Annotated in this window: 53 protein-coding genes (2 of these 53 cut by a window edge); 17 read left to right on the top strand and 36 right to left on the bottom strand. The window is 50.8% G+C overall.

Features of this window, described 5'->3' with window-relative positions:
- On the top strand, positions 1 to 915 hold the 3' portion of the coding sequence (locus tag DXD65_RS02455) for a hypothetical protein (RefSeq protein WP_147328005.1). It extends 405 nt beyond the left edge of the window; the window shows 915 of its 1,320 coding nt (coding positions 406–1,320); its start codon lies beyond the left edge, outside the window; it ends in the stop codon at positions 913 to 915.
- Here DXD65_RS02455 and DXD65_RS02450 read toward each other — a convergent pair.
- The 20 genes from DXD65_RS02450 to DXD65_RS02355 all read right to left on the bottom strand — a co-directional run bounded on the left by DXD65_RS02450 (position 907) and on the right by DXD65_RS02355 (position 27,126).
- Positions 907 to 2,259: a DnaB-like helicase C-terminal domain-containing protein gene (locus DXD65_RS02450; RefSeq protein WP_101602745.1), complete on the bottom strand. Its 1,353-nt coding sequence runs from the start codon at positions 2,257 to 2,259 to the stop codon at positions 907 to 909. The genes DXD65_RS02455 and DXD65_RS02450 overlap by 9 nt on opposite strands.
- Positions 2,256 to 2,873 (bottom strand): hypothetical protein, encoded by a 618-nt coding sequence (locus DXD65_RS02445; protein ID WP_101602746.1) that lies wholly within the window; start codon positions 2,871 to 2,873, stop codon positions 2,256 to 2,258. Before DXD65_RS02445 ends, DXD65_RS02450 begins: the two co-directional genes overlap by 4 nt.
- The gene (locus DXD65_RS02440) at positions 2,851 to 3,507 is read right to left on the bottom strand and encodes an RNA polymerase sigma factor (RefSeq protein WP_229093126.1); all 657 of its coding nucleotides are present in this window, start codon (positions 3,505 to 3,507) and stop codon (positions 2,851 to 2,853) included. Before DXD65_RS02440 ends, DXD65_RS02445 begins: the two co-directional genes overlap by 23 nt.
- A gap of 83 nt (positions 3,508 to 3,590) precedes the next feature.
- Positions 3,591 to 4,076, bottom strand: coding sequence for a crossover junction endodeoxyribonuclease RuvC (locus DXD65_RS02435; RefSeq protein WP_101602747.1), 486 nt, complete (start codon positions 4,074 to 4,076; stop codon positions 3,591 to 3,593).
- Positions 4,051 to 6,375, bottom strand: coding sequence for an AAA family ATPase (locus tag DXD65_RS02430; RefSeq protein WP_101602748.1), 2,325 nt, complete (start codon positions 6,373 to 6,375; stop codon positions 4,051 to 4,053). Before DXD65_RS02430 ends, DXD65_RS02435 begins: the two co-directional genes overlap by 26 nt.
- Entirely contained in the window at positions 6,363 to 7,430 is a 1,068-nt protein-coding gene (locus DXD65_RS02425; RefSeq protein WP_032577333.1) for an exonuclease SbcCD subunit D, read from the bottom strand. Before DXD65_RS02425 ends, DXD65_RS02430 begins: the two co-directional genes overlap by 13 nt.
- 72 nt (positions 7,431 to 7,502) lie before the next feature.
- Entirely contained in the window at positions 7,503 to 8,762 is a 1,260-nt protein-coding gene (locus DXD65_RS02420; RefSeq protein WP_101602749.1) for a hypothetical protein, read from the bottom strand.
- A gap of 278 nt (positions 8,763 to 9,040) precedes the next feature.
- On the bottom strand, positions 9,041 to 9,535 hold the full coding sequence (locus tag DXD65_RS02415) for a hypothetical protein (protein ID WP_101602750.1): 495 nt from the start codon (positions 9,533 to 9,535) through the stop codon (positions 9,041 to 9,043).
- Between the two features lie 114 nt (positions 9,536 to 9,649).
- The gene (locus DXD65_RS02410) at positions 9,650 to 12,232 is read right to left on the bottom strand and encodes a hypothetical protein (protein ID WP_117887323.1); all 2,583 of its coding nucleotides are present in this window, start codon (positions 12,230 to 12,232) and stop codon (positions 9,650 to 9,652) included.
- On the bottom strand, positions 12,229 to 12,795 hold the full coding sequence (locus DXD65_RS02405) for a hypothetical protein (RefSeq protein ID WP_101602752.1): 567 nt from the start codon (positions 12,793 to 12,795) through the stop codon (positions 12,229 to 12,231). The genes DXD65_RS02410 and DXD65_RS02405 overlap by 4 nt, the downstream gene beginning before the upstream one ends.
- A complete protein-coding gene (locus DXD65_RS02400) occupies positions 12,785 to 13,678 on the bottom strand; it encodes a hypothetical protein (RefSeq protein WP_117652811.1) in 894 nt (297 codons plus the stop codon). Before DXD65_RS02400 ends, DXD65_RS02405 begins: the two co-directional genes overlap by 11 nt.
- Positions 13,678 to 14,607: a hypothetical protein gene (locus DXD65_RS02395; protein ID WP_101602753.1), complete on the bottom strand. Its 930-nt coding sequence runs from the start codon at positions 14,605 to 14,607 to the stop codon at positions 13,678 to 13,680. Before DXD65_RS02395 ends, DXD65_RS02400 begins: the two co-directional genes overlap by 1 nt.
- Entirely contained in the window at positions 14,600 to 15,301 is a 702-nt protein-coding gene (locus tag DXD65_RS02390) for a hypothetical protein (RefSeq protein ID WP_229093123.1), read from the bottom strand. The genes DXD65_RS02395 and DXD65_RS02390 overlap by 8 nt, the downstream gene beginning before the upstream one ends.
- 86 nt (positions 15,302 to 15,387) lie before the next feature.
- On the bottom strand, positions 15,388 to 15,714 hold the full coding sequence (locus DXD65_RS02385; RefSeq protein WP_101602754.1) for an RNA-binding protein: 327 nt from the start codon (positions 15,712 to 15,714) through the stop codon (positions 15,388 to 15,390).
- Positions 15,714 to 16,007, bottom strand: coding sequence for a hypothetical protein (locus tag DXD65_RS02380; RefSeq protein WP_101602755.1), 294 nt, complete (start codon positions 16,005 to 16,007; stop codon positions 15,714 to 15,716). The genes DXD65_RS02385 and DXD65_RS02380 overlap by 1 nt, the downstream gene beginning before the upstream one ends.
- Positions 16,008 to 16,056: 49 nt before the next feature.
- Positions 16,057 to 20,823 (bottom strand): hypothetical protein, encoded by a 4,767-nt coding sequence (locus tag DXD65_RS02375; RefSeq protein WP_117887322.1) that lies wholly within the window; start codon positions 20,821 to 20,823, stop codon positions 16,057 to 16,059.
- Between the two features lie 138 nt (positions 20,824 to 20,961).
- Complete coding sequence (locus DXD65_RS02370) at positions 20,962 to 22,272, bottom strand: hypothetical protein (protein ID WP_032577743.1); 1,311 nt, start codon at positions 22,270 to 22,272, stop codon at positions 20,962 to 20,964.
- A 4-nt stretch (positions 22,273 to 22,276) separates the two neighbouring features.
- Positions 22,277 to 24,547, bottom strand: coding sequence for a hypothetical protein (locus tag DXD65_RS02365; RefSeq protein ID WP_101602756.1), 2,271 nt, complete (start codon positions 24,545 to 24,547; stop codon positions 22,277 to 22,279).
- A gap of 3 nt (positions 24,548 to 24,550) precedes the next feature.
- The gene (locus tag DXD65_RS02360; RefSeq protein WP_101602757.1) at positions 24,551 to 26,239 is read right to left on the bottom strand and encodes a hypothetical protein; all 1,689 of its coding nucleotides are present in this window, start codon (positions 26,237 to 26,239) and stop codon (positions 24,551 to 24,553) included.
- On the bottom strand, positions 26,236 to 27,126 hold the full coding sequence (locus DXD65_RS02355; protein WP_101602758.1) for a hypothetical protein: 891 nt from the start codon (positions 27,124 to 27,126) through the stop codon (positions 26,236 to 26,238). Before DXD65_RS02355 ends, DXD65_RS02360 begins: the two co-directional genes overlap by 4 nt.
- Positions 27,127 to 27,246: 120 nt before the next feature.
- Here DXD65_RS02355 and DXD65_RS02350 point away from each other — a divergent pair, with 120 nt between their 5' ends.
- A complete protein-coding gene (locus DXD65_RS02350; RefSeq protein ID WP_101602759.1) occupies positions 27,247 to 28,989 on the top strand; it encodes a DUF262 domain-containing protein in 1,743 nt (580 codons plus the stop codon).
- A gap of 207 nt (positions 28,990 to 29,196) precedes the next feature.
- On the opposite strand, the gene DXD65_RS02345 is transcribed toward DXD65_RS02350, so the two are convergent.
- From DXD65_RS02345 to DXD65_RS02325, 5 genes are all read right to left on the bottom strand, one after another.
- A complete protein-coding gene (locus DXD65_RS02345; protein ID WP_101602760.1) occupies positions 29,197 to 30,522 on the bottom strand; it encodes a hypothetical protein in 1,326 nt (441 codons plus the stop codon).
- Positions 30,513 to 31,490, bottom strand: a complete 978-nt coding sequence (locus DXD65_RS02340) for a DUF6046 domain-containing protein (protein ID WP_117652809.1) — start codon at positions 31,488 to 31,490, stop codon at positions 30,513 to 30,515. The genes DXD65_RS02345 and DXD65_RS02340 overlap by 10 nt, the downstream gene beginning before the upstream one ends.
- Before the next feature lie 14 nt (positions 31,491 to 31,504).
- Entirely contained in the window at positions 31,505 to 35,347 is a 3,843-nt protein-coding gene (locus DXD65_RS02335; RefSeq protein ID WP_117887321.1) for a phage tail tape measure protein, read from the bottom strand.
- A 95-nt stretch (positions 35,348 to 35,442) separates the two neighbouring features.
- On the bottom strand, positions 35,443 to 35,631 hold the full coding sequence (locus DXD65_RS02330; RefSeq protein ID WP_226789690.1) for a hypothetical protein: 189 nt from the start codon (positions 35,629 to 35,631) through the stop codon (positions 35,443 to 35,445).
- 8 nt (positions 35,632 to 35,639) lie between these two features.
- Positions 35,640 to 35,996: a hypothetical protein gene (locus tag DXD65_RS02325; RefSeq protein WP_032534345.1), complete on the bottom strand. Its 357-nt coding sequence runs from the start codon at positions 35,994 to 35,996 to the stop codon at positions 35,640 to 35,642.
- Positions 35,997 to 36,265: 269 nt separating this feature from the next.
- Between DXD65_RS02325 and DXD65_RS02320 the strand changes: the two genes are divergently transcribed.
- The 3 genes from DXD65_RS02320 to DXD65_RS02310 are packed head-to-tail and all read left to right on the top strand — an operon-like array spanning position 36,266 to position 38,777.
- Positions 36,266 to 37,240 carry a hypothetical protein gene (locus tag DXD65_RS02320; RefSeq protein ID WP_178285199.1) on the top strand — a complete coding sequence of 325 codons (975 nt, stop codon included), beginning with the start codon at positions 36,266 to 36,268 and terminating at the stop codon, positions 37,238 to 37,240.
- A complete protein-coding gene (locus DXD65_RS02315) occupies positions 37,234 to 38,013 on the top strand; it encodes a hypothetical protein (RefSeq protein ID WP_101602762.1) in 780 nt (259 codons plus the stop codon). The genes DXD65_RS02320 and DXD65_RS02315 overlap by 7 nt, the downstream gene beginning before the upstream one ends.
- Positions 38,013 to 38,777, top strand: a complete 765-nt coding sequence (locus DXD65_RS02310; RefSeq protein ID WP_101604277.1) for a metallophosphoesterase — start codon at positions 38,013 to 38,015, stop codon at positions 38,775 to 38,777. The genes DXD65_RS02315 and DXD65_RS02310 overlap by 1 nt, the downstream gene beginning before the upstream one ends.
- 98 nt (positions 38,778 to 38,875) lie before the next feature.
- On the opposite strand, the gene DXD65_RS02305 is transcribed toward DXD65_RS02310, so the two are convergent.
- The 10 genes from DXD65_RS02305 to DXD65_RS02260 all read right to left on the bottom strand — a co-directional run bounded on the left by DXD65_RS02305 (position 38,876) and on the right by DXD65_RS02260 (position 47,727).
- Positions 38,876 to 39,367: a DNA N-6-adenine-methyltransferase gene (locus DXD65_RS02305; protein ID WP_101602763.1), complete on the bottom strand. Its 492-nt coding sequence runs from the start codon at positions 39,365 to 39,367 to the stop codon at positions 38,876 to 38,878.
- Positions 39,368 to 39,373: 6 nt separating this feature from the next.
- Positions 39,374 to 39,829, bottom strand: a complete 456-nt coding sequence (locus DXD65_RS02300; RefSeq protein WP_032534349.1) for a hypothetical protein — start codon at positions 39,827 to 39,829, stop codon at positions 39,374 to 39,376.
- A 3-nt stretch (positions 39,830 to 39,832) separates the two neighbouring features.
- Positions 39,833 to 41,185: a DUF2586 family protein gene (locus tag DXD65_RS02295; RefSeq protein WP_101602764.1), complete on the bottom strand. Its 1,353-nt coding sequence runs from the start codon at positions 41,183 to 41,185 to the stop codon at positions 39,833 to 39,835.
- Positions 41,185 to 41,520 carry a hypothetical protein gene (locus tag DXD65_RS02290; protein WP_101602765.1) on the bottom strand — a complete coding sequence of 112 codons (336 nt, stop codon included), beginning with the start codon at positions 41,518 to 41,520 and terminating at the stop codon, positions 41,185 to 41,187. The genes DXD65_RS02295 and DXD65_RS02290 overlap by 1 nt, the downstream gene beginning before the upstream one ends.
- A 77-nt stretch (positions 41,521 to 41,597) precedes the next feature.
- Positions 41,598 to 42,647, bottom strand: coding sequence for a hypothetical protein (locus tag DXD65_RS02285; RefSeq protein WP_101602766.1), 1,050 nt, complete (start codon positions 42,645 to 42,647; stop codon positions 41,598 to 41,600).
- Between the two features lie 114 nt (positions 42,648 to 42,761).
- Positions 42,762 to 44,000 carry a Clp protease ClpP gene (locus DXD65_RS02280; protein WP_101602767.1) on the bottom strand — a complete coding sequence of 413 codons (1,239 nt, stop codon included), beginning with the start codon at positions 43,998 to 44,000 and terminating at the stop codon, positions 42,762 to 42,764.
- Positions 44,001 to 44,245: 245 nt separating this feature from the next.
- Positions 44,246 to 44,986, bottom strand: a complete 741-nt coding sequence (locus DXD65_RS02275; protein WP_101602768.1) for a hypothetical protein — start codon at positions 44,984 to 44,986, stop codon at positions 44,246 to 44,248.
- Positions 44,983 to 45,567 (bottom strand): hypothetical protein, encoded by a 585-nt coding sequence (locus DXD65_RS02270; RefSeq protein ID WP_101602769.1) that lies wholly within the window; start codon positions 45,565 to 45,567, stop codon positions 44,983 to 44,985. The genes DXD65_RS02275 and DXD65_RS02270 overlap by 4 nt, the downstream gene beginning before the upstream one ends.
- Positions 45,545 to 46,180, bottom strand: a complete 636-nt coding sequence (locus DXD65_RS02265; RefSeq protein WP_101604278.1) for a phage minor head protein — start codon at positions 46,178 to 46,180, stop codon at positions 45,545 to 45,547. The genes DXD65_RS02270 and DXD65_RS02265 overlap by 23 nt, the downstream gene beginning before the upstream one ends.
- Before the next feature lie 224 nt (positions 46,181 to 46,404).
- The gene (locus DXD65_RS02260) at positions 46,405 to 47,727 is read right to left on the bottom strand and encodes a DUF935 family protein (protein ID WP_101602770.1); all 1,323 of its coding nucleotides are present in this window, start codon (positions 47,725 to 47,727) and stop codon (positions 46,405 to 46,407) included.
- Positions 47,728 to 48,014: 287 nt separating this feature from the next.
- Between DXD65_RS02260 and DXD65_RS02255 the strand changes: the two genes are divergently transcribed.
- The 6 genes from DXD65_RS02255 to DXD65_RS02230 all read left to right on the top strand — a co-directional run bounded on the left by DXD65_RS02255 (position 48,015) and on the right by DXD65_RS02230 (position 51,217).
- A complete protein-coding gene (locus DXD65_RS02255; protein WP_178285200.1) occupies positions 48,015 to 48,458 on the top strand; it encodes a hypothetical protein in 444 nt (147 codons plus the stop codon).
- 19 nt (positions 48,459 to 48,477) lie between these two features.
- Positions 48,478 to 48,816 carry a hypothetical protein gene (locus tag DXD65_RS02250; protein WP_032534423.1) on the top strand — a complete coding sequence of 113 codons (339 nt, stop codon included), beginning with the start codon at positions 48,478 to 48,480 and terminating at the stop codon, positions 48,814 to 48,816.
- Positions 48,803 to 49,939: a phage antirepressor KilAC domain-containing protein gene (locus tag DXD65_RS02245; RefSeq protein ID WP_101604279.1), complete on the top strand. Its 1,137-nt coding sequence runs from the start codon at positions 48,803 to 48,805 to the stop codon at positions 49,937 to 49,939. The genes DXD65_RS02250 and DXD65_RS02245 overlap by 14 nt, the downstream gene beginning before the upstream one ends.
- 2 nt (positions 49,940 to 49,941) lie before the next feature.
- Positions 49,942 to 50,379 (top strand): hypothetical protein, encoded by a 438-nt coding sequence (locus tag DXD65_RS02240; protein WP_101602771.1) that lies wholly within the window; start codon positions 49,942 to 49,944, stop codon positions 50,377 to 50,379.
- A gap of 151 nt (positions 50,380 to 50,530) precedes the next feature.
- Positions 50,531 to 50,752 (top strand): hypothetical protein, encoded by a 222-nt coding sequence (locus tag DXD65_RS02235; RefSeq protein ID WP_101604280.1) that lies wholly within the window; start codon positions 50,531 to 50,533, stop codon positions 50,750 to 50,752.
- A gap of 6 nt (positions 50,753 to 50,758) precedes the next feature.
- Positions 50,759 to 51,217, top strand: coding sequence for a hypothetical protein (locus DXD65_RS02230; RefSeq protein ID WP_101602772.1), 459 nt, complete (start codon positions 50,759 to 50,761; stop codon positions 51,215 to 51,217).
- 427 nt (positions 51,218 to 51,644) lie between these two features.
- Here DXD65_RS02230 and DXD65_RS02225 read toward each other — a convergent pair whose 3' ends face one another.
- Positions 51,645 to 52,424, bottom strand: a complete 780-nt coding sequence (locus DXD65_RS02225; RefSeq protein WP_101602773.1) for a hypothetical protein — start codon at positions 52,422 to 52,424, stop codon at positions 51,645 to 51,647.
- A 1,880-nt stretch (positions 52,425 to 54,304) separates the two neighbouring features.
- On the opposite strand from DXD65_RS02225, the gene DXD65_RS02210 reads away from it, so the two are divergent.
- From DXD65_RS02210 to DXD65_RS02185, 6 genes are all read left to right on the top strand, one after another.
- Positions 54,305 to 55,030 (top strand): molecular chaperone DnaJ, encoded by a 726-nt coding sequence (locus tag DXD65_RS02210; RefSeq protein ID WP_101602775.1) that lies wholly within the window; start codon positions 54,305 to 54,307, stop codon positions 55,028 to 55,030.
- Positions 55,031 to 55,553: 523 nt separating this feature from the next.
- Positions 55,554 to 55,949 (top strand): hypothetical protein, encoded by a 396-nt coding sequence (locus tag DXD65_RS02205; protein WP_101602776.1) that lies wholly within the window; start codon positions 55,554 to 55,556, stop codon positions 55,947 to 55,949.
- Positions 55,950 to 55,977: 28 nt separating this feature from the next.
- Positions 55,978 to 56,259, top strand: a complete 282-nt coding sequence (locus tag DXD65_RS02200) for a hypothetical protein (RefSeq protein WP_032534365.1) — start codon at positions 55,978 to 55,980, stop codon at positions 56,257 to 56,259.
- A 101-nt stretch (positions 56,260 to 56,360) separates the two neighbouring features.
- Positions 56,361 to 56,609: a hypothetical protein gene (locus DXD65_RS02195; protein ID WP_032534429.1), complete on the top strand. Its 249-nt coding sequence runs from the start codon at positions 56,361 to 56,363 to the stop codon at positions 56,607 to 56,609.
- Positions 56,606 to 57,133 carry a hypothetical protein gene (locus DXD65_RS02190; protein WP_101602777.1) on the top strand — a complete coding sequence of 176 codons (528 nt, stop codon included), beginning with the start codon at positions 56,606 to 56,608 and terminating at the stop codon, positions 57,131 to 57,133. The genes DXD65_RS02195 and DXD65_RS02190 overlap by 4 nt, the downstream gene beginning before the upstream one ends.
- Positions 57,134 to 57,168: 35 nt before the next feature.
- On the top strand, positions 57,169 to 57,671 hold the 5' end (the start) of the coding sequence (locus DXD65_RS02185) for a hypothetical protein (protein ID WP_117887320.1). It continues 595 nt past the right edge of the window; the window shows 503 of its 1,098 coding nt (coding positions 1–503); it begins with the start codon at positions 57,169 to 57,171; its stop codon lies beyond the right edge, outside the window.

The raw sequence follows: 57,671 nt of genomic DNA, 5'->3' as shown, positions 1-57,671 counted from the left end.
CCTTCTACATTGGTAAAATCGATATTATGGTTATATAACTATCTCAAGAACAGTGTAAATAGGGAACATAGAGTAATATATACTTATGGAAAATTACTTAACTGCTTAAGGCTTTTCATCATAGCATATAAAAATGAAAAAGATGCCCCGAGAAGATTTCGTTCATATTTTGAGTATTCATATTGCTCGGTAGAAGACAAGAAAGTGATTAAAGTGTATCTTTCTCCGGCAGAATTGCAGAATTATGACAGAGAACAAACCAAGCAATATATATTCTTTGCATCACAAGGGTATTCTCCTGTAAATATGCAATTTCTGGAAAACTTTTTCTTAAAATATAATAGGGAATTTAGGACATTTGAAGGAGACGCGATAGAGGATTCTATAAAAAAATCTGAAGAATTATCCGGAAAGATTACAGGTGCTATAGCAACAATAAAAGAAGAACGGGGGCGGACGCTACAATTAGTCGGATTATTAGGAACGTTCATCGCTTTTGTATCTTCTTTGGTTGGTACGCAGAAAGTTGCAATAGATATTTTTGATTTTATGTTATTTTCTATAACATTTATGACCGGGATATTGGTGTTTGTGTTTTGCGTATATAATATTGCAAATCCAGATAAAGAAAGTGTGTGGAAATTGCAAAACTTTAAAAATCCTTACTTTATAACATTACTTTTATTAATCTTGGCAATGGCAATATTGGTTTGTATTCGACCATCAAAGGCAAATACAAACCATATACCACTCGAGACAATTCAAAAAGCAAGAAAAACAGACATTGAAGTTTACGAAGATTCGTCTTCTCAACATGTGTACCATATACAAAAACAAATCGACAAGAAGTCTACCAATGCCTCTTCAGACACCACTCTTTCTTCCAAAAAAGGAATAGTGGATTCTTTACCGTAGTAATGAAAGTGTCCTCTGCCCGTCATAGAACACCTCGTTGTCATAGTCCGTCGCTATTTTGATGGTATCGCCCTTTTTGAAAAAGCGGCTCTTGGCCACATGCAGGCGCATCACGTTCTCCTTGCGTTCGGCCGATGACTGGTTGAGTGAAATAAGGTGCGTGCATGGGCGTGCCAGCCCCTTGGCCTCCGAACAGTTGTACTCTGTCAGTACATTCCTTTCGTCATTCAGCCACTCGCGGTCTTCAATGGTCGATTGATATGTCACGACCATCCATACCTTTTCGTCCGCCGCCAGGTCCTTGAGGTCATTGGCCACGGCGATACGCTTTGCGCGTTCATGGTCGGCACCCCATGAACGGCGGTTGGCGTCTGTCAGCAGATCCATCGAATCGACGATGACGATGTCCGGATTGTGACCTTTGAGTTTGCGGTATTCCGAGATTCCGTTCTTGATGTCAAGCGTCGATACCTGGGCGTTGAAACGCGGATAACTGCGTACCGTGATGCTGCCGGCATACGATGCCACCAGCTTTTCCAGATGGCGCATCTCCGTATCCGAGATCTTTCCCCGTTCGTAATAATAGGCGTTCTTGGAAACCAGCCCTCCCGAATAGGCGTTCAATGCTTCCTCCTCGGACCCCTCCAGCTGGAAGTGCAGCACATGCAGCCCGTCGTCGATATCCGCCCTGACACCTATCCATTTGGCGATATGGGATTTCCCCACACCGGTACTGGCAAGAAAGCAGGTCAGCTGCCCCCGCAGGTTGCGTCCGGCATTGAGCGCGTCCAGAAACGGGATATAGAACCGGGACACACGTGGTGATGCCGAGCGTTCCTCTTCCTCCTCACGGCGGCGGTTCCGCTGGAAGCGCTCCGTAAAGGTCTCCGCCACATCAATGAACGAGGTACTCTTCAGTGTAAAGCCCGCCAGCCATTCGGCATACCCGCGCAATGCCTTTTCCGCCTTGTCCTGCTTGTTCTCGTTATACAGTTTTCCCACTTCCGCATAGACCGACTGTAACCGGACCCCCTTGATGTAGGACTCCAGCATGTCGATCATCACTTCGGGACTCTGGCCCTCGTCATACTCCCGGAAGGTATCTATCAACTCAATGGCATCGTAATCCTCATGGAAAGTCTGTGCCAGTACGGCATATGACGGCGGTGTCTTGTAGGTTCTGAAATGTGCGGCAATAGCCTCCTGCACCCGTTGGAATGAGCGGTCCGGAAGGTATTCCTTGCGCATGTGGCGGGAAAGGACAGCGCACAGCTGCTCCTGGCACAGCGCCGTGGCATAGAGCTCATACAGGAACTCGGCGCTGAGCGGATTGACGGAACTCATGGCTTCACCTCCTCTTTCCACCATGCCTCACAACGAATCCGGTAAAGTTCCGGATAACGCGCCTCTGTTCTACGGCGGCACGGATTCGCTTTCGTACATTTGGAACATGACGGCGAGAAGGGTGTCCACATCAATGTGGAGAGCGCACAGACGAGATAGCCGGCCTCGCTGGAGAGCAGACGCCGTTTGGTAATCTCCTCATATTCCGGGTAAATGAAACGTCCGAAAGGATGCCCGCGGCGGTTCTCCATTGCCTGTGTCAGACTGTCACGTGACAGTCCGAAACCTTTCAGCCACCGGTCTTCCCAATAACGGCGTTCCTTTCCGGAATGAAGATACCGGTCAGCTGCCTTCCGGCCAAACGAATGGGAAATGTTCCACTTTCCACGATAAGAGGGAGCATATCCGGAAAGGGCATACACCTGGCATATGCAGAAATCGGACAGGCGTTCCGGACTGACAGATCCGGCTTCCCGGCACAACAGGTCGAAACATGCCGAAAGCTGTCTGTCCGCCTTTCCTCCGGACGGGAACTGGAAATCCGGCCACACTGCCGCACGGAGCAAGCGTGTAAAAAGCCTCCGGCATCCGTCAATCCACTCTTTTTTCTCCATCACGTGTCAAAAGTTTGCGCAGTTGTGTCTTGGCCAGAAAGAGACGGCTCTTGACCGTCTCCACATTTCTGGTCTGCAATGTTCCGTTGCGGTAAGTTATCTCCATGATTTCTCCGATCTTATAGCCGGCCTGCTGTAAAAGCAGGGCCTCTTTGTAAATCGGCTTGAGCCTGTCCAATGCCCAAAGGATATCATCATTGTAATACTTGTGATAATTATCCATTCCCATGCAGTTCTCCGACGGTTCCTCCTCGCCCGGCAGGGAGGAGGATATTTCCGAGATGTCGATATTGTCATCCGGGGGCATGCGGCTTTTATTGCGGTTGTTGAGGTCCGCCACAAGCCGCTTGGTCACGGCATAGATCCATGTTTTCACCGGACGCGCCGGATCATAACTGTCCATGTACTTGAAGAAATTAACCAGCGCTTCAAGATAGTTATCCTCTATGTCCTCCTGGTTATAGGTATATTTGATACAAATGCTGTATATCAGATTCTTGTGCGGCATCACATACTTTCTGAGAAGTTCCGCCCTCCGTCTTGCGGATTCATCGTCAGAGGGTACAACCGCAATAAACACATCTTTCTTTTCCACGTTTTCACTGACCGAAAAAAGGTTGATAATGAATCTCATGTCCTAATCTGTCAGCTGCCATTGAGCATCAATTAAAAAAAGCGGGCGGAGAGAAGGCCGCCCGAATCTTGGCAAGTGCCGTTCTACAACCTGTGCCTGCGGATGTAATAATGGAAGAGATGGCAGGCGTCCGCCGCATTGTCATCCACCGGAATGATGCCGTATCTTTCCTTGCATGCCACCACCATCTGTGCCTTGGTGGCGTGCCCGTCCCCCGTCGCCCATTTCTTGAGCACCGCCGGATTCACAAACTCCGGTTCGGGAAGTCCCAGGCTGTCACATACTTCGAGCAGGATCCCCCGAAGTTCCGAGAGCCGGCGCATGTCATAGAAATAACGGTTCACACTCACATCCTCCGCTACGACCCGCCGGATACCATACGCGCGGATAAACGAGACAAGGACGGTACGGAATGCGCCGTGCATCTTGTTGCCGTTGCGCCGTCTGCTTTCGGTAAAGTTCCATGTTCCGGCCTCATGCACGGAAAAATACCCGGTATGCGTAGCTATATCCAATGCAAGCACCTCTTTCCTGTCCGGGGTACTATTCTCCAATCCTTGATTCGCCATTCTCTTTCATAATTACCAGTTTATGGGGATAACCTTCCGCAACATTACCGTGGGAGACAACCAGTACGGTACCTCCGAGCGAGTTCAATGCCTCGAACATGGAAGCCAGTCCCGCCTCGTCAACCGCCTCGAGTATCTCATCCAGAACCAGAAGGTCCAGTCCCTTGCCATCATCACAGTTACTGTTCACGAGTTTTTGCATGGCAAGGATGGTTGCGAGGTTCACCCGTGCCGCTTCGCCTGCCGAGAACTTGCCGAACGATCCGCAGTCAATGCCGTCACGCAACAGCGAAATGGAAATCTTCTCCCGGACCTTACCGCTTTTGAGGACGGTATAACCGTCAAAACGGATGCGTATGTCACTGCCGATATTCTGCAGGAACTCGTTTGTTATACGGCTGAGTGCCTCGATTTTTGTATTGGCCAGATAGGTCTTGAACTGTATGAACCGTTCTCTTTGCATCTCCAATGTTCGGAGTTCCGCATCTACGGCGGTCTTCCGTCCCGCCGCTTCGCGGGATTTTTCCCTCACCTCCCGGAGCGTGCTCCGGAGCGTGGATATCAGATCGGACGGCACCGCCTCGTTCAATTCCCTGATAGTGCCTTGCAAAGTGTCAATGGCACAGGCTGCCGCCTGTATATCCTCCTTTTCCGTCCGTATGCTGCGGCTCAGTGAGGCATTACGCTCGTCTACAAATCCGAATGTTTCATCGAATACCTTACGGCGGATGCTCTCAATCTCATTTTGCAGCGCGGTAATCCCGGCTGCAATACGCCGGTGTTTGTTTTCCGTCTCTTCCACGTTCCGGGTAGCGTTCCTGACGGCACGTTCATATCCGGCCAGCTGCTGTTCCCATTCGGTACGTCTGGCCTCCAAGGTACGGCGGCCGTGGTTCAGGCGGCTCTGCTGCAGCTCCACAGAACCGGTCTCCTCCTGTTTGTCTTCGATACGGCCATTAATTTCCGTGAGTTGCCGCTGTCGTAGTTTCAGTTCCCTCATTCCCGCCTCAATGTCAAACTGCGGCTCCGCTATTAGGAAATTATGTCCGCAGGCAGGGCAGGTGACGGAACCGGCCAGCTTGTTTGAGAGCTCGTCAATACCGGCCGAGACAATACGCCGTTTGTGACGCAATTCTTCGATGCATCCTGCAAGATTGCGCAGGCGGATGTCTGTTTCCCTCAGTTTCTCCGCTGCCGTACCGGACTGCTCGTTGTATTCCTCACAGAAGGCGGCATACTTATTTTTGAACTGTTCCCAGTTTTCAGTCTCCTCTTCCAGTTCCCGTTCCGCCTGTTTCAAGGAGGTGTCACAATCCGACAGCCCGGAAACGGCCGTCTGCAGCTTCTCTTTTGTCCCGGTGATAATCCCGTTCCAGTCCGTCTGTCTCGCATCGGGGAAGAGGGGCATCATCTCCCGTATCTTTTCCAGACACTCGTCCAGTGCCGTATCCCCCGATTCCAGCAACTGCAGTGCCTCATCCGCCTGCTGAACCGCCACAAGCCGTGTTTCATATCCGGCCACCGTCTCGTGTCCGATGCGTATCTGTTCCCTTTTGGCTGCGATGGCCGCTTCCAGGGAGGCGATGCGCTCCGCACGGGTACGTCCCCGTTCCGCTCCGGTTTCCTCTTCCTTGCGGATCTGCTCCTGTAACATCTCGACACGCCCGTCCAGTCCCGCAAGTTCCAATGCCGCCTGTTGCTTCTTTTCTGAGAGCGGCACGATATCCTCCTCAAGTATGGCAATGGCCTCGTCCACCAGGATACCGTTGGAAAAGCGGTTGATTATCTCCTTTTTCTCCTTGTCCGATGACGAAAGAAAATCCTCATACCGGTATTTGGAGAGAATGAAGTTGTTGAGCAGCTCCTCGCGCGTGATCCCTAACTTTTCAAGGATATAGCGGTTATAGGCATCGACCGAAGGCTGGACAGCCTCGTCCGTCGTCACCTGCGCACCGTTACGGAAAAGTGTGCAACTGACCGTGGATGCCCCTTTGCGTGGAATGCAGCGGTTGACAACCAGTTCCTCCGCTGAGTTGCCGTTGCTGAAATGTAATCCGATACGGCACTCCCCGGACGCATCGTTTATAATTTCTTCCGACCTTATCTTACGGAGCGGGCTGCCTGTGATACCGACAGCGATACACTCCAGCAGGGCGGATTTGCCCGCACCGTTCGACCTTTGGGACTCATTGTCCCGGTTGTCGCCGAATATCAGTGTCGTAACCCCTTGCCGTAACGTGTATGACAGCGAGCGGAAGGCACAGAGATTCTCAGCTTCTATTTTCTTTAATTTCCACATGTCCTGTTATCTATTTTGGATAAATACTCTAATCCGATTGAGACATCCTCAATCTGTTTTTCCCGGCAGAAATCCTCGTAAGTTTCCCGGATACGGCAGCTGTCATACTTTTCAAAGAGCGAAGAGGATGCGGCCTCCAACAGTTCCTCGTCATCAGCTATCAGTTCCACCTTCGCCGCCCCGGCTTCCAGCAGCGCGGCCTTGTCAACCGACTTCATCGCAGCTGCCGGCGCATGGACACGTACCTTGACCTTGTAGCGGCCGTCAGCCTCCGTCTCGCGCAACTCGTCCATAAGGTGCAGCCCGGCACGTTCCACCGGCACATCCACCACACGGTAGCGCATGTTCACCCGGTTTTTGACAAACTCGTGTGTGCCGTCGGTATAAAGCACCGTATATCCTTTTTCCTCATCCTCGCCGAAGTTGTGCTGACGGGAGGCCCCGATGTATTCGATACGGGTTTGTGGAATGACGGTCCGGTTATGGTAATGGCCGACAAAAACCTTATCAAACGGGAGAAAAATCCTGGCGGGCAATTCTTTCTCCGATGGTTGCGCCAATGCCCCGTTTATACCTTCGTGTATATAAAGAAAATGTTTCTTTTCCTCTGAAAGCGCTTTCTCTTCCAACTGTCCGAGCCTTTCGACAAACGATCCGTCCTCCGGAAAATAACTCATCAGATGAAGCGCGAACTCCCAGCCGGGACGCGACAGGGTCAGGAAGTCATCCACTACCGTCACATCCGGATGGCAGTCAAAGACATGGCAGTAACCTCTGACGGCTTCCTGGTTCACGAGGTCATGATTCCCCTCGGCGAGCGTGACATGGATGCCCGCACGTGAGGTTTCCAGCAGGGCGTCATGTACTGCCAGCAGCACGTCAAGTGTCTGTGCCGCACGTGAAAAGAACAGGTCGCCTCCGACGGCGATTTCGCTGATACCCCATTTCCTGCAGATCTCCACGGCCTCCTGCCAGTTGGCCTGAAATGCAGGGATGTTGTCTTTTGAGACATGGATATCATTCAACAACAATATGCAAGGTTTGCTCTCTTCCATGAATGTGTGTGATTAAGACGGGAGGCATGGATGCCTCCCGCCGGGTTAAAACTCAAAGACTTATAAAAGGGGTTATCTGCGACGGCGGGGACGTTCGGCACGCTCCTCCGTTTCCGCAGGCCGGTGTTCCTCCTCCCCGGGAGCGTCCTCCGGTGTGTCTGTGGGTTTCGGACCTTCCATCTCACTCTCAATCAGTTCGAGCAGTTCCCGATTGCTTGTCGAGCGGGTGACACGGACGGACAACGCTTCCTGTTCAATGTAGCTGCGTATCATTGCACGCAGCTCCTGTCCCTCCTCGGTCTTGTCACCGAGGTCCTGCCTCCTGAGCTCGTCATAATATTCAAGAAGATCGTCCAGGGAAATTCCTGTCCCGTCCTGGACATTGTCCTTGTTGTCCTTCGTACGGCGGTCGAACGAGAAGGAGGAGGTATCTTCTTTCGGCAGTTCGTCGGACAACTGTTGTATGACCTCTTTCATCTCGTCCGTCTCCATAAGCCGCATGCCGTAAATGCCGTCGCACTGTTTAAGGAATTCAACGGTGGCACCCAGATGATAACGGGTATAGCGGTAAATGATTTCCGGAATACGGGGCGCTCCCAGCAAGGCGGTCAGCTCCTCCCTGGTCAGAGGTTCAGGGTCGGATTCATTGTCGATGGAAAACAGGTATTCGGTTTTGGCCCCGTTACGCCGTTTTTCTATTTCCACGGGATAGGCGTCGTACACCGATGAAACCGGACACGGATAAGACGGGTTCTTGGCCAGCTTCTTGCTCCAGAGTTTGAACTTCCGCTCGTCCAGATCCTTGAACTGGGCGTGCGAGAGGGTCATCATCTGTACTCCCTTGGCACGCTCGCCCAGGTCAAAGATATAGAGGCAGTGCCCGTAGTTGTACTTCAAGCCGCCACCGAACGAACCGCCGGCGATTTTTTCTGCCAGTTTCTCATCCCCGGCCTCTTTTGCGGCTTCTACGGCCAGACGCCGGTAAGTTTCGATGGGATCGACACTGTATCCGGCATCGGTGGCGCGGGTGACGGTGACATACATCTTCTGGGGCTTGTTTCCGGTTGTGGGCTTTTCCAGTTCCAGCAGCAACTGGTGAACCGGATACTCATAACCGGGCCGGGCCGGTGAACCGTCCGGATTGGGGGCGATGGGAAGGACACGCAGACGATAGGTCCCGAATTTGTCCATGCGGAAGAATTCCGTGCGGGCGAACGCCCTGTTCTCTTCCTGGGCACGCTGCTGTGCCTCCTGATACGATTCCTGGACACCGAGGAACATCTCCTCGACAGACATGCCTTCCATGCCGTTGTTCTTTTCTTCTTCTTGCATAAACGCTTGGTTTTATGGATTAAAAATGCCCGAAGAGTGCGACACGGCAGGCCCGTATCGCAAAGAAACTGGTTACAGGACAGACGGGTTCGGTTGCACCGTCCGTATTCACTTGACAATATAGGGAGAGGATATCCCGCCGACCGTATCCTGGCCGGATACTCATTTTACAATATGGAAAGGTCTTGCAGCGACTGTGGAATACAAAGTTAGACAAATGCTCCCGAACAGCCATACATGCATATGAATGTTTGCGCCAGCCATTGTCCGTCAATGCATTACCATTTCATTTTAAGTATGTTTTTAATCTCCCCGGGCAGTTTGTCACTGCCCGGCCCATTCCGTCTTTCAAAGAGCAGCTTCCTGCGGTTTTGACGGATATACTCTTCCGTCTTGCGACGGCGTATGCCCTCGTAATAGGTTTTACGTCCGGGCGTAAGCCGTTTGCCCCGCCGGCAGTAAACCCCGTTCCGGCGGTATTCATCCAGATAGCGGCTGAATTTCGCCTTTCTGAACGAAGGGTCTTTCGACGCCTCCGCAACCAGTTCGATGACATGCCAGTCCGGTTCGAAAGGCTGTTGCCGGTCATACAGCCTGCGGAGCAGATGGTAAACCACCGGCATCTCATAACGGAGCATGAACCCTATCCGGGTCTGGTCGAAGGGGAAACGTTTAAACGTCCCCTGCGGTCTTCCGTCTTCTCGCTTTCGGGGATTCGTTCCCCGGAAAGACGGTTTCTTCTGCGGCTGCCGCCGGATCCTTTTCTGTTTCATGATACTGTTGGCTGTTGTCGGGTGAAATATTCTCTCGGGCGGGAACGGACCTGCGTTCCGCAATTCTGCGGCGACTTTCGATGTCACCGTTTACATTAATCTTCTGTTTCATGGCTATACGAAATATGTAAAGTTGAGTTCCACATTGGCATTGTACATACCGCGCTCATAAAGCTGTATCCTTCGCGAGCCGCCGTAAATGGTGAACGATACCCCACGGTTGTACTTATGGTCATCATTCCAGTCAGTGGCGGTGCAGCGCACACTGTACCGGGGTGGTTGTATTTTGTTGGGGATGACCGCCACGATACCTCCCCAGTTGTTTCCGTCCCTGTTGGCCGTATTGACGGCACCCTGTATGGAAACGATGTTCCCGATTTGGCGGACGAAGAGCGACTGTGTGTTGGTACCCGATCCGCTGTTCTCCATCTGTACCCATCCTGTATCCGCAAGCAACGGCTGATACTCCTCGGCATAAGCGGCTCCGAGAGCACGGCAGGCCTGCCGTCTGGCCTCCGCCGTTGGCAGCAGAAGGTCGGACAGCTTGCTGTCCCGGCGCAGGTAATCCCTGACAATCTCATTCTTGGAGAGTACGTTCAACTTGCCCTGCAGGAACTGTTGTGCCTCCGAGGTGCTCTTTCCCTGCCGGACTAAAAAATTGATATAATCCTGGAACAGATTCTCAAGGGTGGCGAAACGGGCGTCGGCACCCGCCTTTGTATAGAGGTTCAGGTTCGTGGCGACGGTCTCCTTTTCGGAAGCGCTGTAGCCTCCCAACAGCCGGTCAGCCTTCTTTTTGAGTTCCCCCACTACCTGTGAGGTCATCACATACCCCTCGACCTGTGCGTGTGAGGTGCCGTTACTGTCGGTATATGCAAAAGAACCGGTGGTAATGGCCTGTAATTTATCCCGAAGCCCGGCCGTGAAGACAATGCCTTGATAGGCAGAGTCCGTACCGAGCTTGCCGGCCATCATCGTGTCTATCTCTGTCTTGGAATAGACTTCAAGATTTTTCCGGGCCTTGTTCTTGTCAGAAAGGTCTGAAAGATTCGACAGCTTGGCAAGTTTCAAATCTCCGGTACCTTTCCTTTCGGCATCAAGGGTGTCCCTCACGGCTGCCTGCTTTTCCGCTTTCAAAGCGGCGGCCTCTTCTGCCGGAAGCCTGTTGATCTCTTCAGCGGTCAGACGTACCAGTTCTTTCAACCCTTCGGAGGTCTTCAGGAAGACTTCACCGGCTTCCGTTTTGGAATAGACGTCGAGATTCTTCCGGGCGGCGGATTTGTCCATGATATCGGACAGGTTCTCATCGGCTGAAAGCTTCATTTTCAGTGCGGCACGGACAGCCCCCGCCGTAACATAGCCGTCACCGCCTCCCGTAAGCTCCCCGGTGGTGATGGCCGCAAGTTTCTTTTTGTATTCGGTGGTGAAATCCTCGGTGGAAAGCTGCTTTCCCTTGACGGCATCCACCTTCTTCGACATCTCCCCGGCAAAGGCCGTGACGCTCACATAGGTGTCCGATACGGATTTCCCGTTGATCTTAAGCGTGCCGAGCACATCCACCGAGCCGGAAGGGGCAAGCACAATATCCCCCAATGTGTTCCGCAGGATAAAGCGGTAATCGTCCGTGGTATCAAAACCTGCCATTGCGAGTACGGAGGCGGCACTGTCCCGCCAGGTGACCAGATTGGTGAGCCTGGCATTGTCTTTCGTATAGGCGGTATTCTGAAGGTCGATCCCACGTCCGGCATTCTGCACGACGAACAGCCCGCCCGCCCGTACGGTGGCGGTACGGCCGGTTACTTCCAGGACCGGGCTGCTTCCGGATTTCCCGTCATGTACGGCAAAGTTGCGGTATCTTGTTCCGCCTCCCTGCGCACCGTAATAATTGATACGGACACAGCCCTCATCTGTCGTATCCGAAGTGTTATAGATATCGGAACCTTTGATACGGATTGCCCCGATACGGGCGCTATCACCCAGTGAGGTACCGTAAGAGATCCCGTCTTCCGTTATACGTACCAGTTCCTTGCCCTGCTTCATGAAACTGAAGCCGCCGTCTGTGCGGATGATAATTTCACTGACCGGCAATCCGTGCAGATAAGCGCCAAGCGAGATGCCGCCGTCAGTTTTGACGACACCTTTGAGCATATAGCCGTTTTCCCCGCTGACAGAAACGGCGGTTCTGGAATTGATTTCTTTCTGTCCGATAAGGGTGCCGGCCAGTACCAGGTCCTTCTTGACGGTCTGCCGGGTGAAAGGCGTGTCCAGCAGTACGGCATAACGCCCGAAGAATTTATCAATAAAACGGGGGGCATAATTTTCTGTAACTTCAATGCTTACAGGCAATTTACCCGTAACAGGATCGGTCGTTTCAGGTATGGCCTTCGCTCCGGCACACAGGTAGCAAGTACGTCCGCGTTTGTTGACATCATTGGCATAGACCACCGACTCATGCCTGTTGGCCTCGTAAATATAATAAGGATAGACGGCATCAGCGGCTCCCTCAAAACGGCGGACCTTACCGCCGAGCCACACATATCCCGGTGAGATACGGGGACCGTCCGGCTCGCAGCCCGAGATGATGAAATCCGAACAGCTGTCAAAAACGGCGCTCATGCTGAGGGCAAGTTCCTGCAGGTTCAGGATGTCATCGGAATAAGTGTACCGTCCGCCGGTCTCTGCGATATATTCTTTCATTGTCCTGTATTCTTGTTAGGTGTATATTCTTCTTCGTCAATCCTGATCAGATAGGTCTTGCCGGCCGTCTTGTAAGTATTCACCACATAGGAGAGCATATAGACCAGCTCGTGCGGTGATATGGTGACGGGCGGGACACAGACCACAAAGCTGACCTTGTTGATAAGTTTCTCCTCTATCAGCAGGTAGAACGGACGGGGCCGCTCCGCATCATTATCTGATATGATCTGTTCCCCATTGTACCAGATGGTACAGGGACGCTGGTATTCCGCACCCTCATGGTAGAGGTCCACACCGACACTCTCACTGTCCCTGATAAGGATACGGTCCTTGCCGTCCCTGATGTATTTGCCGAACTTGTAGTTCAGAAACCATTCGAAGTAGATTACCTGGGAAGTCATCCGTGCCCGGATATGCATCTCTTTCGTGAAATCACGGAACCGCTCATTGGTGCATTGCAACGGATAAAGGCAGCTCTGCACGAACAGGATGAACCTGCGTCCCGACAGGTAATGCGGAACCAGGCGGTTCACGGTACGGTCTATGGACAGCTTATATCTCATGGTTTTCTATTTTTAAAATGATGGCTTCACGGAAATTTGGCAGCCCGTCCTCCTCATCCTTCCCGGAGGACTCCTTCAGATATCCTGATGCGGTATAAGCCATACGGGCAATGCGTTGTGGCGGCTGTATATGGCCGTCGGTGTCATGGCTGGCGATGAAAACCCCTTGTTCGGGAACGGCATGCCCGTCGATATGGACATCGGTCACATGCTTTGCCCGCCGTATGGCATCCGTCAGGCGGGAAACGTAGACGGCGGCATCGAAATCGATATCCATCATGTAGGCATTCAACTGCTCTTCAATGGAGTCGTACACTTCTGATTCGGGTACGGCCCCGTCATGAAAGACCGTAAGGTGGGGAATCAGCACGTCGCCCTTGGTTGAGATGACCTCCACGCGTGTACCGGCGAATTTCAATTTGTTGATATAGGCGTTGATAGGCGCCAGTTCTTTCGGGGGTATGGCAGAAAGGCTGCCTTTTGCACCGGTGGCCACTTTCAGGATAAGTTTACTGTCCAGGTTCTGGTCGTCTGTGCTCTCCATATAGGAAACTTGCGTGACGATGCGTTTGGTCTCGTCGATATTGGCATAGCCGAAGGCCAGGCCGTCTTCCCGTACCGTCAGCTCATCTCCCTGCTGATACTGCAACAGGGCGTTGGCATAATAGGCGGGAGTACCGTTGATGCGTCCGTTAATGGCTTCGGAAATATCCACGGCAAAGACATCCAGCAGGGATTCGAAACTGTATATGACAGCGGCCACTACCCACAGGATTCCGTTCATGACGGACATCTTGGAATCACTGGCGAACTCTGTCAGTTCCAGCCGCCGGTTCCGTTCCGCTACGGCCTCGTTGTATATTTCCTTTATTGTACGGCTCATTACACTGTATAGATTTTATTGTTGATGATAAATTCCCACGCTCCACCTTCGTTCCAGCTTTCCTCATGCAGAATGACCCATACCGCCTCCATGCCCGATGTGATACGGTAACGTCCGGTCGTTTCATCCCGCCCGGGTTCCTTATAGGTTCCCGTCGGGGCTGTCGGCAATGTCATGCGGCAATTACGTCTGTTTCCGTAATGCTCCACAATGCTTGTCAGGTATTTGTCTATGACGGCCGGCTTTATCCGCGCTCCGGACAGGTCGAGCTCCATCAGGTTATGGCACCCGGCAAGCGGAACGAGGTTGTCCGTCATTATCCCCGAGAGATCGATCCGGTAAGTTCCGGACAGAATCCCGAAGCTGTCCAATGCGGGTGTGCAGTCCCGGAGGATCAGCTCCTCCACGTGCAGCGGACGGAGTAAAACAACGGACGAAGGTTGCAGTCCGCTCCAATCCATATACCGGAATTCGGCATCGGTAAACCAGCGGATCTTGCGGCTCCGGCGCACCCGCCTGTCAAAAGTATGGCGCAGCGTGCATGGCGTATGGCCAAGAATGACGGTCTCCACAGCACTGTCGTCCCCCCAGTCAACTTCCAGCGTCCCCGTTCCTGACACCTTGCACTCTGCGGAGACCAATGCCGGCGGGAGCAGGAAGGCTGCCGTGAACGGACCGGTGAAATATTTGGGATAGACGTGCCGCTCCCCGTTGGAGGGGACGATGCCGTGCATTTCGTTATAGGCGACCACGTCGGCATTGATGACAAAGCCGTCGGTATATGCCAGTTCCTGTCCGGAACAGAGTTCTGTTTCCAGCGAGAGGGCAGGATTGTTGACCAGCAGGTCCACGATTCCCTCGACACTTCCATACAGGTGCAGGGCTACATCATAGATGTTCTGTCCTGCAACGACGCGGTAACTACCCATGGCTGTCCTCCTTCTCCTCGGTTTCCAGGAACAGTTCTCCTGTCACCGAATCTATATAGGCATTCCTGATGATGATTTTGTCGGAAGTAAATTCAGCCTGCAGTTTGGCGGCGAGCCCGTTGTTCTCCATATTGGAATGCAGGAAGTCAATCAGCCCCACACCGGTGGTCGGATGCTGGTACAAGTTTCCGGCGGCGGCTTTCAAAAGGAAAGTTTCGTTCTGCACCTTAGAGGCGCCAATACCAAAATCCGTCTCTTCCCCGCTGTAAATGACCAGGCAGTCCTCCTCGAGCAGCAGGTTATAGATCCCCTCATCGTTCAAGGCATAAAGCGAGGCGGGGGTGACCGTCTCCCTTGTCCCGTTTTCGTTCTCTCTCATGACGGGAAACCAATGCCTGCCGTCAACTGCACCACGTACATATTCGACACCCCCCGAACCGCTTTTCATGGCGATACGCACTTTCAGCAGGCGTATGTCTGCTACATAGGGAATGTGGATATGGATACCCCTTGCATCACTGTATGATGCAAGGAAATCTACCGGTACGGCTATCTCCCCGTAACGGCAGGCCGCATTGCCGGCACCCTCCACACTGTCAAACAGGTGGAAGTCGTAGAAGGTTTTTCCGGCAATCTGTCCGGAAGTCTCCACTTCTCCATATTCGGCATCCATTATGATATCTTGTCTGGGCATGTGCTGATACAAAAATCCCCGGCCATACCAAGAGTACGGCCGGGGCACTCTTTACATAAAGAGTAGCGGCAGATAGAAAAATCGGTTTATGCCTCCTTGGAGATTTCATTGTAAATCGCTTCCACAGTCCCCCACATATCGTCAGGCAACTCTTCGTCCGAGATTTTCTCACACGCGGCCTGCAAGTAGGCCATCTCATCAGGGGAAAACTCCACCGGCAACGGCTGTTCTTTTTCCACATCCCATTCGATACGCTTGTCCTCCGCATTTTCGCGGAGATTGATACCCTTGCGTTCCTCGTCGCCAATTGCGATTTTGCGCAGAATCTCTTTTTTAAGGTTGAACTCCTTGAAATTGCCACGTGCCGGCAGGAAAGTCGGCAGGTAAAGGCGGTCTTTGACGCTCAGTTCCATTATGATTCTTTATTTAGGATTGATTTTTCGCGAATATCCTGTTGCATCCTGTCGAAATCCTGGAATATGGGGCCAAGCTCCCTCTCCATCGGAAAGTTGCAGGAAAGGACCCCTTGTTCCATATAGATAATTCCAACAGGCTTTATGTTGCCTTCCTCATCGGCTTCTTTTTCATTGACAGAAACATGCAGACGGCTCAGCTCGTCATTGACAACGGAATACTCCAGCATATAAAAGGCATTTTCCGTCTTCTCTTCTGCTGTCCTGGTAATAGTGACATTGGTGATATTCATATAATTTGAATTTTAAATAAGTATAGGGTAAAAGTTTCTGTTCCGGTTATTAACCATTATAATTTAATACCTGGTAATGAAAAGACGGGTAATTGCAACAAAGGAGCGTCAGCGAGTCCCCTCTTTCCATACCGTAATTTGACGTGCCCCCATTCTGATTCCGCACATTCATGATATTGATATGCCCTCCCCAGTTGTAGCTGTAAAACAGGGTAAACATATAGGCAAAATCGGAGGGAAGGCTCGAATATCCGAACATGCTTGCAACCGACGACGCGCTCGGAAGATTGACATTGTAGGTGGAGTTGGCATAGACACAAAAGACATTACTGGCGGAAAAGTCAATGGTATAGCCGGAACCTGTAAAATAGATATTCTTCATTTTGATACCGATGGCGGCCGATGCGACCAATGAGGCATTGGACCACACCCCATAGTTCCGGTAACCGTTCTTCACATCGATATACAACCCGTAGTTGTTCATATATGAATTTACCTTGTTGTTGACGATGCGCCCCGCCGCACAGGTCCCACCCGAGGTGGCGGGAAAAGTGTTGGCCCCAAACAGAACGTAGGAAGTGGTGTTTCCCACGCGGAACAAATCGTTGTAGATGGCCAGACCGCCACCGGAACCACTTCCCGTGGCCGTAGATCCAATGCGTCCCTGGCCGATGGAAAAGCCGCCTATCGTGCCGGCATTGGCATTGATCGTGCCGGTCATCGTCACGTTGCCGCCGGTATCCCATTTGATATTCTGGTTCGCAAGATATCCGGAACCGTCCGCCGCAAACGAAATTTTCCCATATCCGAAAACAGCGGAACCGTCGGTTTTCAAAGCCCAATACTCTTTTCCTGTGGAAGGGTTGTCATGATAGATATATCCGGAGGCCGCCATTACAATCCTATGCCCGGAACTTGGCGCGGACGCCGCAAGCGAGCTGGTGCCCAACGTCCATCCTCCGATCTTGCCGGCTACGGCAGTGATACCCGTCCTGTCGAGCGTCACTTTGACCGCGTTGCCCGCATCCTTGACTGAAATACTGCCGTTATAAGAGCTGCCTCCTACAACCAGGGCGCTGTCCACAATAATCTGGTTTGCCTTCACCGTACCGGTATAAACACCGTTGGCGTCGATGGTCGTGGTATACTTTTCTGTGGAAGTAAGGTCAAAAACCGTGGCATAAGCCACATACCAGACCAATGGTGCGGCAGATGTCCCCTGTGCCCCGTCAATATAGAAAAAATGGGTACTGGAGAAGTTTGAGGTGCCGCATACGACCTTGTATACATACTCTTTCCAGTCTCCGGTTCCTGCCGTGGAGGTAAGCCAGCGGCTCGAACCGCCCGTACCAATGTTGTTGGAGGCCCAACAGATATTGCGTCCGGCGGGAATTTTGGCGATGATACGGGCGACCAGCACCTTGCGCGAACTGCAGGCCGTTCCGAAATAGAATCCTCCGTTGCCAGGACTGGCGGTTCCATTAGTCTGTATCTTCAGGACATACTTGCTGTCATTGGGCGCCGACGTATCCTGCTGGCGGGTGACTGTCACCATGCCGTTGCCGGAATTGTTATAGACACCGGTACTGTTGTTCCCCTTCCAGAAGGTCGGGTCCCTGTAGAGCATCTTGCCGAATGCCATGGCAGAGGCAAGTTCCTGGGCGGTCGTGATGCCGGTTGTCCATTGTACAGACACGGAAGAGGCGAAGGTGACGGTTCCGGAAGCGTTCCATGAAATATTACCGCCTGCGATTTGTCCGCTGCCGTCATTGTTCAGTTTCCATTTGCTGCCGTTCGTAATCGAACCGTCGGAGCCCAACGAGATGTTGTTTTTCCAAATATGGTTATGGTCGAACGCCCAGCCGGCAATCCGGTTATAAACCTCCTTTCCACCGCTTTTTGTATAGTTGGCCGAAAGACAGAAATATTCCAGATGGTCCCATGACATCATCTGGATACCGATAAATCCGGTCTTGACAGAATTTCCACTTGCAGCCACCTGGCCGAAGACAATATGCCCCGCATTGCTGTTCTGATGCCAGGTCAGCGTGATGCCCAACGGTTTGTAGGCCCCCGTGTACCAATACCCGCTACCGGCAGATGCGGAGCGGACCTGTAATGGTATTGCACCGGTTGCACCGATACTGCCTGTTGTTATATTGTCGCTGCCGATTGTAAACCCACCGATTTTTCCCTTGGTGAAGGTACAGCTCAAGCCGTTGATATAACCGGTATTGATGATGGAGGACTTTATACTGGCCGCATCCAGTTTGGAGGCGTTGATACTGCCTGCCGCTATACGGTCGGCCGAAAGCGTCCCGGATTTGATACTGGATGCACTGATATCGACAGCGTTGACCTGTGCGGCCGTCAACGTACCGGTATAGATGCCTGTAGAGCCGATATAGGTCAGCGGATGTGCGGCAAGAGTGCTGTCACTTCCCTGTGCCAGTGCAATAAAACGTTTACGGCGTATTTCTTCCTCGACCGAAGCTGTCAGCGTGCGGGGAGCCGGTGCATTCGCCTTGGTGGAACCGCTTTGAAAAATCAAATCCGAGTTGTAAGCGATCTGCGGTGCTGCCGGTATGGGGGACGGACTCATCGCGTTACTGACAATCGGCTGGTCGGAATAGATATGATAGACCGCTCCGGTCGTTCCGCCACCGCGTAAGAACACGGCGAACATACAGTTGTTCCCACATAGGGCCGCACCTGCGAACATGCGGCAATAGGATTCGGAGAGTTCATAAATGTCCCATGAATAGCTGATGCCGCCCCAGCCACCGAAATTGGCCTTCAGCAGCAGTACCAGGCCACCCTTATGCGTGGACGTGTTCCAACTTGCCGGAGCCTGCTCGCTGTAGGCACGACGCACAAGAATGTCCCGCTTGAAATTCTGTTCACCGCCCTTGAGGATGACAGGATAGTATTTGTTCTCTTCCCCGTTGATGACAAGCCTGTAATAATACGGATAGCCGTAATTGGTTGTTTTTGCGGCCTCTATGTCATTTTTCCATAGCAGGGAAACGGCAGGGGAGAACGAGACTTTCCCCGCGGTATCCCATGATATGTTCCCCGAAGCAATCTGCCCGCTTCCGTCATTGTTCAATTTCCATTTCGTACCATTGGTTATTGAACCGTCACTCCCCAGTACAATGTTTCCCTTACGGATGGAGGAGGCATCCACCGTCCAGCCGGCAATATTGTTCTGGGACCCAAAACGTGCGACACATGTGCCTGTGCTGTTCGTGGCATACAACCCGAAATCACTGTCGCTGTTATAATACAATTGTACCCGTTGTCCGGTTGTCGCGCCGGAATTAAGTCCGTAAACCACCACACGCCTGTTTCCGCAGTCAAGCAGGATGTGGTTGCCGCTCAACGCGGTTGCGCCGATTGACCAGCCACCGATTTTCCCTTTCGTGACATTCAGCGTCAGGGCCTCGATATTTCCGGCCGTAATGAGAGAAGCCTTCACATTGGCGATGTCCAGTTTGGAGGCGGTGATACTTCCGGCGGCAATACGGTCGGCAGAAATAGTGCCTGCCGTAATCTGTGAGGCGGTGACAGTGCCGGTATAAATACCGGCCGCAGTGATTTTTGTCAGTTTCGGAGAGCCGTTTCCGCCCAAAGCGGTAACGATAGTATTGATCGGATTTGTCCATTGCAAAGAGACGGAAGAGGCAAAGGTGACATTGCCCGAGGCATCCCAGGATATATTGCCTCCCGCAACAGCCCCCGCCCCCGAGGCATCCAGACGCCATTTAAAACCGCGGATGCCGTTTGACCCCAAAGTCATGGAGCCGGAGGCGGCGGTCATCGCCCCGGAAGTGTTGTTCTTCGTTCCCCGGCAGATGCTGTCACCGTCGACGGACCAGCCGCCAATTTTCCCTTTCGTGACATTGAGTGTCAGCGCTTCGATATTCCCGGCAGTAATAAGAGAGGCTTTCAGGGAAGCCACATCGATACGTGAGGCGGAGACCGTACCTGAAGTTATCTGTGAGGCGTCAAGCTGCGCCGCCTTTACCGTACCCGCTGAAAGTTTACCGGTAAAGACACCGTCTTTGTCAATAAAGGTTGCACCTATCCAGTTCAGGCTGACACCATTTCCGAACTCCACCTTGCCGGTAGCCGCATTGTATTTGACAACCTGGTCGCCATGACCGAACTGGACATTGCCGCCGTTATCTACAAAAAAGGTCTTGTAACCGTTCTTGAAACCATAGATGCCGTTAACCGTTTCAGAGGTAACGGTACCGGAAGCTGTCCTGACAGAGAGGGGGAACTGCCCGATTGCCACACCGGTTATCGTGCCGTCACTGTTTTTGATCCCTGTAAAAATTTTTGGAGTGATGACCGTGCTGCTGCCGATAAGTGTCTTGTTGGTATTCCACTCCTTGACCCAGTCAAGCATCGCTGTGTCGTTTCCATCCTTGCCGGGTGCCCCTGACTTGGCCTTTGACCAGACAAATGACAGGGTGTAGGTGATTCCGGATATAATGACGGGAATAACCACAGTGCCATGATCGGCCAGTGTGGTCGTTCCTGCTGCGACCGTATAAGTTATGGTCTTGTTGCTGTTGTTGACGGATATGGAGGAGAATCCTGCCGGTCTGGTAATGTTGCCGATGGAAAATCCGGTAAAACCGGAATCGCCAAGCGTGACCTTGACAGAGGAGGTGACGGATACGGCAGAAACTATCTTCCCGTCGGCATCCGCAGGGAAGATGTATTCACCGGGTGACTGGCTAAGCGTATAACCGTCCTTTTGTATGTTGATTGTCGCCTGACCGCGGGCGACCAGTATCTTTGCCATATGCTCTTTTAAGAAAAGTATAGGACAAAAAAAAGGCGGCAGGTTGCCGCCAAATGGCAAGGCTCCCGTTTTGTCGCACGGATGGGATGAGACCGGTTCACACCGCTTGCCATCCGTAGAAGCCCCGTTCCTTCATTACTATTTCGACACTTCACACATCAGTACGCCCTTGCCTGTCACATCGGCTTTCGATACGGTGATGGATTTGCCCGTATAAGTCTTTATGACGGATGTTCCGGCCGAGTTCCACAGTTTCCATGTGTAGGTATAGGCAGTCCCGTCATCGTCCAGTACCTCACCGTTACGATACAGCACCGCTTTGGCATCGACATCATTCCCGTTATTTTTGATGGTGAACCCTTTCTGGCTGACAAGGTCCACCGTAATGGGGTCGGACATATCCGTGAAAGAAATGATATCGCATACAACCTTGTTGGCCGAGGCGTTGCCGGCCGATGTGTCCGTGTCCTTGATGGCACATTTGAAGGTCTCGAAATTCAGTACGGCATCCGCAGTAATGGTTATTTCGTTCGTAGTCCATCCTGCCGTCACGCCACGCGGATTGGTGGAAGTCAGACAGGACCATCCGGCACCGAGCATGGAATTGTAATACGGACAGGAAACCGAAGCCCCTGAATTGGCCGCCGCAGTGAGGGCCGATGTCAGCGTTATGACCTTGGTGGAGGTGTTCACCGCCGATATGGTGTACTGCACGGAATTTATTGTAATCTTTCCGCCGGCTTCCATGTTATTGGTGGAGGCCACCGTGACGGTGGTCGCACCGGCAGTAGCGGCGGCAGCCAGTGTGGTATTGGCAAAAACGGAGGAATCCTTGATTCCCCAGGCATAGGTGACATTGGTGGTATCGATGGTGGCGCCACGCCACAGGTCGCAATGCGCCTTGAGTGTGGGTACCTCGTCATTTTTGAAGACAACACCGTCGGGAGCATATGCCACGGCGGCTATCATCGCCCCGGCATTCAGATGCTGGGTAAACTGTATCTCGGAACGGAAAGGCACCTCCAGCCCGTTGGCATCGATATAAACCGCCTCGAAGGCATACCGTACCTGCGGCGTGGAAACGGTCATATGGTTGGCCTTGATGGTCAGGGCATACTTGGCGGACGCCGCACCGACAGTACAGCTGTCCTGGCCCGAAGTTATGGCCGAACCGTTCTTATACCACTTGGCGGAGCCGCTTTTAACACCGGCTGTCAGCGTAGCCGCATTACCGACAGATGAAATCTGGTCGGTGGCGGCCTTGCCGCTGACGAACAGCGAAGGAGTGAGCACCAAAAACGGCGATGCCGCCCATGAAGGTGCATAAACGCCCGTATCCTTGTTGAATACCTGGGTGAGCGGTTGCGAAGAACCGATGAACGCCTGTAAGGAGACAGCATCATTCTGGTCAATGATGGTTACCTGTCCGCGTGCTACTTTTATTGCCATATGCTTATTGTTCTGTTGTTGATATGTCCACTTCACAGTCAAAAACGGCCTTATGCCATACATCCCTGCCGGTTATCTCAATCTCCCTGCCATAATGCGGCAGGTCATTCCATATCCTGTCGCCATCGGTATCCCTGCTTGTCCGCAGCCAGCGGAAATTACCATCGGGAATGAGTGCGGTAATATCTTCACCGCCCCTGTACACTCTGGCCCGCAGAACCGTGGAAACAATGCCGTTACGGAATATCGTGCCATTTTTCGACTCCACATGAACAGTATAGGATGGCGCACCGTCATAAAGTTTGAAGAAAGTATGGGTGGCTCCAATATTTTCATTCCGGAATACAGCGGTGTAACGGAGGGTTAATACGTCACGCCCTTCCCAGCCGTGAAACGCCGGTGTCATTTCAAACACGGCGGCATTGCAGCCTGTTTCTTTCCATATTCCGTCCGATGCAAGATATTCCCATAAGCGGCTTTCCGGATTAAAGTTATATTCGGTGGGGACAAGAGGGATGCTTTCCGGCTCACATATGCCGGAGAACTCATCCGTGAAATGGAAGGCCGTACCGCCCGTCAGGGATACGGAACGGGGCTTGAGCTGTTCCTGTGCCTCCTCGTCAAAATCTTCCCAGCGGATGGTCACGTCCCGCAGTTCGATGGTGTCCTTGCTCCATTTGAAGCGCCCTGACGCGAAATGCCCCGTACCGTCGGGATTAATGACGAAAGAACCGTCACGCGAGGTTATCGAACCGTCCTCACCCAACCTGAGCAGCGGATTCTGGATAGTTCCGCCAATACCTCCTTTCGAGAACCATGCCCCGTAATCTTCCGTGTAAGACAACACGCCATCCGTCGCCTGGTAAGGTGTCGCCGTCTTGCCCGGCTCCAATTGCGGGGCGGACAGAAGGACCGGTACCGGGGTTGCGATACCCAGTGTCATTTCAGGAGCCCCGGATTCCCGGACTGGAAAGGATACCTTATGACGTGTCCATCCCCTGCCGGCATCCACAGCCTGTTCGCCGACAAGATGCTCGTCCTGATAAAAACGGACAACCGTTGTTTCTTCCGCCTTTATCCAGATGGAAAAACAATAATAGTTGCCGGCACGGGCTTTGCGCCAACCGGCATCCTGTAATGTAAGACGGCTGTCTGAAATGACACGTACACTCTTTCCGATACCGGCGGGAGTGGCAGTACTGACAACCATAGATCCGCTGAAAGCACAGGAAAGGCTGTCCGGAATGACATTTTTGTGAATTTTGCCCACATAGAAAGTTGAGGAAAAACCGTTTTCATCTCCGGCGGTCAATGTTCCGGCGATGTTGACATTCCGTGTTGCGTAGAGATTCTGAAAATAGGCCCCGTAACCGTCCAGTATGCCGAATACCGGATCGATGATGCCGCAGACCTTTCCCACACGGGCTTTGGCCGCATCGCCGAAAGCGGACACGGAAGAAAGCCGCAGGATATTCAGGTCCGCCAATTCACACCAGTCACCCTCTGCGGTCAGGCTTTCCGTCAGATCGAGAAACAGGCTCCGGCTATATTGCGCAGGATAGTCCACAGTGATAACCCACAATTTGTACTCCCATTCCTGCCCGGCGGACAATATATCCTCGGCATCTGATTTCTCCCGGTTGGTATAGCCGAATGAGAGGGGGACGGAGGACAAATCCCTGAAAGCCCTGATTTTGAAGGATACCAGCAGACGTTCCGGATGCCCGACCGACTCCTCCAGAGTCTGCATCAGTCCGAAAAGGGATTCTCCCGCCGGTTCCGCATTGCGGACTATCCGGACAATGCGTGTCGCCTCCGCATCGTTTTCCCTGTATCCGGATTGAAGTACATGGCCACATACGGCATACTTGGATTTGTCAGGCACCCCCGCCACCCCTCCGTTCATGACCGGATAGCAAAGGGAACGCTCCGTTGCCATGCCGTCGATGACATCCATATAGGGGGCTTCGCTGTCCGAAGCCGTCAGGTACAGTGCCCCGCTACGCGTCGTATCGAACAGGTTGGTACTCCGTACGAAGTCCAGAAGCTCCCCGCTCTGCGGTTCATCGCCGTCCAGCAAAGCCCCGATAAAATAAGGCGCCTCCTTGTCGCCGACAAGCTCCGTTCCGGTTTCCGTCACGCACATCAGGGAATAGACCACCCGTTCCCGCCCGGCATATTGTCTGCGGACGATATCCCCGACATGCAGCCCCTGTGTTTTCTGCGAGTCGGGGTCGATACGGACCTTGTATTTTGAATAACGGAATACGGACATGGGCTATGATATTTTTTCAACGGAATCTCCCGAGCAGCTGTCGCTGATCCAGAAAGAGCCGTTGGTCGCGGAAACCTTCTTTACCTCGAATTCGTAGGCGCGTAACTTGCGCCGGGCGACAACCTCGTCGAATGTGGCGATGACATTTCCCGTGGTACGGTTCTTCCGGATGGCCCAGCCGCTTCCGGCAAAGCCCGAAGAAAAGAATTCCGAAGAGACGGAGCCGAGAAAACAGCTGTCACCGTAATGCCTGATACCGCCGGAAACAGCCTGTAACCTCAACGACTCTGTCAAGTATAGGATTTTGTCTGCCAACCGGGTTGACGACGCGCAGATTCCGACATGCCCGGCAGCCTCCACCGGAACCCCGGAGGAGATGAAATCGGCATCGGTTTGGATATGGAAAGACTCACTGTAACGGTTTTGAGGGGCATGGGCACTTATGGACGGACGGTGTCCCAATACTGTGGTATGGGGGACGGTTGTCCGCACGCCTTCCTTTTCGTATACAACCATGGAGGTCAGTGAAAGGGTTTCCTTATCTCCGGTAATCAAAAATCCGCCAGCCATACCCATACGCAGCCGCTTGTGAATAATTATGCCTTCATCCGAGTTGTCCACCCGGTACGAAGACAGCAGATCGGCACCATAGTTGTGACGGACAGTGAGCGAACCCGGAAAGCAGGCCCTGCCGTAGGACGAGAGCATCAGACAGTCACCGTCCACATCCGAAATGCCGGACAGCAGGCGTATTCTGGTGGTATGCCCGCTACCCAGCAACAGATCGCTTCCGATACCGCCCAGTTGTATCTTGTCATTATCAGTCCTCTGGAGTACGGGCATACCACCAATACGAAGCCCGTAACCGTCCAGAAATGAAAGAAAGCCTCCGAGGGCGACTTCCTCACCGGAAAATGAAAGCAGGCACTTTCCCTTGTCACCCAGCCTTACCCCATACAAGGCATCCAGACCACCGCTCAGAGCCGTATTCCCGCAGACCACCAGATGACGCTGCACCGTTCCGTCCCGCATGGTCCAGTCCACTGCCGCCAGATTGGCGTTGCCCCGGTGGTATACGCCATGTCCCCCCACAGTCAGCCGTGACGGAGAAATGAACACTCCCGTTTCCCTGTTCCCGATAATCCATTCTCCGCCCGAGTGTATGGAGGCATCCTGAAAATCAATGCGGGAGGCATTGAGCGTCGCCGTGTTCCTGTCCGTATCGTAACCCAATAATTGTTGTCCGCCTATATGGAGGCTGCTGCCGCCTATTTTCAGACTGCCGGTAATTTTGACACCGTATTCAACGGCAGTCACCGCCCCATCCGCATCGGTAATGTCCTGCGAACAGATCTCCAGAATACGGTTATTGGCGACACCCGCCTCGAAACCGTAATTCGCACGGAGTGCCCCGGTCATGTCACCGCCCGACTTCTTGAGGTATTCCAGCAACAACCCTCCATCACCCGGGGCACCTTCACCGGCAACCGCCCCCGCAATGGCCGAAGCAAACCCGTAGGCCGTATTTTTTAACCTTATGCTGGTCTCGTCCCCTTCCTCGACACCGTAAGGATGGTCATCATCCTTTTTCTGCTGGGCATTGAAAAAGTTATGGTAGAGCTGCGAATAGATGGAATAACACAGGCTCTCCTTATCAAGGCTGTCTATGTCCGGATGCAGTTGTACGTTCATTTGGTATAGCTGGTTTTGGAGAGGAACCTTTGAATGCGCGAGGTCAAAGAAATGAAATTAGGGAAATTGACAGGTGACATTGTACCCATCAAGGTGGGGGTCATCACCTTGCTGCACTCGGTCAGGAAGTCGAGCATAAGCCCGGCAAGTTCATTGCCTAATACCAACGGTTCGGTGGCATTCTCGTCACCGAGCGCCACTTTGTTGTCGGCAACCGTTACGGTCGTGGAGTTCACCTTTTGAATTATCTTGTCCGTTGTCTGCCTGACCTCCGACTTGTCTACAATGTGGGTAATGCTCTCCGCCTCAATCCCCGTAGAGGCTTCCTTACCCTTTTTGTTCCTGACAGTGGCGGTAACGGTTGTCGGCGTATAATGTGTGAAAGCCATATTTCCCGTAGCCTCCAGCTCGTCGTAGTCCGGAGCAGAGTCACTCTCCGGATCCAGTTCCTCCATTTCCGTTACACCGACAACGGTTTCCTTACGGGCATTCAGCCGCAGGATATCCACATGTGAGAAGTTCACCACATAGGCGTACCGGGTGGCGGCATCCATAAAAATCGTTACATCGGAAAAAAGTGCAGGTACAATCAAAAAACCGCCCTCGCTGCTTGTTGCCGCTGAAAGCAATACGCCTTTGTGGATGACGGGTTCTGCAGAGGCTGTCTCGTCCGGGTACTCGCCGACATCAACGGTACCGCCATACTCGGAAAATTCCTCGTCCGACGGGTCATCATGTATTTTGGCGACATATCCATGTATCATACGGGCCGTGCCAATGCCCGACATACCTCCCGGAGCCAGACTGATGCGTTCCATGCTACGGCCGAGAGCTATTTTACGGATAGCCTCACGAATAAGCAACTGATTCGACTTATCTGAAGACATTGATCTTTTTATAGAAGAATAGGTAGTTGGAATATATTCAGGTTTTCATTTTTCCTCCTCGAAAATAAAACATAAAAATAGAATTTTCTATCTTTGCGAAAAACACTTAATTATGTAATTATGGCAGGTTTCCAATCACCAATAACAATAGCGCAGGCAATAGAACATATCCACCGGAATGAATACCTGTTACCGGCTTTTCAGAGAGATTTTGTATGGTCGGCAGAACAGATAGAAAAGTTGTTCGATTCTCTGATGAAAGGCTACCCGATCAGTTCCATGCTGTTTTGGAAGGTAAAAGGAGGAACAAAGACTGATTTCCGGTTTTATAAGTTTCTATCAGCTTTCATACAGTATCATCGGATATGCAACGATCCGATTCCTACAGACAATATCAACGATTTTTATGCGGTATTGGACGGACAACAGAGATTGACGTCATTGTATATCGGTCTGTGCGGCAGTTATGCGTACAAGGATTATAGGAAACGTTGGGATTATTCTGAATATAATTTCCCTACCCGGCATCTATATTTCAATATATCCCGTAAATACACACAGGAGGAAAGCGACAGGGAGTTTATCTTTTCCTTTGTTGACAAGAATATCTCCAAGGAAAATGATTTATTTATTGACAAGTCTAATGAAAAATGGTTCCGTGTAGGTAAGATTCTGGCTTTGCACCAGGATTACAATTATGGCATCGATGAATTTGCCGAGGACAATAACATAGACAAGGAATCCAAAAGACTGCTGAGACTGTTGGACAATGTCATCCACACCAAGCTCAATATAAATTTTTACGAGGAGGATGAACAGAAACCGGACAAAGCCGTGAATATTTTTATCCGGATCAATTCCGGGGGAACCGCATTAAGTTTTTCTGATATCCTGATGTCCATTGCCATTGCCAATTGCAAACAGATGGACGCGAAGACAGAAATCAATAATCTGGTCGAGCATGTACGTTCAAAAGGATTTAATATATCTCACGATTTCATATTAAAATCGTTCCTGTACCTGTATCATAAAGATGTGCGTTCCCTTATAACAAGTTTCAATCTGGGCTTTATTGAACTGGTGGAAAATAATTGGACGAGGATCAGGGATACCATTTCAAACCTGTTCGACTTGCTGAGATCTTTCGGACTGACGGATTTCACAATGACCTCATATAATGCCGCCATGCCCATACTATATTATCTTTATCACAAGGGCATATATCAGGATTTTTACAAAAAGATAGGAAATAGGGAGGATTGTGAAATCATAAAAAAATGGTTGTTCTCAATTCTGCTCCGCAGGGCATTCGGAGCAAGCGCGGATTCCGTGCTTGCACAGTCAAGAAGGGCATACACAACAGACATCACCGGCAGCTATATAAAAGAAACCGTGACCTTGTTCCCGGCAACGGAAATAAACTCGGAAATCAGGAAACTGTCGGATGTAGGTGACGATTTTATAGAAGACCTGCTTTACAGCCAGAAAGATTCACGATACAGTTTTCCAATATTGGCCATGCTGTATCCGGATCTTGATTACAGAAACAATAACTTCCATCAGGACCACCTGCACCCAGCCTCTGCATACAATGATCTGGAAGAGAAAGACAAGGAAAAATACGGCTGGCAGGTCTACAATTCCATCCTGAACCTGCAGATGCTCGATGCCAATGAGAACGAGTCTAAAAACGCCAAACCATTGGAGAAGTGGGTCAGTGAACAGACCCGGAACAAGGATATGCGGAAATTCATGGAGGACCATCTTATCCCGGATACGGATCTTTCATTGTCCAATTTTTCTGATTTTATAGAAAAACGAAAGGCTATGCTGGTTCAGAGAATCAGAAAGATGATTAACTGATTGATATCAAAGGTATTTGCGGATATTGTTCTTCTTGCCGGAAACACTCCGGTTACGAAAATATTTTTTAAGGCAGAAATTTGTTGGAGACAATGAATTTTGATTATGAATGAAAATAATGATGCTCCTTGGAGCGGAACGGAATGCAGTTTTACCCTTCCAGGAAATTTCCTGGAAGGGAAGGATGTACATTGGTGGACAATAGTGTTATTTGCGAATCCTGTACGGAATACTCAGCTGCTGCCTGTACCCTCCGATCCCGAACGTAGTCGTGACCTCCTCCACGAGATACACGCCGTTCTTGGACGGGTTACGGAAATCGATCAGTTCCACCTGTACGGCAGGAGACAGCCCGAAATCTCCGAATATGGTCACGTTGCCGGTGATTCCATTCAGGTTGTAATTCCGGAAGTATTCAGTTGTCTCTTCCACAAGCCGGTCTGAATTGATGCCTACGTGCGGTGACATATACGGTACGATGGTATAAGTGGACAAATCCACCTTTGTTTTGGTTTTTGCCCCCGAAGCCGTCGTGTTTCCGGTCACCTTATGTGTCTTTTTTGAAATTTGGGTGGCATTTACCGTTTGGAACTCCTTGCTGCCCGGTACTGCCGGATCATATTCCGGATTCATGCGTACCGTCACTTCAAAGAACTTCTCGTCCGTTCCAAGCGCCTTGCCCGTCACCGCCAGAAACTTCGGGTCGGTCTTGACCACTTTCAGGTTGCTTTGCGCCACATGTTCGTTAAAATATATCTTGAACGGCCCGGCCGGGCCGTCTTCCGGAAATACCGGCTGCGCCTTGCTGGACGAATAAGGACGTCCGACAGCAATGGAAGGCATGACGCCTTCGTCCTCAGCGTCGTATTTCAAAAAACAATAAATCTTATATTTCGACCATTCGGAAAGAATGTCCGCCACCGTAAAGTTATCCGTCACCTTGATCTTGCCGATATGGATATCAAACCGTTTTGTATCGGAATGTATCTTGAAACCGGTATCTTTCAAGATGTTGTATTTCCCATCCAGCACATCATTCACGGTTGTCCCCTTTGCCGGAGTTTCGAAATGGGGCGCCTGTTTCAATTTAAGTTTGTAGGCCATATTCTCACATTGTATTTCCAATGTACTGTCCGAGTTGTAGCCGGTAATGTAACCGTCAAACATATTTTTCAATACACCGTTATACCCCAGCTTGATATTGATGCGTTGCCCAACTTTAAAAGTCGTCTCATCAACCAGGTGTTGTGTGCTGCGCTTTTCGATAATCACACCATCCTGCATGACCTCTGTCGTTATCCGGGACACGTCTTTCCCTTCCAGTGTCATATTGCCTATAATCGTCGAACGGCATACGGTACCTTTCGGGAACGTGACTTTGGCCGTCCCGATCAGCTTCTTGTAGCTCTCGTTAATCTCAAGCGTATGAACCTCCGTTATCTCCACTCCGCTGCGAATCTTCATCGGATTGGACGGATCGGCATCTCCAATGGTAATACGACAGCAGAGAACATCCATTGCGGCTACACCCATAGGCGTGTCAGTTTAAGCAATGAGGCGGGATCGACGATCTCCGTACCGAATTTGACATATTTGATCCATTTGTTCGTGTGCCTGATAGCCGTATCTGCCTTTTCCTGCCCGGCCAGTTTGAGCTCCACCGCTTCGGACGGCTCAACGGCGACACAATTGAGTGAATATGGCTGCACGTTCCTGCAGTCCGTCGGATGAAGCGTATACCCCTGTATAATCAGCTGTGAGATATTGAACTGGCGCAATACCGTATTGTCACAATCGACAACCCCCTTGTATTGTACCAGTTTAATAAATTTGGAAACTTCCGCTTCCGGATACACATCCGGATATTTGGATGTGATTTTACCGTTGATGGTGATCTCAAGGTCACCGCCGGATATATATTCCTTACGGGTATAATCACGCCCCTGCACTTGTGTCAACAGGATATTGTTCCGGCTGCCGATTTGTATCTGTGGTCCCAGGTCCACGAATGTAACCAGGCCGTATTGGCTGTTGGGCAGCACCTTGCACTCACTGTTGTCGTAATATTTGCCCTCTTTGGATATGGAGAGTTCCAGAAAATCCGCTACCGTCCGTCCGACAATGGAATCGGTATGGCTTTTCTTCTGTGCCACGGCCTGCTGCTCGCTGATAAGACGGTAGTACTGTCCGGTCTTGTTGGCCAGGCTGGATTGTGATTGTGTCTGAAGGTATTTATCCCGTACCTGTTGTTCCCAATATTTAAGGTATCTGGGATATGAACGCAACAATCCGTAGGCCGTTTGTGAGGTTATTTGTACCGCTGCCCGTTTGAGCAGGTCATGATGTTTGGAGAAATAATGCACCTGCCCGTCCTGCAATTCGGCCAGCCCCATGCCCATGGCAAGACGGGCTGAGTTGCTGATATAGCTGCCAATCGAACCGTTTCCAAGTATCCCCCCGCTTAACAAGGTCGAGGATGCAATTTGTATCAGTCTTCCCATTTTTTATAGTTTTTTTATGCGTTCCATGATGCGTCAAAGTCGTGGACAACATCAATAAGCGCCTGTGCCAGTTGTTCCTTCAGGTTCTGTATCTCTTCCGTCTGTCCCTCCTTTGATTTCATCAGGTCGATAGTCCTTACACTCAGCAGGCTGTCGATGTTTACGATAACTTGTTTGGGGGCTGCGGATGACAGTTTGCCCGTGCCCGAGTAGTTTCCGCCGGCACCTCCGTCATCCAGGTGTGAATTGGTGATCGGATTCGTGTCGAACGGACGGGTATCGTTGGAGTCCGGTTCGTTGCTGTACTGTCCGGGTGTAAATCCTGCTGTACGAAGGATATTCTCGGCCGCCTCCGCTGACCCGCCAAACGTTTGCCGGAGTGATGAAAAGAATTTGACAAGGACATTGTGTGCCAGTTTACGGTTGGCAATATTGTCTATACGCTGCTCGTCCGTGGCATCCTGTCCCAATGTCCGCTGTTTCCACCGGCCTTTCTCATCCTGTTCGAACCCCCAGCTCCTGAGCCTGTTAAAATCGAAACCGCCCTTACGCATAAACTCCTGCGCGTCTGCGGCGCTCGAGATGGCGTTACGGTAGGCTGTTGCGGCCCGTATAATCTCCGGTACGGTCTGCGTGTTCATGTACCGGGCGTAATCGTATGTCCGGGCGGCCACCGCTTCCGGCTTGTCACCAATATCATCCACATAGACGATTTTACCGTCCCTTACGTTCCATAGTGACTTGTCCAGATCCTTGTCCTGCTGGCCGAAACGTTCCTGTACCGTTTTAAGGAAGGCGTCGACGTCCAGTGCCGTACCCATCTTGCCGAATTCGGCGTAGGCAGCGTCAATACGTGTCTGGCTGTCCCGCTTGGCGAGGGTCACAAGCGCCTCCCTTATGTCGTCCTGACGTGCCTTGTCCATATTGTATATATGCTCGCGCGACACCATGCCTTCTGAGGAGGCAATGGCAAACTCTCCCAGAAATCCCGTCCACCAGTTGGATGTGAACGCACCTATCTTACGTCCCGAAGCCTCTTCGATGCTCTTCCCCGCCACAACCTCGTCCACGGCACGTTTTGTCTTGAGCGCCATATTGTAGGTCTCACTCAAAGAGGAATGGAGGGCCTCTATGGACGGATAACGGTACTTGCGGTTCGAGGCGATTTCTTCCAGTACGGCATCCTTCGCCTCCTTTATCTTCCAGGTCTTATATGCCACCCATCCCAGAGCACCGGCCAATGCAGCGATTCCCGCCGTGGCAGCCACCGCTCCCGTGCCCATGGCACTCAGGGAGGCGGCTGCGCCTGTCAGGCTGCCACCTGTGGCCACCTGTGTTGCGAACAGCGACTGCAGCACACCCTTCGCCCCGACAACACCGCCTCCGGACATCAAGGTACGCGTCATAGCTCCCCGTCCTGCCACGCCTGCGGACTGCATGGCCGAGACAATGGCCCTCTTTTGTCCGAAAGACATCTTGCCGGGACTCCCCATATCCAACAATCCCTGTACAGATCCGACGGCCGCCGTCGCCGCCGATTGTCTGCCGATAAAGCCCATGGCGATACCGATATTGGTCAGGGCACCGGCCACCTTGAACAGCCGGACAGCCACCGCTCCCGTAAAAGCAAGCGGTTCTATCCAATGAAAGTTGCGTGCCACCCAAGCCCCGATATTACTTATGACGGTAAATATGTCCAACAGGGCGTTCCCGACAGAAAGCAGTCCGCGGGTAAATTCCGGAGCCTTGAATTTATCCAGAAAGGAACGCAGAACGGCACGTACCGAGGGTTCCATCACCTCGAACGCGCGCATGAACCCCTCGCTCAGCTGGGAGGTAACCTGCGCCCACAATCCCTTAGTGGTATCCTGCTTTACAAGTGCCAGTTCCGCCGATATTCCCTGGGAACCTCTATTATGGGAGCTGAGTGCACGCAGCTGGTCGTAATTACGGACAAACATCATAGCTGCATTCCCCCCGATTTTTCCAAAAATCGCCTGCATGTCCGCCATTGAGGCGCCTTTCCTGTTCAGCTCCTCGAAGATGTCCGCTATGGGGCGCAACTTCTCCACCCGTACCCCCTCCACGTCACGCTTTTCCGTGAATTTGACGCCCAGGCGGTCCAAAACCTCCCGGGCCTCTTTCGTAGGCTTGGCAAAACGGGTGGACATGGCCCGCAGCGAGGTACCCGCCAGTGTTCCTTTCAACCCCATATTGCCCAGCAGGCCTATGGCGGCACTGGCTTCCGTGAACTCCACACCGGCCATACGCAGGTAACCGGCAGCCATTTTATAGGATTCCGCTATTTCGACGATATTGACATTCGAGCGGGAGATGGTCGACGCAATAATGTCCGCCACACTATCCATACTGTCGTTATGGATATCATAGCCAGCCATGATGTTCGTGGCCAGGTCGGCAATATAGGACACGTCATTGTCCCCGATGAGCGCCAGGTTCGTGACCGGCCGGATGGATTTGTGGATTGTCTCGATATCCATGCCGGCCATGGAAAGGAACTTGACGGCGCCGGCGATCTCCACAGCAGTATATTTCGTATCGATTCCTATCTTGCGGACATGGCGGGCCATGTTGTCGAAGCGGGTCTCAAAAGATCCCAGATCCATGTCGGCCACGCGCAGGATGGATCTGGCCGACTTCATGATATTGGCATATTCGACAGCGTCGGACAGTTCCGAACGTACCAGGCTGTAGCCCATGTAGGCGTTCAGCATGGAAGCGAAAGGCAGATTCCTCAGCGAGGGTGCCTTCGAATATTGGATACGGTTGATGGCCGCACGTCGCTTGCTACGGTAAAGTGTCCCGGCAGCGGTATGTTCCCGTTGCATCAGCCGTACGGACTGCATAGCGTTACGCTGTTCCTGTTTTCTTGCCGCCTGTTCCGCCTTGCGCTGTTCCGTCTCGGCTTTCCGGCGTGCCTGTTCTGTCTGCCGGCGTAACTTTTCCGCTTCGCGGGCGGCATCCTTACGTTCCCGTTCCCTGGTACGGGCTTCGTCGGTACGCCGTTTCTCCTCTGCGGAGGCCCGGGCCGATTCCTCCTTGCGACGCTGGTCGGCAGCAAAAACATCCTCGGCATGTGCAAGTTTCTGGCGATGCAGCTGTTGCCGGGCATAAAGACGCTCCATCAGTTTCTGCTGTGCCTTTTCCGGCATGACGAATGTTCCCGGGGCATAAGGAACGGGAACGGAAGGAAACAAGCTCCCCACGGACATTCCACCCTGCATGCCCAGGCCCGGGCGGGATTCCCCCTTGATACGTTCCAGCAGGGAAAGCACACGTTGCAGCCGGTTTTCCGCCGTATCGGTCCTGATTTGCAGCTCCCTGCCGCGCTCCACGGAAACCAGGGCGGAATTGATTTTGCCGATGGCCTTGGTTATGCGCTTCTGGGCGTCGACCATCGTACCTACTGAAGAGGCCGCATTTTTCTCAATTTCGGCCTTGCGAATCTCCGCAGCTTTCTTCTCGTAAAGATTTTTAGCGGCGGTTTTGATTTTCCTGCTGTCGAGCACCTGTCCCGCATTAATGGTCAGGCTGATGCCTTTGGAAAGGGCCGCAATGTCCGTAAGCAGGTTTTTGACACGTTCCAGCTTCTCCTCACTGCTCCTCGTGTCAATGGTCAACCGATAGTCAAAACTACGCTTCTTCCCATTTTTGGTACGGAAGACACGGTCAACTTCGTTCATCATTGTCTTGATGTTGTTTACCGCAGGGGACAGCGAGGCTTTCGCCTGCACCAGCTTGCCCACAGCCTCACCGAAAGCTATGACCTGTTTAGTGCCTTGCGAGGCGTCGACGTTGATGGTATAATTGACCTGATAGTTTTGTTCCTGAGCCATGATTGAAGGGAATGTCGCATTAAAAGAGTAGTGTCACCGGAAAGGACGGGGTTTAAAGCGAAGCCGCCGTAACCCCGGAGGATTACAGCGGCCGTTCAGGGTATCCTCTCCGGCATGGAAACCGGCAACGGCATGCGGCTGGCAAGCATCTGCTCGTGCAGCCACAGCGCCTCTTCGGAGAGCATGGCGAACTCCTCGTCAGAGATCGTGTCAAGGTTGACGCCGGGGAAGTAGTGGCGGATATAGACAGTCCGCTGGCGGATACGCTGATCGTCCGTCACCACCCACCGGCCTATAAGTTTACCAGGAGACTCTGCCGCGTGGTGATAAGTTCGGAAAGTTGTCCCATAAGTCCGAAAAGGAAGAGTGACTCGTCATCCACAAGTTCCTTGTCGCCATCCACAAAACAGTCCCGGGCAAGTGTGCGCATGGCCATGACCTCGTCTTTTTTTGATGCGGCCATGAATTTGCTGAATTGTGGAAAGTTCGGTTCGGACATATAAGCCACATAAGTCTCTTTCTCGCCGTTGGACGTGTCTCCGAAGACCACCATCGGATAAATTTTACGGAGCTTCTTCTCTTCTTTCAATTTGAGAGCTTTTTCCTTGATTTTAGTTTCCTGTTCCAGTGAAAGCATTTTTTCGTCCATGTCGAATATTGTTTTGATTCATCGAAAGAGTAGGGCAAAGAACGGTGAAAAGATTATATGGGCATACATTTTATCCGGTATGGACCAAACATAGGGTTTTATTATCCATATATAATATGATGAAGCTACCGGCTGATCGTAACACTGCATTTCCGGGCAAGAGCCCGTTTAAAACAAATCTTCAGGAAATAAAAGCAGATAATACATTATATTTATTTGTAAAACAAGATATAATCACTATATTTGCACATTATCAAATACGAATGATTATGTGCAAATCAAATGATTATATACATAAAACAAGCCAATATATCAACGAAACGTTTGATTTGAAGGTTGATATTGCGCCCATTGGAAGAGAGGTCTTGAATATGTTCCCGGTCAATATAACCGCCGGATACCATTTTTATACGGCAAACCTGCTGGGCCGGGAAGTCTTTCTTTTATGCAGTACGGACAGTTCCGCATATACGCCGGGGCAAATACAGAGGCAGAAAGAACTGGTCGAGCGGAAGGTCCGGCATCCGGTAATATTTGTATTTGACATGATGGCGTCTTATAACATACAACGCCTTGTCAGACAACGCGTAAATTTCATTATACCGCCAAGACAGATGTTCATACCGGATTTACTGATTGACCTGAAACCTCAAAAGGCCCCCAAAGAGGAAAAAGGGACACAAATTCCGGCGATAGCCCAATGTGCCATCCTTTATCATCTGGAAGTAAATTCCCTTGCCGGCAAGGGTACTTATGAGATTGCAGACCTGTTTAAAGTCTCTTATGCCAATGCAAACCGGGCGGTCAGATGGTTGGAGGAAAAAGAAATCGTAACTTTGTCCGGGATTAAGACAAAGAGTCTGGAATTCAAATCCGCAAAACATGAACTATGGGACAGGGCGCTGCCGTTTTTGGCGAACCCCGTCGAACGGGTGGTGTATACGGATATCCGCCCGGATGACACTCTTTCCATAAGCGGCGTGAATGCCCTGTCGGAATATTCGATGCTCAACAGGGAAAGGAACGGCAGCTATGCGGTTTCGAAAGAAGAGTTCCGCAGGTTGCAGTTCCGGACAGACAAGGAATATGGAGAGAACCGTATTGAAATATGGCGTTACAATCCGAAACTGTTGCAGGACAATGGAATAGTGGACAAGCTGTCTTTATTCCTGTCCATGAAAGATATCGGGGACGAACGGATTCAAATAGAATTGGAGAACATGATAAATAATATACAATGGTAAGAGGTATAGAGAAATTCAAAGAATTTTTTGTAGGTTACGAAGACAACTATGTCATTATCGGAGGTACCGCCTGCGAAGTGCATGAGGAAATATATGCACAGAATCCGAGGGCGACCAAGGACATAGACATTATTCTGATAGTGGAAGCCCTGTCTTCAGATTTTGTCGCTAAATTTTGGGAGTTCGTAAAAGTCGCCGGATATGTGAGTCGGAACAAAGGAACGGGCGAAGGGGAACAGCGGCATGAATATTACAGGTTCAAGGAGCCCTCAGCCCCGGAATTCCCCTATCAGGTGGAACTTTTTTCCAGAAATCCCGGACTTGTCAATTTTCCGGAGGATGCCCATATCACACCGGTTCCGGTTGACGAGGACTTGTCAAGCCTGTCCGCCATTCTGATGGATGATGATTATTACAATTTTACAATTGCCCACAGCAGACTGGAATACGGGGTGCATATTGCCAATATTGAAAGCCTTATCTGTCTGAAATGCAAGGCTTATCTGGAAATGCTCGGACGAAAGGACAATGGAGAGCAGGTGGACAGCAGGCATATTGCCAAACATAAGAAAGATGTGTTCAGACTGGCTGCAATGCTTTCTCCGGCAGATATCCATACGGTACCCGACACTCTCAAGAAAGACATTGACGGATTCTGCGGGAGTGTTAAGGACGAACTGCCCAATGCGGACTTTTTCAAATCAGCCGGACTGAAAGACGTTACGGCGGAACAATTGTTGAAACAACTCAAGGATAATTTTACAACGCAATGATGAAAATTCAATATGCTTCCGACCTTCATCTTGAATTCAGGGAGAACAGTTGCCTCTTGAGGGACGATCCGTTGTCTGTTGCCGGAGAAGTGCTTGTGCTTGCCGGTGACATTGGATATATCGGTGACGAGAACTATTCCAGACATCCGTTTTGGGACTGGGCTTCCGAAAATTACAGGGAGGTCATAGTGATCCCCGGCAACCACGAGTTTTATAAAATGTTCGACATTGACAAACTGTATAACGGCTGGTCGCTCAAAATCAGGGAAAACATCACCTGCCACTACAACTCCGTTATTTCATTGGATGAAGATACCGACCTGATTGCTACCACACTCTGGTCCCATATTCCGTTGCAGGATGCCTATGCGACGGAAAGTGCCATCACCGATTTCCGCAGGATACGCCATGGCAGTGAGCCGTTGGACTATACAAGATTCAACGACGAGCATTCACGTTGTCTTCGTTTTTTAAAACAGGGCGTAATGCAGAGTACGGCCGGACATATCATTGTCGCCACGCACCATGTGCCGTCATTCGAGTTGATGGCTGCAGAATTCAGGGGAAGTCCGCTAAACGGGGCCTTTACTGTCGAGCTGGGGGACTTTATTGCAGACAGTCCGATTGAATACTGGATTTACGGTCATTCCCACCGTAATATAAACAAGGTTATCGGCCATACCCGATGTATCTGCAACCAATTGGGATATGTGTCCGGCAATGAGCACCTGTCCTTTGACAGGGAAGCGCATATTTCCATATAGCCCGGGCTTGTAACGTTCCTGATATACCAGACGGCCTGTCCGCCGGAATTACGTTTCCGACAGACAGGCCAATTTCAGCATACCCGACCAAGGAATGATCATAAAAATCGGGGAGCTACCAATTTCCCTTCGATACCGCACATTTTCAGGGCGGCGGTATTTTCCCTGTTAAAGGAGATCAGGCAGGATGGCGCCCCGGCAGTGCCTCCCTGCTCTCCGGTGACATGATAGAACCTGAGCCGCCCCCTGATGAAAAGTATTGTGTCCGCATAAGGGAATATCAGTTCATGAAACAGCCGGGTGTCCGTGCGGGCAAAAGTGAGCGCAATAGCATTCCGGTGCTCCACACATTTACGGATAAAGCGGACAATCAGCGGCGTGTCATAGGGCGGATTACAAAACACCCGCCCGAACCATGGCTGCCGTAACCCGTCATCCTCGACGGTGTAGTGATGCCTCGCCGTATCCCATGGACGGTTTACCGGTGAACACGGGTCCAAATCGAATTCTCCCAACCTGTCAAGCAAACAAGGAGGTGTAAGCCATTCATTTTTTCCGGTGGAAGATTTTCCTTCAAAGGTCACATTCATGACAAGTCAGATTGTATCGCCGTTACCTATCTGAATATCAAACGGATTCAAGTCGAACTCATGCGTGATGTTGGTATCATCCTGCTGCGACTCAAGACAGTCCTCCGTAAAGATACATCCTTTGAGTGTCACCGTTGTGGTCGTCCAGTCATCACTGGCCATGGGGTTGGCAAAGCTGATGATCAGGTCGAACTCACCGATTTCGAGCAACGAGCCATAGACTGAACGCAACAATTGTTGCGTGGCATAGTCCATTGTGATACTCGCCGTATAGGTAATGTTTCCGAATCCGCGGCTGACAGGTTTTCCACCCATGCCATAGTTACTTTCCACCTTACGTTTTTTCGACCATTTGATAGCGGACACACCTTCAAGGGTCGTGGATCCCTCGTCAATTCCCAGGGCGGTCGATGACAGGGTTATCATAGACCATGAATATGCCACATTATTAATTATTGCCATTTTCTATGATTTGTTTGCGGTTAATGAAAGTCCTTCCTCTACATAAATCTCCACAGCCACCCCGACAGGCACAAGGACATAGGAGATGCGGAGCGTATCGTCCACCAGTACATTCTGGTTCGGATCGATAGTGACAGCATATCCTGAAATTTCCTGTGCCGCCTGCATCTTGGCCAATATATCCCCGATGAGTGTTTTGAATGCGGTGATCTTCGACGGGGCAAGGAACCCGGTTGAAGGATTGACCATCAACGGGGAATTCACATATGGCAACAGTGCGGCACGCACGGCGCGGCGACTCTTGTTGATAGTACGGTTTCTTGCGATGGTGCGGAAATCACCCGTTGAGCAGGTCTGGTCCTTTGAAATATAAATACCGTTCTCACGGCCGGCGTACTTGATGGGGAAAATATAGCCCTTGTCATCAAGTTCGTCAAGCAGTGACGGGGACAACGACTCATACCGGTTCAGGCTGATAAAATGTTCCTCCGCCTCGTCAAGGCTGATATCACCGAACCCCAGCTCTATCTCCTGAAAATCATCCGTGAAGAGGTTGAACTGTTTGACCCATGCTATGGATTCATGGACGTTCGCCTTGGCAATGGCACCCATGACCGCGCCCAAGAATCCTACCGGTGTGTGATTCTTGTTGCGCATCTGCATCGTGGAGATCTTTTCGTGATGCGCCTGGCCGAATATACAGCTGATACGACTTGACTCACAGATACATGACGGTATTCTATTCAAGTCAATCTGACGCCCCTCAGTCGTGTCCGCCCCTGTATTGGATGGATTGGCGGAGAGTATGAGTGACAGGGGCTGGTTCTGTCCGGCAAGCCCTACAGCCACATCATTAAGTCCCTTTACCAGGTTGAGATTGTACTCTCCGGAAGTCCCGTTCGCTTTCCACAGCGGCTGTTCCGTCCAAATTCCCATCTGGTTGATCATGCCTCCGGCGGCACGCTGCATGATTTCGAGTGCGTCCCAGTTTGCAGAACAGTCAGCAAACATCACATAGAGTTTTCCTGAACCGTTCAGATTGCCTGACATCCGGAAAAACTCACGAATATGGTAGGCAGGAATACCATGCAGAAAATTGACGTTCATCTCCTCCTCGTCGGTAGCCTCCACACGCTCAACAATACCGAAATCCTTAACGGCGGACTTGAATGAGGTGATGTAGCATACATCCCCCGGTTTAAGCTTCGTTTCATTGGTTTTGCCATACCCTTCCGTAAAGAGTGTGGGTTGGAGGGAAATATCAAACAATAATCCCGTCACCTTCTCGTTGGAAGAACCGGTCTCGTAAGGGATATTGCCGTCCACATCCTTGATAAAGACATTGCCGAGTGCCATTATGGTTTTGTTTTAAGTTCGTTATAAAAAGGGTTTTTGTAAAGTACAGCCCCGCCTCTGACAGTTGCCGCCGTGTCCGGAGTGTAGGTTCCACCATGCCTGTCGATATACAGGGACGGATATGCAGGGAATTTTTCCAAAAGGGCCAGTATATACGGGTCTGCCGCCTCGTCCTCCGTATTCCCTGTATTCTCAGCCGGGACGGGCCGTTTGTCTTCAACCGTAGCGGATATTTTCTCGGACGTTTCCGGTATTGCTTCCGCCGGAAGTTCCGGTGCGGCAACCTTGTTGCCTTCTTTTTGAGGTTCCTCCTCCGTATTTATTTTTTTTGCCATAACAGTGGAATAAAAATGGGGAACGGGGCTCTGACCTCCGCTCCCCGGGTGGATATTGAAAAATGAAGAAAGGTGTGTTATTCGCTCTTTTTGTAGGCGGTATGCACCACGATCTCCGCGGGACGGACAATGTTCACGTCCATTTTCATGCGCATCTGGAAAAAGAACAGTTCGGAGTTGGCCTGCAACCGGTCAATTTTCAGAATATCCGTATCGTTGGCATAATCCACCCCCATCCAAAGATTGGAGTCCATCCCGGTGGAAAACTCGCCGAGCACCATCGTATGTTCGGGAATTCCCACGATCGGGATAATCCTCTTGCCTTTAAAGCGATAGCGGTTGACCTCGGTATTTTCGGAGTATTTGACCTGTTTGTCCGAGATATACTGGTCATACGCGTCCCAAGCATCCCATCCTACCACAAAGGCCAAGGATGTCTTCTTGCGGATTTGTTTGGGACATTTTTTCCACATCGCATAAAGAGCCGCTTCCACCGCCGCACCGTCCGTCAACTCGGTCGTTCCCGAAACGATACACTGTCCGCCGGCAACTACCTGCGTGTCCGTAGAGTTTACATTGTCGAGGATGCGTTTGACAACACCATCAAAATACTTCTCCTTGTTGGCACCAATTTTCGTACAGCCTTCCGGTGCGGTGATTTTTGCCACCGTATCTCCGCCACGTGCGGAGGTCCATATGGCATTACCGATGTATTCGTTTTTTTTGTCCATGAGCAAGCGAAGCATCGTGGCTTGGATTTTCGGGTCAAGTTCCCGGAATACAAGACTGCCCTCCGGTTGTGCGAAACGCCAGTACTTTTCATAGTCCCTGGGATTGAATTCAAGGTAAACCATAAAATCGGAGGGCTCAAGATACCGTTCGGTGAACTGGTACTCGTTCGAGCCGTCATCCCCTTTGGAACCGTGAATGGGCTGTGGGGTCGGCACATTGTCCTGAATGATATTGCCCAGCTTGATGGCAGGGAGTGTATAACGGTGCTGGATGCCCGTCTTGATATGGATCAGTCCTTCACGAACCGTATCATTACCCTGCACGGTATAGGTCAGCAGGTCCTCAAGAACCTCGCCGCTATATCCATTTTGAAGAAAATTTACTGTATCGGCCATTGTCGTTTTAAGTTTTTCCGTTGAAATGTGAAACTCGGCCGACTGGCGGATACTTGTGTTTCCGCGCGAGGCCTGCGGCCTCCGGCATGTCAATTAAGATCGGATGTCTGCCTGTCAGAGTTTGCGGAACTTGAAATCCGCACCGACTACCTCGGCCACCTTCTCGGCCATCATCTGCTCGGCCGTCTTGGTCGCCTCCGCCGTGGCCTGGATGTTGGCCGGGTCATTGGCGATTTCTTTGGAGATGATCTCACGCGCGGGGATGGAAGCCAGTGTTTTTTCCGCCAACTCGAAGTTGGCCTCCGCCATCTCCACCCATTGCGCTTTTGCCTCACGGTCAATCTTGCCTTCGCCAATGGCGTTCTCCACCAGCGTTTCGATGCGGGATGTCCTCTCGTCCTTCTCCTTTTGTTCGTAAGTGGAGAGACGTGCCGTAGCAGCGGACAGATCCTTCTGCAAGTTCCGGATTGCAGCATCCTTACCGGCTATGACCGTTTGTGCGTCACTCAGGGCTTTCTGCACCTCTTTGTATTTAGGTTCCATCGCTGCCAGTTCGGAGATACGGGCCATCACGTCCTTGACTTCTCCGTCCTTCATGCCCAGCGAGGCGGCAATCGCCCCGTACTCAAAACCTTGTGTCTTGTTTTCGTTTGCCATATCGTTTTCTGTTTCTGTAAGAGTAGGAAAAATATCCTCAAAAGGTTTATTCCCCTCACTGACGCGGTCCATCAACTCCTGAATGGCCGCCGTGTCCGCCAGTCCGGCAATCTCGTCATGTACTTTGCGACAGAGCTGCTTCGATGTACGAATAATGTTCTCTGATGGAATGATGCCCGCTTTTACGGCAGCCTGCGCATCAAAATAAGTCCCGTCCTTGCCGGCCTGCCCGTCCATAATGGCGCGCACATGCTCCTTGGTCAAACCGAACCTTTTCCGATAAATCGTTTCTATCTGCCTGGTGAAAGCCAACAGCATGTCCGAAGGCTCTTCCCCGTCATTGTCCGGCAGTATAGGATTATGGATCATTAAAATGGCGTAGTCCCGCATAAGGGAACGTTTGCCCGCAGCCCAGATAATGGAAGCCATTGACGCCGCCACGCCCTCGATGACACATTCTGTGTCCACTTTGGCATTGGCGATGGTGGAATAAGTGGACATGCCGTAAAGGACACTGCCACCTTCCGAATTGATTAACACGCGGATACAGGATGGACGGATAATATTTTCAAGAAAGTCGAACTCGTCATTGAACCGGGAGGTGGTTTCTTCCGTTACGCGGCCGAAGAAACGGATAACGGCAGGTTCACCCGTTTTTGCTTCACCCACCACATATTGCAATTCTTCTGTACTCATGTTTTTCTTTTTATGGAAGAGTAGGCGTTAGACAAGATTATGGGTTAAAAACAGTTCCGGACGGGCTGTCCACCTGCACGCCACGCAACTTTAAGATCATTTTACAAGACATTTGGATATGGTAGCGGGACTTACTTCCCGGAATAATGACATTTAATCGAAAAATGACCATGCATTGTTTGAACGGACGAAGCGCCGGACCACCCTTTCAGATACCCATGCCGTGAATGTGCAAGGCCCCACCATCAAATGCCGGAAATCTCATCCTTGTTTCCGCCATGTACGCCTGTTTCCACCGCCTGACTGAATCCTGTCGCCTTATCATAGCCCGGTTCAGGGTGATAGCCGTGCCCGCCGCCGTCATGCTGCGGCGCATCGCCATGCTGCGTGAAAGGCGGCATGACCAGATAGCGCTTTACCCAGTCCCTGTATTTCCATGCGGAAGACTCCCGGAACCATACCTCATAGTCCACCCAATACGCCTGGAGCATATTAGTGGTGGTCGGCATGTCAAAATAGGTCAGGTTACACCGTTCGTTAAGGGCGGGTTCCCTGTTCTTGGCATCCTGAATGGCCACGTTCAGCCTCTGGAATACGATGAATGACTCGCATTCCCTATCCTCGTCCCCGTTGTTGAGCGTATTAAGAATGAAGCGTACACGCATGGTGGCGCGCCCCTCGCCGATTCTCTGCTGTTGCACCAGGTACCTCACGTTGACGAAATGGATAAAGACGGCCGGAAAAACGGTCTCATATTCCGTGTTTTCCCCACGTACGATACGGGCGAACTGTCCGTTGTCAATGGCTATGGTCTTGAAAAAGGGAGGTGAGAGCGGATCGTCCGGGTCCTCTTTTATGGTCTGTATGGCCCGCTTCACCGCCTGATACATGTTCACAAACGGATTTTCGGACACTTCTTCCGGCAGGCTTTCCTGCACGGGAGCCGGTTGATGCGGTTGTCCTACGGAATGCTTGTCCTTTATCATACGCCCGGGAATCCTTTAAAAATCATATCCATAAAATTATCAGCGATGTAATCCTCTATCTTCGGGGAGAAACCTATGAACTGGCGGTGTACGGGACGCCGTGAAGAATGCTGGTTTACGGTGTACAGACCAAATTTCGGGTCGGTATTGTGTACGGCGGCATAGTGCCCGTAGCGGTTCTTGCTGCGTCCCCGTTTGCCCTTAATCGGAATGCTCTTCTCGGTAGTCCATATTGAGTAGCGGGCCCCTTTACGGAATATCCGGCTGCCGTCGCTGCGCCGCCCCCTGATATCGGTCCTGTCCGCTTCTCCCTTGATACCTGCGGCAAGAGCTCCCGTGTCATTCATGACCGGATGTGTAAACTTCCGCCCCCAACGGGAGGTACGTGGCGTCCATGTGCCGCCGCAGAAACCTCCCGAGGGAAAGGAGGCAAGAAACTGCTGCCGGCTGTACTGTCCGGCCTCGGTGGCAAAATCAAACGTGTTACCCGCCAGACGGCTGGGCAGGAACGGATCCCAGCCTCCCTTTCCCCTTTCCCTCACCCAATGGGTGCAAAATTCATCGAGTGTTATCTTTTGCATGAAATTTTTCTTTTATCCGTTTTACAATTTTGGTCATGTGCTCCGGCAGCGGCATGTCGAAATAGCGGTGTGCCCTGGAAAAAATGCGTCCACCCGTGGCCAGACTCTCCCGGAAGACAGGATCGATCCTCTTCCTGTAATTTTCCGGAACGGGCAGTGCAGCCCGTACCGCGGCGAACCCGTCCGCTACCAGAAAACAACGGCATCCCCACTCAATGGGCGGTATCAACTCCGGCGGGAATTCCGATTTGCGGTACGAGAGCCCCTCGAGGGACAGATGCCACGCCCGCACCCGTTCGTCTCCCTGCGTCATATAGGTCAGCACCGTGTCCGTATCCACCGTGAGCCACCATGCCGCCATCGAAGCGGCGAAAAGCACCTGGCTGTTCTCTCTCTCCGCATAAATAAAGTTATACCGGCGGCATATCTCCCCGTATGTCTCCATATCCCGTTCATCCACTGTCTCAGGCATATCCTTGAACATCGCATACTCTTCGGCCGCCGCAAAATCAACCAGGTTGTCTATGGCAGCGATGAGAATGTCACGCTGCAGCCTCTCTCTCTCCGTCGTAAAGCTATTATGGTTTCTCAGAATCTCCAATGCACGGTCCAGGTCAATACGTAAACCTGTCAACGCTTTGTCTATCAGGAAAGAAGCACGCAAAGTGATGATGTCCTCCATAATATCGAGACGTTCGGCACTGTTTTCATAGTGGAGAATGAACCTGCGGAATGCCTCAAATATGACACGGTACTCCTTTTCCGTACCGGATTCCTGAAAAGCGGACGCCCTGACGGCTCCATATGGAACACCGTTTGGGAACGGAAGCCGGGCCATCACTCCGTTCCCCGCAAAAAATTTTCAACCTTACTCCCCCGGGGATGCCCGTAACGTCGGAAATACTCTTCGTCTGACATGATACCGCGGTCGTTATGGCCGGGAATGTACCGGCCGCCATCCGCTTCAAGCCCCATAACCGGGATGGCATTAAGCTGCTTGCCCACATTGATTCCGAACTCCTTCTCGATTTCGTCAGCCGCAACCTCGTATTTTTCTGTAATGAGCGAATAGAGCCTGATACGGTCCTCGTTATTCATCTCTATCCGGTTTGAATACCTGAATTCCAGTCCTGCAGGAATATATCCGATGGCTACCAGCCGGGGGATTATCTCCTCATTCATGACATTCTCGATATATCTGCGGTAAACCTCGATACGGTCACGGAAAATATCCTGATGCGCCTTTGTAGAACCCACATACGACTGCATCCCTCCGGCCATGGACTCGGAACCGAGCACAAGGTTGGCAACCTCCTTGTTGACAAAGTCAATCAGTCCGGTATATATCTTTTCCGAATTGGACATGGTGAAGGTCTTGATGTCCACCTCATCCTCGATGCCGGTGACCACGACCTTGTTCTGCGCCGCATTGGCTATTTCACCGGCCAGCCGTTTGCGGTCGGCATTGCTCTCACTGACCGTCTTTCCATGAATGATCGGTTGTCCGTAGGTGTGGGAGAAGTTAACATAATTGGCCACCGTGAACTTTTTGGCGAGTATCAATGGCGTTGTGGCAGAAAAAAGCCCAAGGTCACCCGAGGTTACCAGCACATAACAACGGCGGTAGGCCGGATTGCGCAAATCCCAATGCGGCTCCCATAGACCCTGCCTTTTCAGTACAACTCTCTGGTCCGGCAATACATTGCGCCGTTCGATGATGTTGACTTCCGCCAACCTGCCTGTTCCGGAATCAACATACGGCATGATTTCGAGTAAAGTATACCCGTAAAGCTTGGCTTCCACGATACCCTTGATTATCTTGTCAAATTGCGAGCCCTGTATCTTTTGCGAGTTCACCACGTCTTTGGTATATTTCCCTTTCCCGTTCACATGCGCAAGCATATAACGGTCGCCGAGTATCTGGCTCTCCAAAGTTTCAACCACCGACCGTATATGCGCATCCTGCTGCAGGCAGGCCTCGTACAGGTCAATGAGCCTGGCACGGTCATCAAGGATGTATCCTGAACTTATATCCTGGCGGCATGAACGGTAGCGGTTGTTGCGTTCGATTTCGCGGACATACTCCTGAATGGTTTTCTTGGAAGTCCTGAATATGCTCTCCAAAAGCTCCCCGTTGAATGAATTGTCCGATGTCACCATATTTTTTTTGCTTTTTTACCTAAAGAGTAGAGAGCAGGCGGGAGAGAAGTTTTGTACAAAAAAAAGTATATGAAAAACAGGCTTCTTAATGCTTGATTTGCAAAACGAAATAATACAACCAAATATATAGATATTTCGATTTGAATTTTCTGTAAATCGCTTATTATCAACGATAATCAATTAAATAAAAACGAAAAATCAGTCTTGTTTTTTGTGATATTTCACCGTAAAAAGATATATATTTGCACAATGTTAAATACAAATTTGAAAACAATGGAAAAAAGAACATGAAAGAAGAAAAGATTCCCTGCCGGACAGTCCGGTACAGGGAATTCCCCGATTTGCTTTTTGGAACGTCACAGGAGGACGGACCGGTCTATTTCGACGCAACACATTTTATCCGGGCCCGAGGAGACGCACACCGGCACAACGTCCGTGACTTCCGCGCCTCTTTCCATCATTGGATAACAGCGCTGACGGATGTTTACGGAATAGACAAGGAAAACATGGTTATCCGTGACGAGGCGTCGGGACATCTGTTAATTGATGAATGTCTGGCTCTATTATTTGTCGTTTACATCGATCCTGCATTCGGTGCCTACCTTCTGGAGCGCATGTCCGAATTGCTGTCCGGTGGATTTACCGTTTCAGACACTTGGCTGGTACAGACTGCCGGCCTTAGATTTACAAAGGAGGAATTAACGCAAATATTAGGACAACATGAGACGTAGTACATTTAAACGGCCAAAAATGGTGCTCATTTTCAACGGGGCACAGGTTCTTGTCGCCATTACGCGCTCGCTACATAGTGCGGCGGAACTGACAAAAGGCAACTTGCAGGCCATTTCATTTTGTTGCACGGGCAAGTACGTATGCAGCGGCGGGCTCTATTTCAGACATCTGCATCCGGATGTCGAGATCGAACTGTCCGACCTTGGCACGCTGATGCTGAAGGATTATGATGCCCTTTGCGGTGAGAAACGTACATACTATCCGGTGCGCAAAATGGCCCACAAGCGGGCCTTGCTTGAGAATAAACATAAATCTGACAACAAAAAGAAAGGAGGAAATGATTATGAGAGAGAATAGGAACATTCCGTTTCGGGACTGGAACATACGGGTTTCCCGAAACCACAGCGGCCATCTGCACATCTGTGCCATGGACGTATGTAACATACTTAAACGGAGCGAGCTGCTTGAAGACGGGGCCATCGCCCGTATCTGCCCGACGGCATTGAGGATCAGTTTCCGGAAGAACGGACGGGAGCAGTGGAGTTTCCGGCCCATCGATATGCGCAGGCTTTTGCGGACGGTGCGCAAGGAGACTATTATACCCCGCGACATGCTTGACGAGCTGGAGGCATGGGGCAACCAGCTTCTGGAACTGGAGTCTGATGATCTGCACTCCGCGGTCCAGAATGACACAATCCTTCATTTCATGGAAGGGTTTCCTGTCACATTCCGGCGCATCGGTGACAAGCTGATGGTCAACGCCACACAGATCACGATGCATTTCGGGAAGATTCCATCCGAGTGGCTCCGCATTGCCTCTACAGATATGCTCCGCAGGGAGATGGCGGGTAACGGACGTACCGGAAAGTATGAGTCGCAAATCTTCACCACGCGTGGACGTGGACATGGGGCGACCTGGCTGGAATCCCCCCTTATCATACCGTTGGTCCGGTGGGTCACACCGGAAGACCTGTCCCTGGCGGAATGGTGTGGTGAAGCTATCGAAAAGCTGTCCATGAAACGCCCGACGACCGCCATTCGTGAACATCCGAAGCCGGCGCCCCCCAATATGCCTTGCCTGGATTGTCCCATGCCGCAAGATATGGAGGCGGCAAAGGAACTGATCCGGGAACTACGGAAAGTGGTGCGCGACTCCATGCCCAAAATTGTCTTCTACGAGGAGTTCATCGAGAACAGGGACTGGTTCAAGAGCACACGTATCGCCGACGAGCTCGGTATCTCCCCGCGACAGCTGCATCAGTTTCTTGCCGAGGAAGGAATCTGCAAGTACGAAAAACGGCAGTGGGTGGTCTTCCCCTCCTGCCGGGCATGGCAATGTGATGTCCCCTACACATGGGAAAACAGCCGGGGAAAGGTATATACCTTCGGTTCGACAAAACGTTGGACGCAGGCCGGCCGTGAATGTATCATAGAGTTATGGCGGAAAAAGAATCCGGAATACCATTTACCGGGCGCATAACGATGGAGACAGCATTACAGCGGATAATCCGCAAGACAGGAAGGCGTCCGGTGGAATGCCGCTGTCCGCTATGCAGGCGGCAATGCCACACCCCGTGCCTTGGTACGCCGGAAGATATCCTGCGGCTACTGAAAGCCGGATATAAGGAGAGGCTGGCACCCACCGGATGGGCTGTGGGATTGTTGCATGGAAAAGTTCCGGGCATTGTACCAATGGTACAGGCCAGGCAGGAAGCCGGAAGATGTACATTTTTCCGGGACGGCTTATGCGGGCTGCACTCCATCGGACTCAAACCTACGGAAGGAAGACTGTCATATCACACCATCACAAAGGAGAACCTGAAATTCAGCAAATCGCTCTCCTGGAACGTGGCCAGGGAGTGGCTGGACGAACGGAATGCCGGTACGATACGGGAGATCTGCCGGCTGATGGAGAAATAGTCGGGAGACGGCTCCGTGAATGAGGCTAAAATATAACCCGTTAATTCCTCCGTGCCGATTTCATGGCCGTCTCTTATTAATTCATATCAATTGAAAACAATTTGCACCAGTCATGGCTATCCTTACCATGAAACCAAATAAAAGCAATGATATGGAATTAAAAAGCAGAATGACCGTCGAGGAGATGGCGGCACACCTGACGGAACATACCGGCAAGTTCGCCAACCGGGTTTCCGTGGGACGTTATGCCAGGAAACTGGGTTACTCCGTGTATAAACCGATGCGAAATGGCAAAATATGCCACTTCTATGTCAATCCCGCAATAAGGGATGATGAAGCGGGAAATTCACAAACGGACGTTTCCGGGAAATAGCGCGCCATGAAAGAAAATAATGAAAAAAAAGCGGCCGTGATACCGTTTCTGAAATGCTTCAGCGGACTGGTGGGAGCATTTCCACCGGAAGAGGTCATATTCATGATGTACATGGCGGACCGCACACGTCTGCGGGAGAAGGGATATGACACTTTGCGTAGCAAACGGTATCATATGGAGAGCATGGAGATCGGTTCGCGCCTTTTTGATAAATGCGTGAAGAAGGCAACATGCATGGGGCTGCTTAAACGGGTGCCGCTTGGCGGAATGTATGATTATCTCTGGGACATGCATGCTTATGACAGGCTCGTGAGAATACTGGCGGAACTGAAAACATCCTTTTGTGTCAAGGCATTCTGCCGGCAGGTGTTTGATGTGGAAAAAAGAACAGTGATGTCCGTCTCCGACAAGGAGGTTTACCACTGGAAGGAGAACGGGCAAAAGCACGGAACATGTCCGCCCTGAAAAGAGGCACATGGAAGAATAACAGACGGTATCATTGCATGCCGTCTGTTTTTTTATATCCGTAGCCATATGCGACAAACAACAGATGTCTAAATTGAAACAAAATATGGCGCCAGGGGGAGAAGCCCCGGACGCCCCGTTTTTTTTACCTTGAAGATGATACAAATGTACCGGATAACTGAGACGAGGGGTGTTACAAATGTAGCAACAATACTATAAGTAGTATCATACAAGAAGAAGATGGTAGATGTACTTTTTTCTTTGGAGCAAAGAAAAAAGATACCAAAAAAGAAACAGATAGATAGCAGACGGCATCGCCGTCTGTTTTTGTTTTTATAAGGGAAAGAGCAAAAAAAAGAAAGGCCACTTCCCCTTCAGATTCCTAAAAGAGAGAACGATAGAATAATATTCTCCCCCTATTGTCGTGTTATCGCCTGACATCCTTGCCCCGGTTCAGCTTGACGATGGAGCGCACACAGTCACACACCAGTTCGGCATCCTTATGCTCCCTGAAATAGTTTCCGCATTCCAGGCGCTTTCTGTCTGACGGCCGGCTGCTGTCCCTGCATTCACAGATTTCCAGGACATCATTCAGGTAATAGTATTTTCCTCCACGATTGATATGTATTTCCAGCGGTTCAAGGCGTTTCAGCCGTCCGTTCCATACAATCCCTTCCCGGTGCAGCGCATCGGCAAACCGGCTGCGGGCACTGGTTCCTATCGGGGTAATCTGCCAATTCTCCGCAACGCCGATTTCCTCATGCAGTGAATGACGCAGGGTGCCGTCCTCCTCCATCAGGCAATACAACACAAGATTCCCTTTCCTGTCAATCTCCTTGAACGCCCCCAATATGACATGCTCGTCCAAAAGGCTCACTTTCACCTGCTGCCCGTCTTTGGGTATGTACATCGATTCCGACAATGCGCCTTTGCGCCTGTCCCATACCAGATGCCGTTTGTTCAACAGACGCTGTAACGCAATCTTCTGTTCCGTATCCGCCTCCCGGCAATCTTTCAAGGGCATTACGACATCGTCCGTAAGAAGTTGTTTGTCCGCAGTCACCCTGACCGGGACTGAAATACACTCGCCGGAAACATCACCCACAAGTCCCGTCTCCAATGTTGCCTCATTGAACACGGCCAGCCCCTTGCTTATGGAGAGTTCGCCCGGAATATTCCTGATATCCTTTCTACGATATGGTTTCATTATTCATCCTTTTCTTCGCTTCCTTCCTGTAACATTCAAAAGCCATGTTTCATACACAAGAGAAACATTATGGCAAATATACACATTATTCAGCAAAAAGACAGGCGTTTAAACACCAATTCTCAGGATTCTTATACAAAATCACAAAAAACATACAAAAAAGTCAAGAATCATACACATGCATTTCCATATATATTCTATATGGTTAATAAATAGACTATTACAGCGTAATCCCTACCGATGAAAATTCCATTTGAACATGCTGTTTTACAGAATCCAACAAGCCGTTTCTTACCGGTACAATCAAGAATATATACCAAGAGCCGGATACTTTGGCACTATATATTTATGCCCACATTTCCGATGTTCCCCAAAACCGGCCTTACCCGCAAGAAACGAAAATCTTCTGAAAGTCTGTATATCCATGAAAACCGGAAGTATGTGTATCTGTGGCTTGGGAATGTCTTATAAATGCCGGAATAACAGTTATGATTGTATTTAAAACCGCTGTAAGTCCATGTCCCCGTTATTATATATTTTTTGACGTCCGCTTACAATTTTATGGCAGGACCCCATATTGGATCGTTTTAAAAAACGGGATTTGGAAAAATGCCCCGAGGATAGAAATCGAATCCGCACCTTGGAGTACACCCACCCGGTTCTTTTTAAAATTGTTACTATATTAATTTACAATAAGTTACTTGTTTTACTTTTATATAAAGTAAACATAAAACAGACTTTGTTATTATTATTAGTTACAAAATGAAAGCAATATATATTTTTTCATTCTGTTTTTATCTAATTTGGATATTTATTCAGACCTATACCATTGATAATTAAATATATAGTAAAACTTTCATTTTAATATACATATAGAAACGGGCTTTTTTCGTTTTTTGCAATGAAAAATTTTTTTTTCGCAAAAGCTATTATTTTATATATTGTTGATATTCAATGAATTAATAATTCTCTTCGCGCGTATGCGTACCATATTCGCAAAAGGGGTGTTTTTGAAACAATCTAAAAAAAATTCTCAAAAAGTTTTGCAGTTCTGAAAAACAGTTTTATAATAGTCATGTACTCGAAAGCCAAACAAACGGCAAACAAGTACGGAGAAAAAAAGAAAAAAAATAGATAACTAAAAAACAGATTTAAAAAACAGAAAAACAAAGACCGCCAAGAGCGAGAAACAAAAAGCCCTTTTTGTGGGAAACCTATTTTTGAGGCTTGGAAAATCAAAAATTCGCTTGTTCGCTTTGGAGCGATTAAATAGGGTGTTAAATAACCACACCGAGCAGGACTACAAACCAATGTAGCAAGTTGGAACGGCTAAAAACGTGTTTTTAGACCGCATACACAAAGCACGCAAATTTGGGAGTGCAAGTTGTATGAAAAAGGACGTGTAAGAATAATGCCATAATTGCGCCCAGTGCGCTCGGAATAAAATGCACGATAGCGGTAAAAACTATCCGTATAGGGGACGCCGGTAAATGTATATGCCAATGCTATGCGCAATACCCGGCTCGGCAAAACGCCTAAATGCCTCACCTTAAAGTTATCTGCCGGATTGGAAAAGATCCGGGACGTGCCAAAGAAACGTCTTGTCGAAATTGGAGTAAGCGAGCGTTTGCCATGATGCGAAGTTACAGGTATTTGTCATTTAACATTGCAAATATAGTATTTTTTTGCGAGCAAACTATAGGGCACGTTAAGAAAGTTGCGGAAATGAATTAAAACCCGCGCATGTAGGGTGAAATACATGGGCGGGTTATGGGCACGTGGCAATGGCTGCCACATTTCGCAGCAATGTGAGATTTCCGGTTCGATTCCGGAAGTGCTCGCAATACGCACTTTTGCGTAGTAACTAATACTTTATCATTATGGCAACAAGCAGATTAAATTCAGAACAGTTTGTAAATTTGGTGAACGGGTTGAAAGGCGTGATCCTTGTGTACAAAAGTACAGACCGTGACGGCAATGAAAAAGAAACCGCCCAACAGTTCTTCGGTGCGGATTATGAACCGAAAGACAAGACGCAGGATGAAATTTTCCGTGTGTGGAAAAATGTGGTGATGACTTTCTGGGCTGTCAAAGCCGAAGAAATCAAATTGCGTGAGGCGAACGACGGCATCCGCTCGAAACTCCGTGCCACAACTCCGTGTGCCGTCATCTTCCGCACCCAAAAGGGTGAAACGGTGAAACGCTTCGACTTGGAAGAGTCCGTATGGGCAAAAATCGGTCTTGTACCGACCAAAAAGGACTTTGAACGTACGGCACGTGACTACAAGAAAGCTATCCACGCCGCCGCAAAAGCGTCCTTTGATGCGCTTGGTTTCCGTGTGGCGCTGCCAAGAGAAGCGGAACAACCGGTACCACAACCTGCCGAAATCCCGGCAGCAGTGACCGTAGAAACGACTGCCGGAACCGTGGCGGAACAGGCGGGCGCCAAAAGCAAGGGCAAAGGCAGAAACAAAGCAACCGAACAACCGGCTGCCGGACAGTCCCAAGAACAGCCTGCTGAAGTAACCGCTGAAACAACCGCCGGAGCTGTTTCCGAACAGGCGGCAGGACAACAACCTGCCACTGATATGAAAACTGCCGCCTGATTCATTGGAATTTCCGGTGAATTGCAGGTAACATGCCCGCATTGTATGGCAGTGTGCCGACTTTGCGGGCTTTTTCCGTCCAACTGTCTACATATCACTGTATGCCAATGGTATATCCTGCAACAAAGTGGTTTGTGAGAGTAAAGATGTTGCTATTTGCCGTATCACCGCCATTGTTATACAGCGTGGCACATCCGGGCAAACACTTGCGGTCAAAATGCCGCCATCAGCATAACTCCCGTTTTACAGGGAGATGCCGGATTAAATTCACGGGTGCTTCAGGTCTTGGCTGAAAACGGGTTCGATTCCCGTACACCCACACTTCCAATTTAACTTCCACAATTTACTTCTTTGCGTCGTGAGATGCCGTTCCCACCCCCGACATAACACGGTTGACGTAGTGCAGCAGGGCTGCCTTCAAATCACCCTTCACTGGGTGAGCTACGTCCCGCTGTTATCCCCAGTTTGGAACGTGAGGTAAAAGGAAACACCGAAAAACAGATAACTTATAATATATTTCAACATGGTAGAGATATTTTCCACAGACCGTACCATGAGTCTGGGCTGCTTTGTAAATTTCAAGGCTGCCAAAGGTACACTCAGCGGGCTTGCCGATGCCGGGATACTCAGCGAAAAACCGGCTGTCATGGTGTGCAGCTACAAGAATGACGAACCGCAACAGGAATATGTCGCAACTTATTCCGGCGGGAAATGGCATACGCCACGGATACCCAAAGTTCCCCATGCCGTCGAAAACAGGACAAAAAGACGCCACAGGAAACGTTTGCGCAAAGAATACCCGACTCCGGAACACTGCTTCCGTGAAGGGTTTCCTGACTGGATGAACAGGTCATACCCGGTGCCATATGCCGACAATCTCAGAAGTTGCAACCGGAAATGCCGGATACATGCGGTATAATGCAATAATCAAAACAAGACATAATCACATGAGAACATTAGCAGATGTAAAAAGAAAAATGGAACTCGGTTCCAACTGGCACTGCGTCAGGCTGTCCGGAGGCAACGAGGATATGGGCGTACGTGAGGTCGGCAAAGTACAGGGCAATGCCGTGGCTTTCCTCAGCGGTGGGAAACTCTCGTGGCTCTGGTGGCCAAAAGCAAAGGACGTGCAGGTACAAGGCAACTCGTTTACCATATTCCGAAACGGGAAGCCGGCACTTCGGTACACCCTTGTGGAACAGGCGCCACAGACAGTCAGTACAAAATAATATGAATTAATAACAACCATGGGGGCGGAATGCCCCTATGCTTTTACAAACAGGAGAAAAAAAAGAATGGCAAAAATAACGGAAAAACAAATAGGAGAACCATGGGAACAAACAACTTGTCCACCCACCGGCGTGGTGTGATCCTGCGCGGTATCTGCGGCGGAGCCGCATTGAAAGACAAGTCACCGCAGATTTCAGAAGACAATACCGTCATAACCTGTGGTGCGGAACTCAGTATCTGGGATATCTGTGCCATATCGAGCGATGCCGAAGCCTTCGGGCTGCAGGTCAAGTTCGGTTATGACGGACATACGAGAATCACTTTTACCCCTAAAGAACAACCGGAATGAAATCATATTACTACATGGACTGCCTGCACCGTGAAATCTTCCTTGAAGAGGAGGATATTCAGGCCGTGCCGGAATCAGGCAGGGCGGACGAAGCCTGTTCCGCCATTGCCGGGAAGCCGTATGTCGTGGAGCAGTTCATGGCGGACTCTTTCCGGACCCTCAAAGACGCGGCCAGCCATCTGTGCGATTCCCCCGATGTTAAAAGCCGCCACGACGCTCTGATGTATATCGTGTGGACGGCGGCACTGGACATAAGGGAACGGCGGACCCTGCGCCATGGCGAAGCCGCCGTCAAGGTAACCCGTGAAGACGGTTTCGTGTGGCTGCTTGTACCGGCGGAAAATGCCCGGAAGCTATGGGAGGCGGATGTCTTTGCCCTGTACAGGCTTTATGCCGATGATTCGGAATCCCTGATCGAAAGCGAGGCGGATTTGGAATCGACCATCGAGGGCGGATACCAGATAGGTATCGAGGTGGGGTTCGCCTCCGTAATGGGCCATGCTGCCCGGATAAAGCAACAATAAAAATCGGAAACAATCAAATAATCAAGAAGAAAGGTATGGAAACAACATTGTTGACAAAGGAAAATGCCCACCGTGTGACCATGGTGCGGCGTGTGGATGCCCCGGAAAGCGAGTCGGTGGCGTTTCTTTTCAGGGGAAAGAGATACGGGTATTGCAGCTATTCCCACCTTGTCGGGAATCCGGGCGGGGAAGAAATCCTCGCCCCGGCGAATTTCAAGGACTGGGAGGTTGTGGAAGTGGCGCATCCGGGTTATCTGGAAGAATACTTCCGCCGGGCGTGCGACTCCTATAACCTCACCTCGTTCTCACCCGAAGAGCGGGGCGAAACGGACATCGCCTCGCACGAAAAGGAACTGCACGAGGATTTGCAGTCTATGCCCGAACAGCAGCGGGAACGTTACATGGAAAACTACAAACGCTATTTCTCGGCAATGATTGCCGCCAACAGCCGCTGTGCCAGCGCGATGATCACGGGACCTGCGAGATTCAACACCGCCCGTAACGAAAAGGCCTGCAACAGCCACAACAAGAGCGTTAC

The organism is Bacteroides sp. 4_1_36 (assembly GCF_003466325.1).
Taxonomy (GTDB): domain Bacteria; phylum Bacteroidota; class Bacteroidia; order Bacteroidales; family Bacteroidaceae; genus Bacteroides; species Bacteroides uniformis.
Note: the sequence above shows the minus strand (reverse complement) of the source record. Positions and strands in the feature narration are given on the sequence as shown.

Bases quoted from the DNA above. Each gene is read 5' to 3' on its own strand.
- DXD65_RS02450 (WP_101602745.1), bottom strand. From the start codon at position 2,259: ATGAGTTCCGTCAATCCGCTCAGCGCCGAGTTCCTGTATGAGCTCTAT.
- DXD65_RS02445 (WP_101602746.1), bottom strand. From the start codon at position 2,873: ATGGAGAAAAAAGAGTGGATTGACGGATGCCGGAGGCTTTTTACACGC.
- DXD65_RS02440 (WP_229093126.1), bottom strand. From the start codon at position 3,507: ATGAGATTCATTATCAACCTTTTTTCGGTCAGTGAAAACGTGGAAAAG.
- DXD65_RS02435 (WP_101602747.1), bottom strand. From the start codon at position 4,076: ATGGCGAATCAAGGATTGGAGAATAGTACCCCGGACAGGAAAGAGGTG.
- DXD65_RS02430 (WP_101602748.1), bottom strand. From the start codon at position 6,375: ATGTGGAAATTAAAGAAAATAGAAGCTGAGAATCTCTGTGCCTTCCGC.
- DXD65_RS02425 (WP_032577333.1), bottom strand. From the start codon at position 7,430: ATGGAAGAGAGCAAACCTTGCATATTGTTGTTGAATGATATCCATGTC.
- DXD65_RS02420 (WP_101602749.1), bottom strand. From the start codon at position 8,762: ATGCAAGAAGAAGAAAAGAACAACGGCATGGAAGGCATGTCTGTCGAG.
- DXD65_RS02415 (WP_101602750.1), bottom strand. From the start codon at position 9,535: ATGAAACAGAAAAGGATCCGGCGGCAGCCGCAGAAGAAACCGTCTTTC.
- DXD65_RS02410 (WP_117887323.1), bottom strand. From the start codon at position 12,232: ATGAAAGAATATATCGCAGAGACCGGCGGACGGTACACTTATTCCGAT.
- DXD65_RS02405 (WP_101602752.1), bottom strand. From the start codon at position 12,795: ATGAGATATAAGCTGTCCATAGACCGTACCGTGAACCGCCTGGTTCCG.
- DXD65_RS02400 (WP_117652811.1), bottom strand. From the start codon at position 13,678: ATGAGCCGTACAATAAAGGAAATATACAACGAGGCCGTAGCGGAACGG.
- DXD65_RS02395 (WP_101602753.1), bottom strand. From the start codon at position 14,607: ATGGGTAGTTACCGCGTCGTTGCAGGACAGAACATCTATGATGTAGCC.
- DXD65_RS02390 (WP_229093123.1), bottom strand. From the start codon at position 15,301: ATGCCCAGACAAGATATCATAATGGATGCCGAATATGGAGAAGTGGAG.
- DXD65_RS02385 (WP_101602754.1), bottom strand. From the start codon at position 15,714: ATGGAACTGAGCGTCAAAGACCGCCTTTACCTGCCGACTTTCCTGCCG.
- DXD65_RS02380 (WP_101602755.1), bottom strand. From the start codon at position 16,007: ATGAATATCACCAATGTCACTATTACCAGGACAGCAGAAGAGAAGACG.
- DXD65_RS02375 (WP_117887322.1), bottom strand. From the start codon at position 20,823: ATGGCAAAGATACTGGTCGCCCGCGGTCAGGCGACAATCAACATACAA.
- DXD65_RS02370 (WP_032577743.1), bottom strand. From the start codon at position 22,272: ATGGCAATAAAAGTAGCACGCGGACAGGTAACCATCATTGACCAGAAT.
- DXD65_RS02365 (WP_101602756.1), bottom strand. From the start codon at position 24,547: ATGTCCGTATTCCGTTATTCAAAATACAAGGTCCGTATCGACCCCGAC.
- DXD65_RS02360 (WP_101602757.1), bottom strand. From the start codon at position 26,239: ATGAACGTACAACTGCATCCGGACATAGACAGCCTTGATAAGGAGAGC.
- DXD65_RS02355 (WP_101602758.1), bottom strand. From the start codon at position 27,126: ATGTCTTCAGATAAGTCGAATCAGTTGCTTATTCGTGAGGCTATCCGT.
- DXD65_RS02350 (WP_101602759.1), top strand. From the start codon at position 27,247: ATGGCAGGTTTCCAATCACCAATAACAATAGCGCAGGCAATAGAACAT.
- DXD65_RS02345 (WP_101602760.1), bottom strand. From the start codon at position 30,522: ATGGGTGTAGCCGCAATGGATGTTCTCTGCTGTCGTATTACCATTGGA.
- DXD65_RS02340 (WP_117652809.1), bottom strand. From the start codon at position 31,490: ATGGGAAGACTGATACAAATTGCATCCTCGACCTTGTTAAGCGGGGGG.
- DXD65_RS02335 (WP_117887321.1), bottom strand. From the start codon at position 35,347: ATGGCTCAGGAACAAAACTATCAGGTCAATTATACCATCAACGTCGAC.
- DXD65_RS02325 (WP_032534345.1), bottom strand. From the start codon at position 35,996: ATGGACGAAAAAATGCTTTCACTGGAACAGGAAACTAAAATCAAGGAA.
- DXD65_RS02320 (WP_178285199.1), top strand. From the start codon at position 36,266: ATGTGCAAATCAAATGATTATATACATAAAACAAGCCAATATATCAAC.
- DXD65_RS02315 (WP_101602762.1), top strand. From the start codon at position 37,234: ATGGTAAGAGGTATAGAGAAATTCAAAGAATTTTTTGTAGGTTACGAA.
- DXD65_RS02310 (WP_101604277.1), top strand. From the start codon at position 38,013: ATGAAAATTCAATATGCTTCCGACCTTCATCTTGAATTCAGGGAGAAC.
- DXD65_RS02305 (WP_101602763.1), bottom strand. From the start codon at position 39,367: ATGAATGTGACCTTTGAAGGAAAATCTTCCACCGGAAAAAATGAATGG.
- DXD65_RS02300 (WP_032534349.1), bottom strand. From the start codon at position 39,829: ATGGCAATAATTAATAATGTGGCATATTCATGGTCTATGATAACCCTG.
- DXD65_RS02295 (WP_101602764.1), bottom strand. From the start codon at position 41,185: ATGGCACTCGGCAATGTCTTTATCAAGGATGTGGACGGCAATATCCCT.
- DXD65_RS02290 (WP_101602765.1), bottom strand. From the start codon at position 41,520: ATGGCAAAAAAAATAAATACGGAGGAGGAACCTCAAAAAGAAGGCAAC.
- DXD65_RS02285 (WP_101602766.1), bottom strand. From the start codon at position 42,647: ATGGCCGATACAGTAAATTTTCTTCAAAATGGATATAGCGGCGAGGTT.
- DXD65_RS02280 (WP_101602767.1), bottom strand. From the start codon at position 44,000: ATGAGTACAGAAGAATTGCAATATGTGGTGGGTGAAGCAAAAACGGGT.
- DXD65_RS02275 (WP_101602768.1), bottom strand. From the start codon at position 44,986: ATGATAAAGGACAAGCATTCCGTAGGACAACCGCATCAACCGGCTCCC.
- DXD65_RS02270 (WP_101602769.1), bottom strand. From the start codon at position 45,567: ATGCAAAAGATAACACTCGATGAATTTTGCACCCATTGGGTGAGGGAA.
- DXD65_RS02260 (WP_101602770.1), bottom strand. From the start codon at position 47,727: ATGGTGACATCGGACAATTCATTCAACGGGGAGCTTTTGGAGAGCATA.
- DXD65_RS02255 (WP_178285200.1), top strand. From the start codon at position 48,015: ATGAAAGAAGAAAAGATTCCCTGCCGGACAGTCCGGTACAGGGAATTC.
- DXD65_RS02250 (WP_032534423.1), top strand. From the start codon at position 48,478: ATGGTGCTCATTTTCAACGGGGCACAGGTTCTTGTCGCCATTACGCGC.
- DXD65_RS02245 (WP_101604279.1), top strand. From the start codon at position 48,803: ATGAGAGAGAATAGGAACATTCCGTTTCGGGACTGGAACATACGGGTT.
- DXD65_RS02240 (WP_101602771.1), top strand. From the start codon at position 49,942: ATGGAGACAGCATTACAGCGGATAATCCGCAAGACAGGAAGGCGTCCG.
- DXD65_RS02235 (WP_101604280.1), top strand. From the start codon at position 50,531: ATGGAATTAAAAAGCAGAATGACCGTCGAGGAGATGGCGGCACACCTG.
- DXD65_RS02230 (WP_101602772.1), top strand. From the start codon at position 50,759: ATGAAAGAAAATAATGAAAAAAAAGCGGCCGTGATACCGTTTCTGAAA.
- DXD65_RS02225 (WP_101602773.1), bottom strand. From the start codon at position 52,424: ATGAAACCATATCGTAGAAAGGATATCAGGAATATTCCGGGCGAACTC.
- DXD65_RS02210 (WP_101602775.1), top strand. From the start codon at position 54,305: ATGGCAACAAGCAGATTAAATTCAGAACAGTTTGTAAATTTGGTGAAC.
- DXD65_RS02205 (WP_101602776.1), top strand. From the start codon at position 55,554: ATGGTAGAGATATTTTCCACAGACCGTACCATGAGTCTGGGCTGCTTT.
- DXD65_RS02200 (WP_032534365.1), top strand. From the start codon at position 55,978: ATGAGAACATTAGCAGATGTAAAAAGAAAAATGGAACTCGGTTCCAAC.
- DXD65_RS02195 (WP_032534429.1), top strand. From the start codon at position 56,361: ATGGGAACAAACAACTTGTCCACCCACCGGCGTGGTGTGATCCTGCGC.
- DXD65_RS02190 (WP_101602777.1), top strand. From the start codon at position 56,606: ATGAAATCATATTACTACATGGACTGCCTGCACCGTGAAATCTTCCTT.